This window comes from Cronobacter sp. EKM101R, from assembly GCF_963888145.1.
Classification (GTDB): domain Bacteria; phylum Pseudomonadota; class Gammaproteobacteria; order Enterobacterales; family Enterobacteriaceae; genus Cronobacter; species Cronobacter turicensis.
Window position 1 is genome coordinate 114,059 of the sequence record NZ_CAWPHW010000071.1, and the last position, 55,647, is coordinate 169,705.

The 55,647-nt window shown below is 60.0% G+C and carries 54 protein-coding genes and 1 pseudogene (2 of these 55 only partly in view); 31 read left to right on the forward strand and 24 right to left on the reverse strand.

What is annotated here, in order from left to right; translation table 11 throughout:
• A protein-coding gene (gene uraA, locus AACV31_RS21980; RefSeq protein WP_165156066.1) for a uracil permease crosses the window boundary here: on the forward strand, positions 1 to 201 show its final stretch. It extends 1,089 nt beyond the left edge of the window; only the last 201 of its 1,290 coding nucleotides appear in the window; its start codon lies off the left edge, out of view; its stop codon occupies positions 199 to 201.
• A 96-nt stretch (positions 202 to 297) separates the two neighbouring features.
• Complete coding sequence (locus AACV31_RS21985) at positions 298 to 999, forward strand: DnaA inactivator Hda (RefSeq protein WP_015742072.1); 702 nt, start codon at positions 298 to 300, stop codon at positions 997 to 999.
• A gap of 51 nt (positions 1,000 to 1,050) precedes the next feature.
• Here the strand turns inward: AACV31_RS21985 and arsC are convergent, their stop codons facing one another.
• Positions 1,051 to 1,407 (reverse strand): arsenate reductase (glutaredoxin), encoded by a 357-nt coding sequence (gene arsC, locus AACV31_RS21990; protein WP_007763147.1) that lies wholly within the window; start codon positions 1,405 to 1,407, stop codon positions 1,051 to 1,053.
• Positions 1,408 to 1,418: 11 nt separating this feature from the next.
• Positions 1,419 to 2,885 (reverse strand): beta-barrel assembly-enhancing protease, encoded by a 1,467-nt coding sequence (gene bepA, locus AACV31_RS21995; RefSeq protein WP_075198247.1) that lies wholly within the window; start codon positions 2,883 to 2,885, stop codon positions 1,419 to 1,421.
• Positions 2,886 to 3,108: 223 nt separating this feature from the next.
• Between bepA and AACV31_RS22000 the strand changes: the two genes are divergently transcribed.
• Positions 3,109 to 4,173 (forward strand): AI-2E family transporter, encoded by a 1,065-nt coding sequence (locus AACV31_RS22000; protein ID WP_075198248.1) that lies wholly within the window; start codon positions 3,109 to 3,111, stop codon positions 4,171 to 4,173.
• A gap of 45 nt (positions 4,174 to 4,218) precedes the next feature.
• Here the strand turns inward: AACV31_RS22000 and bcp are convergent, their stop codons facing one another.
• Both bcp and AACV31_RS22010 read right to left on the reverse strand, forming a co-directional pair.
• On the reverse strand, positions 4,219 to 4,689 hold the full coding sequence (gene bcp / locus AACV31_RS22005) for a thioredoxin-dependent thiol peroxidase (protein ID WP_032806680.1): 471 nt from the start codon (positions 4,687 to 4,689) through the stop codon (positions 4,219 to 4,221).
• A gap of 2 nt (positions 4,690 to 4,691) precedes the next feature.
• A complete protein-coding gene (locus AACV31_RS22010) occupies positions 4,692 to 5,261 on the reverse strand; it encodes a glycine cleavage system transcriptional repressor (protein ID WP_041923809.1) in 570 nt (189 codons plus the stop codon).
• 147 nt (positions 5,262 to 5,408) lie between these two features.
• Between AACV31_RS22010 and dapA the strand changes: the two genes are divergently transcribed.
• The 6 genes from dapA to ypfH all read left to right on the forward strand — a co-directional run bounded on the left by dapA (position 5,409) and on the right by ypfH (position 11,991).
• The gene (gene dapA / locus AACV31_RS22015) at positions 5,409 to 6,287 is read left to right on the forward strand and encodes a 4-hydroxy-tetrahydrodipicolinate synthase (protein ID WP_007763133.1); all 879 of its coding nucleotides are present in this window, start codon (positions 5,409 to 5,411) and stop codon (positions 6,285 to 6,287) included.
• A 16-nt stretch (positions 6,288 to 6,303) separates the two neighbouring features.
• Complete coding sequence (bamC, locus tag AACV31_RS22020; protein WP_075198249.1) at positions 6,304 to 7,338, forward strand: outer membrane protein assembly factor BamC; 1,035 nt, start codon at positions 6,304 to 6,306, stop codon at positions 7,336 to 7,338.
• Between the two features lie 129 nt (positions 7,339 to 7,467).
• Positions 7,468 to 8,181 (forward strand): phosphoribosylaminoimidazolesuccinocarboxamide synthase, encoded by a 714-nt coding sequence (purC, locus tag AACV31_RS22025; RefSeq protein ID WP_075198250.1) that lies wholly within the window; start codon positions 7,468 to 7,470, stop codon positions 8,179 to 8,181.
• 134 nt (positions 8,182 to 8,315) lie between these two features.
• Entirely contained in the window at positions 8,316 to 9,176 is an 861-nt protein-coding gene (ypfJ, locus tag AACV31_RS22030) for a KPN_02809 family neutral zinc metallopeptidase (RefSeq protein ID WP_015742064.1), read from the forward strand.
• A gap of 15 nt (positions 9,177 to 9,191) precedes the next feature.
• Positions 9,192 to 11,219: a tRNA(Met) cytidine acetyltransferase TmcA gene (locus tag AACV31_RS22035; RefSeq protein ID WP_304505129.1), complete on the forward strand. Its 2,028-nt coding sequence runs from the start codon at positions 9,192 to 9,194 to the stop codon at positions 11,217 to 11,219.
• A 73-nt stretch (positions 11,220 to 11,292) separates the two neighbouring features.
• Positions 11,293 to 11,991: an esterase gene (gene ypfH, locus AACV31_RS22040; RefSeq protein WP_075198251.1), complete on the forward strand. Its 699-nt coding sequence runs from the start codon at positions 11,293 to 11,295 to the stop codon at positions 11,989 to 11,991.
• Positions 11,992 to 12,051: 60 nt separating this feature from the next.
• On the opposite strand, the gene AACV31_RS22045 is transcribed toward ypfH, so the two are convergent.
• From AACV31_RS22045 to AACV31_RS22060, 4 genes are all read right to left on the reverse strand, one after another.
• On the reverse strand, positions 12,052 to 12,240 hold the full coding sequence (locus tag AACV31_RS22045) for a YpfN family protein (RefSeq protein ID WP_007700459.1): 189 nt from the start codon (positions 12,238 to 12,240) through the stop codon (positions 12,052 to 12,054).
• A 28-nt stretch (positions 12,241 to 12,268) separates the two neighbouring features.
• Positions 12,269 to 13,396, reverse strand: coding sequence for a succinyl-diaminopimelate desuccinylase (dapE, locus tag AACV31_RS22050; RefSeq protein ID WP_075198252.1), 1,128 nt, complete (start codon positions 13,394 to 13,396; stop codon positions 12,269 to 12,271).
• A gap of 4 nt (positions 13,397 to 13,400) precedes the next feature.
• On the reverse strand, positions 13,401 to 13,757 hold the full coding sequence (locus AACV31_RS22055) for an ArsC family reductase (RefSeq protein WP_165156070.1): 357 nt from the start codon (positions 13,755 to 13,757) through the stop codon (positions 13,401 to 13,403).
• Positions 13,758 to 13,861: 104 nt separating this feature from the next.
• Positions 13,862 to 14,293 (reverse strand): GNAT family N-acetyltransferase, encoded by a 432-nt coding sequence (locus tag AACV31_RS22060; protein WP_165156072.1) that lies wholly within the window; start codon positions 14,291 to 14,293, stop codon positions 13,862 to 13,864.
• Between the two features lie 195 nt (positions 14,294 to 14,488).
• On the opposite strand from AACV31_RS22060, the gene ypfM reads away from it, so the two are divergent.
• Positions 14,489 to 14,548, forward strand: coding sequence for a protein YpfM (gene ypfM / locus AACV31_RS22065; RefSeq protein ID WP_100207200.1), 60 nt, complete (start codon positions 14,489 to 14,491; stop codon positions 14,546 to 14,548).
• 104 nt (positions 14,549 to 14,652) lie between these two features.
• Here ypfM and acrD read toward each other — a convergent pair whose 3' ends face one another.
• Together acrD and narP are read right to left on the reverse strand one after the other, a co-directional pair.
• Positions 14,653 to 17,769: a multidrug efflux RND transporter permease AcrD gene (acrD, locus tag AACV31_RS22070; protein ID WP_165156074.1), complete on the reverse strand. Its 3,117-nt coding sequence runs from the start codon at positions 17,767 to 17,769 to the stop codon at positions 14,653 to 14,655.
• Positions 17,770 to 17,904: 135 nt separating this feature from the next.
• Entirely contained in the window at positions 17,905 to 18,549 is a 645-nt protein-coding gene (gene narP, locus AACV31_RS22075; protein ID WP_161588401.1) for a nitrate/nitrite response regulator protein NarP, read from the reverse strand.
• A 199-nt stretch (positions 18,550 to 18,748) separates the two neighbouring features.
• Between narP and nudK the strand changes: the two genes are divergently transcribed.
• The 6 genes from nudK to AACV31_RS22105 all read left to right on the forward strand — a co-directional run bounded on the left by nudK (position 18,749) and on the right by AACV31_RS22105 (position 22,769).
• Positions 18,749 to 19,324 carry a GDP-mannose pyrophosphatase NudK gene (nudK, locus tag AACV31_RS22080; protein ID WP_007763097.1) on the forward strand — a complete coding sequence of 192 codons (576 nt, stop codon included), beginning with the start codon at positions 18,749 to 18,751 and terminating at the stop codon, positions 19,322 to 19,324.
• Between the two features lie 130 nt (positions 19,325 to 19,454).
• On the forward strand, positions 19,455 to 20,498 hold the full coding sequence (locus tag AACV31_RS22085; RefSeq protein ID WP_105580671.1) for a DUF1176 domain-containing protein: 1,044 nt from the start codon (positions 19,455 to 19,457) through the stop codon (positions 20,496 to 20,498).
• 76 nt (positions 20,499 to 20,574) lie between these two features.
• Positions 20,575 to 21,519, forward strand: a complete 945-nt coding sequence (locus AACV31_RS22090) for a hypothetical protein (protein ID WP_165156076.1) — start codon at positions 20,575 to 20,577, stop codon at positions 21,517 to 21,519.
• 186 nt (positions 21,520 to 21,705) lie between these two features.
• On the forward strand, positions 21,706 to 21,864 hold the full coding sequence (locus AACV31_RS22095; RefSeq protein ID WP_161588403.1) for a hypothetical protein: 159 nt from the start codon (positions 21,706 to 21,708) through the stop codon (positions 21,862 to 21,864).
• 39 nt (positions 21,865 to 21,903) lie between these two features.
• Entirely contained in the window at positions 21,904 to 22,272 is a 369-nt protein-coding gene (locus AACV31_RS22100; protein WP_161588404.1) for a hypothetical protein, read from the forward strand.
• Positions 22,272 to 22,769, forward strand: coding sequence for a YbjP/YqhG family protein (locus AACV31_RS22105; protein WP_165156078.1), 498 nt, complete (start codon positions 22,272 to 22,274; stop codon positions 22,767 to 22,769). Before AACV31_RS22100 ends, AACV31_RS22105 begins: the two co-directional genes overlap by 1 nt.
• 193 nt (positions 22,770 to 22,962) lie before the next feature.
• On the opposite strand, the gene tkt is transcribed toward AACV31_RS22105, so the two are convergent.
• Together tkt and tal are read right to left on the reverse strand one after the other, a co-directional pair.
• Positions 22,963 to 24,957, reverse strand: coding sequence for a transketolase (tkt, locus tag AACV31_RS22110; RefSeq protein ID WP_075198259.1), 1,995 nt, complete (start codon positions 24,955 to 24,957; stop codon positions 22,963 to 22,965).
• Between the two features lie 20 nt (positions 24,958 to 24,977).
• On the reverse strand, positions 24,978 to 25,928 hold the full coding sequence (gene tal, locus AACV31_RS22115) for a transaldolase (RefSeq protein ID WP_015742049.1): 951 nt from the start codon (positions 25,926 to 25,928) through the stop codon (positions 24,978 to 24,980).
• 281 nt (positions 25,929 to 26,209) lie between these two features.
• On the opposite strand from tal, the gene maeB reads away from it, so the two are divergent.
• Positions 26,210 to 28,489, forward strand: coding sequence for an NADP-dependent oxaloacetate-decarboxylating malate dehydrogenase (gene maeB / locus AACV31_RS22120; protein WP_165156080.1), 2,280 nt, complete (start codon positions 26,210 to 26,212; stop codon positions 28,487 to 28,489).
• Positions 28,490 to 28,857: 368 nt separating this feature from the next.
• Here the strand turns inward: maeB and fepC are convergent, their stop codons facing one another.
• From fepC to fepD, 3 genes are read right to left on the reverse strand one after another with little or no spacing between them, the layout of a single operon-like run.
• Positions 28,858 to 29,643, reverse strand: coding sequence for an iron-enterobactin ABC transporter ATP-binding protein (gene fepC, locus AACV31_RS22125; protein ID WP_081588549.1), 786 nt, complete (start codon positions 29,641 to 29,643; stop codon positions 28,858 to 28,860).
• A gap of 2 nt (positions 29,644 to 29,645) precedes the next feature.
• Entirely contained in the window at positions 29,646 to 30,638 is a 993-nt protein-coding gene (gene fepG, locus AACV31_RS22130; RefSeq protein ID WP_105596754.1) for an iron-enterobactin ABC transporter permease, read from the reverse strand.
• Positions 30,635 to 31,642 (reverse strand): Fe(3+)-siderophore ABC transporter permease, encoded by a 1,008-nt coding sequence (gene fepD, locus AACV31_RS22135; protein ID WP_165156082.1) that lies wholly within the window; start codon positions 31,640 to 31,642, stop codon positions 30,635 to 30,637. Before fepD ends, fepG begins: the two co-directional genes overlap by 4 nt.
• A 107-nt stretch (positions 31,643 to 31,749) precedes the next feature.
• On the opposite strand from fepD, the gene entS reads away from it, so the two are divergent.
• Positions 31,750 to 32,994 (forward strand): enterobactin transporter EntS, encoded by a 1,245-nt coding sequence (entS, locus tag AACV31_RS22140; RefSeq protein WP_165156084.1) that lies wholly within the window; start codon positions 31,750 to 31,752, stop codon positions 32,992 to 32,994.
• Positions 32,995 to 33,018: 24 nt separating this feature from the next.
• Here the strand turns inward: entS and fepB are convergent, their stop codons facing one another.
• Complete coding sequence (fepB, locus tag AACV31_RS22145) at positions 33,019 to 33,978, reverse strand: Fe2+-enterobactin ABC transporter substrate-binding protein (protein WP_165156086.1); 960 nt, start codon at positions 33,976 to 33,978, stop codon at positions 33,019 to 33,021.
• Positions 33,979 to 34,164: 186 nt separating this feature from the next.
• Here fepB and entC point away from each other — a divergent pair, with 186 nt between their 5' ends.
• The 7 genes from entC to AACV31_RS22180 all read left to right on the forward strand — a co-directional run bounded on the left by entC (position 34,165) and on the right by AACV31_RS22180 (position 42,012).
• Positions 34,165 to 35,331 (forward strand): isochorismate synthase EntC, encoded by a 1,167-nt coding sequence (entC, locus tag AACV31_RS22150; RefSeq protein WP_165156088.1) that lies wholly within the window; start codon positions 34,165 to 34,167, stop codon positions 35,329 to 35,331.
• A gap of 10 nt (positions 35,332 to 35,341) precedes the next feature.
• Positions 35,342 to 36,946: a (2,3-dihydroxybenzoyl)adenylate synthase gene (locus tag AACV31_RS22155; protein ID WP_165156090.1), complete on the forward strand. Its 1,605-nt coding sequence runs from the start codon at positions 35,342 to 35,344 to the stop codon at positions 36,944 to 36,946.
• Positions 36,947 to 36,955: 9 nt separating this feature from the next.
• Positions 36,956 to 37,825 carry an isochorismatase gene (locus tag AACV31_RS22160; RefSeq protein ID WP_165156092.1) on the forward strand — a complete coding sequence of 290 codons (870 nt, stop codon included), beginning with the start codon at positions 36,956 to 36,958 and terminating at the stop codon, positions 37,823 to 37,825.
• On the forward strand, positions 37,822 to 38,574 hold the full coding sequence (gene entA, locus AACV31_RS22165; RefSeq protein WP_165156094.1) for a 2,3-dihydro-2,3-dihydroxybenzoate dehydrogenase EntA: 753 nt from the start codon (positions 37,822 to 37,824) through the stop codon (positions 38,572 to 38,574). Before AACV31_RS22160 ends, entA begins: the two co-directional genes overlap by 4 nt.
• Positions 38,575 to 38,988: a proofreading thioesterase EntH gene (entH, locus tag AACV31_RS22170; RefSeq protein ID WP_032806675.1), complete on the forward strand. Its 414-nt coding sequence runs from the start codon at positions 38,575 to 38,577 to the stop codon at positions 38,986 to 38,988.
• 516 nt (positions 38,989 to 39,504) lie between these two features.
• Positions 39,505 to 41,610, forward strand: coding sequence for a pyruvate/proton symporter CstA (cstA, locus tag AACV31_RS22175; protein WP_105539256.1), 2,106 nt, complete (start codon positions 39,505 to 39,507; stop codon positions 41,608 to 41,610).
• A 204-nt stretch (positions 41,611 to 41,814) separates the two neighbouring features.
• A complete protein-coding gene (locus AACV31_RS22180) occupies positions 41,815 to 42,012 on the forward strand; it encodes a YbdD/YjiX family protein (protein ID WP_007700351.1) in 198 nt (65 codons plus the stop codon).
• Positions 42,013 to 42,022: 10 nt separating this feature from the next.
• On the opposite strand, the gene AACV31_RS22185 is transcribed toward AACV31_RS22180, so the two are convergent.
• The 4 genes and pseudogenes from AACV31_RS22185 to AACV31_RS22200 form a co-directional block, all read right to left on the reverse strand.
• Positions 42,023 to 42,403 (reverse strand): helix-turn-helix domain-containing protein, encoded by a 381-nt coding sequence (locus AACV31_RS22185; RefSeq protein WP_007763040.1) that lies wholly within the window; start codon positions 42,401 to 42,403, stop codon positions 42,023 to 42,025.
• Positions 42,404 to 42,415: 12 nt separating this feature from the next.
• A complete protein-coding gene (locus tag AACV31_RS22190; protein WP_015742035.1) occupies positions 42,416 to 42,676 on the reverse strand; it encodes a type II toxin-antitoxin system RelE family toxin in 261 nt (86 codons plus the stop codon).
• A 184-nt stretch (positions 42,677 to 42,860) separates the two neighbouring features.
• Positions 42,861 to 44,096 (reverse strand): annotated as a pseudogene (locus tag AACV31_RS22195) (MFS transporter).
• Positions 44,097 to 44,208: 112 nt separating this feature from the next.
• Positions 44,209 to 45,297 (reverse strand): oxidoreductase, encoded by a 1,089-nt coding sequence (locus tag AACV31_RS22200; RefSeq protein ID WP_165156096.1) that lies wholly within the window; start codon positions 45,295 to 45,297, stop codon positions 44,209 to 44,211.
• A 260-nt stretch (positions 45,298 to 45,557) separates the two neighbouring features.
• Between AACV31_RS22200 and AACV31_RS22205 the strand changes: the two genes are divergently transcribed.
• From AACV31_RS22205 to AACV31_RS22220, 4 genes are read left to right on the forward strand one after another with little or no spacing between them, the layout of a single operon-like run.
• Positions 45,558 to 47,063 carry a sugar ABC transporter ATP-binding protein gene (locus AACV31_RS22205; RefSeq protein WP_165156098.1) on the forward strand — a complete coding sequence of 502 codons (1,506 nt, stop codon included), beginning with the start codon at positions 45,558 to 45,560 and terminating at the stop codon, positions 47,061 to 47,063.
• Complete coding sequence (locus AACV31_RS22210) at positions 47,060 to 48,055, forward strand: ABC transporter permease (RefSeq protein ID WP_165156100.1); 996 nt, start codon at positions 47,060 to 47,062, stop codon at positions 48,053 to 48,055. The genes AACV31_RS22205 and AACV31_RS22210 overlap by 4 nt, the downstream gene beginning before the upstream one ends.
• Positions 48,056 to 48,078: 23 nt before the next feature.
• The gene (locus AACV31_RS22215) at positions 48,079 to 49,143 is read left to right on the forward strand and encodes a sugar ABC transporter substrate-binding protein (RefSeq protein WP_105538993.1); all 1,065 of its coding nucleotides are present in this window, start codon (positions 48,079 to 48,081) and stop codon (positions 49,141 to 49,143) included.
• The gene (locus AACV31_RS22220; RefSeq protein ID WP_165156102.1) at positions 49,143 to 50,387 is read left to right on the forward strand and encodes an LVIVD repeat-containing protein; all 1,245 of its coding nucleotides are present in this window, start codon (positions 49,143 to 49,145) and stop codon (positions 50,385 to 50,387) included. Before AACV31_RS22215 ends, AACV31_RS22220 begins: the two co-directional genes overlap by 1 nt.
• Before the next feature lie 111 nt (positions 50,388 to 50,498).
• Here AACV31_RS22220 and mtnK read toward each other — a convergent pair whose 3' ends face one another.
• The gene (mtnK, locus tag AACV31_RS22225; protein ID WP_165156104.1) at positions 50,499 to 51,698 is read right to left on the reverse strand and encodes an S-methyl-5-thioribose kinase; all 1,200 of its coding nucleotides are present in this window, start codon (positions 51,696 to 51,698) and stop codon (positions 50,499 to 50,501) included.
• A gap of 105 nt (positions 51,699 to 51,803) precedes the next feature.
• Here mtnK and mtnA point away from each other — a divergent pair, with 105 nt between their 5' ends.
• On the forward strand, positions 51,804 to 52,823 hold the full coding sequence (gene mtnA / locus AACV31_RS22230) for an S-methyl-5-thioribose-1-phosphate isomerase (RefSeq protein ID WP_165156106.1): 1,020 nt from the start codon (positions 51,804 to 51,806) through the stop codon (positions 52,821 to 52,823).
• Between the two features lie 30 nt (positions 52,824 to 52,853).
• Here the strand turns inward: mtnA and hemF are convergent, their stop codons facing one another.
• A complete protein-coding gene (gene hemF, locus AACV31_RS22235; protein ID WP_105538989.1) occupies positions 52,854 to 53,759 on the reverse strand; it encodes an oxygen-dependent coproporphyrinogen oxidase in 906 nt (301 codons plus the stop codon).
• A gap of 2 nt (positions 53,760 to 53,761) precedes the next feature.
• Complete coding sequence (amiA, locus tag AACV31_RS22240) at positions 53,762 to 54,637, reverse strand: N-acetylmuramoyl-L-alanine amidase AmiA (protein WP_105580644.1); 876 nt, start codon at positions 54,635 to 54,637, stop codon at positions 53,762 to 53,764.
• 214 nt (positions 54,638 to 54,851) lie between these two features.
• Here amiA and AACV31_RS22245 point away from each other — a divergent pair, with 214 nt between their 5' ends.
• Positions 54,852 to 55,277 carry a GNAT family acetyltransferase gene (locus tag AACV31_RS22245; RefSeq protein ID WP_004388568.1) on the forward strand — a complete coding sequence of 142 codons (426 nt, stop codon included), beginning with the start codon at positions 54,852 to 54,854 and terminating at the stop codon, positions 55,275 to 55,277.
• A gap of 38 nt (positions 55,278 to 55,315) precedes the next feature.
• Here AACV31_RS22245 and AACV31_RS22250 read toward each other — a convergent pair whose 3' ends face one another.
• Positions 55,316 to 55,647 carry the 3' portion of a YgiW/YdeI family stress tolerance OB fold protein gene (locus AACV31_RS22250; RefSeq protein WP_007763011.1) on the reverse strand. 70 nt of this gene lie beyond the right edge of the window, so the window shows 332 of its 402 coding nt (coding positions 71-402); its start codon lies beyond the right edge, outside the window; it ends in the stop codon at positions 55,316 to 55,318.

A 55,647-nucleotide genomic window follows, 5' to 3' on the forward strand; every position in this document is an offset into this window, starting at 1 on the left:
CAGAACCTGATCCTGACCTCCGTAATCCTGATCATCGGCGTCAGCGGCGCGAAAGTCCATGTCGGCGCGGCCGAGCTGAAAGGCATGGCGCTGGCGACGATCGTTGGCGTGGCGCTGAGCCTGATTTTCAAACTTATCAACGTATTGCGCCCTGAAGAGACGGTGCTTGACGCTGACGAGCAGGAAAAATCGCCGCAGTGATCCGCCTGCCGGGCGGCGCTGTCCGCCCGGTTCAACAGCGAAGCGATTGTGTGATAGACTCAATGCGTTTTTTCGCATGTCCTTGAAGAGGTCCTTCTGAACACACCGGCACAGCTCTCCTTGCCGCTCTGGCTGCCCGATGACGAAACGTTTGCCAGCTTCTGGCCGGGCGACAACCCCTCTTTATTAGCCGCACTCCAGACGATGCTGCGTCACGACCGCAGCGGCTACATCTATTTCTGGTCCCGGGAGGGGGGCGGACGCAGCCATCTGCTGCATGCCGCCTGCGCCGAGCTTTCGCAACGCGGAGACGCGGTCGGCTATGTGCCGCTGGATAAACGCACGTGGTTTGTCCCGGAAGTGCTGGAAGGCATGGAGCAACTCTCGCTGGTGTGCATCGATAATATCGAGTGCATCGCAGGCGACGAGCTCTGGGAAATGGCTATCTTCAATCTCTATAACCGCATTCTGGAATCAGGCAATACCCGGCTGCTTATCACCGGCGACCGGCCGCCGCGCCAGCTGAACCTGAAGCTGCCCGATCTCGCCTCGCGCCTCGACTGGGGGCAAATCTACCGGCTCCAGCCGCTTTCCGATGACGATAAGCTCCAGGCGCTGCAACTGCGCGCGCGGATGCGCGGTTTCGAGCTGCCAGAGGATGTGGGGCGTTTTCTGTTAAAACGCCTCGATCGCGAAATGCGCACGCTGTTTCTGACGCTCGATCAGCTCGATCGCGCCTCGATCAGCGCCCAGCGCAAGCTGACGATCCCGTTTGTAAAAGACACGCTCGGGCTGTAAAAGCCGTCGTAGAAAGAAGAACGCCGCGAGAAGCGATCGCGGCGTTTTTTATCAAAGAATTTCCAGCACCTGTTCCGGCGGTCGCCCCAGCCGGGCTTTGCCATCGCTCACCACAATCGGGCGCTCAATCAGTTTCGGGTTATCTACCATCGCCTGAATCAGCGCTTCTTCGCTGAGCGACGCATCGGCCAGATTCAGCGTTTTGTAGAGTTCTTCTTTCGTGCGCATCAGTTCGCGCGCCTGGCTGAACCCGAGCTGTTTCAGCAGCGTTTTGATCGTCGCCGCATCCGGCGGCGTCTCCAGATACAGCACGACATCAGGCTCAATGCCGCGTTCGGTCAGCAGGCTCAGGGTTTCGCGGCTCTTCGAGCAGCGCGGGTTATGGTAAATCGTCACGTCCCGGGACATGGTCTCTCCTGTTACATTTTTTCGTAAGGGCGGAAGCGCTGTTGCAACTGGCGGATCTGATCGATACGAGCGTCATAGCGCGCCTGTTGCAGGCTGCCGAGTTTCACCTGCGAACTGGCGCTGCTGAGCAGCGTAATCGCCTGATCGAGTTTACCCAGCAGCGCCATTACTTCGGCGCGCGCGGCCAGCTCCTGATCGCGATTGCCCAGCGCCGCCTGCGCCTGGGCCAGCAGATCCCAGCCGTTGGTGTCATCAGGCCAGGTGAAGGTGTAGCGGTTAAGAATAGTCACCGCCTGCGCCGGCTGGCTGCCCTCCAGATACGCGTTGGCGAGGTTAAGCTGCAACACCGGATTGGTTTTCAGATCCGGCGCGCTTTTCAGACGATCGATCGCCTCCTGCGCTTTGTGCTCGCCAAGCGAAATATCGGTGGCGAGGTCAAGATACCAGGCGTTGCCCGGCTGCGCGCGCAATAGCGGCTCCAGCTGCTGGCGCGCCTCGGCGAAGCGTTTATCCTGCATCGCCTGCAGGGCGCGGCCATACTGCGCGGCGTGCTGTTCGCGCTGATTGCCTTTGGCGAGCGAATCCAGAATATCGCTGGTGAGCTGGTTGCGCCCGGAGTTATACATGCCCAGTGTGCGCACTTTGGCCATGTAAAACGCCTCGGAGGATTGCGATACCACCGGGCGCATCTGGTTCGCGCGGTTGCGGGCGTCCGCCAGACGGCTTTCCGGCAGCGGGTGCGTGAGCAGAATTTCCGGCGGGCGTGTGGAGTAGCGCGCCTGGTCGAGCAATTTTTCAAGGAAGGTCGGCATCGCCTGCGGATCAAAGCCGGAGCGTTGCAGCACCTGGATGCCGATGCGGTCGGCCTCCTGTTCGTTCTGCTGGGTAAAGCTGATAACGCCCTGCTGAGTACCGGCGAGCGTGCCGGTGAGCGCCGCCATGCCCGCCTGCGGGCTCGCCATCGCCAGCAGTATAGAGCCGAGCGCGCCGACCCAGGTGAGCGGGGCGCTGCGCTTTTGATCTTCCATCGCGCGCGCCAGATGGCGCTGGGTAACGTGGGAGATTTCGTGCGCCATCACCGAGGCGAGCTGGCTTTCGTTATCGGCATAGCGGAACAGCGCCGAGTGCAGCACCACGTTGCCGCCGAAAAAGGCGAAGGCGTTAATTTCGTCGTTGTTGATGAGATAGAAGTGGAAAGGGGTTTTTACCGAATCGGCGTGCGAGACCAGACGCATACCCAGCCCGTTGATATATTGCACCAGCAGCGGGTCGTTAATCAGAGGCGCGCTGCCGCGCAGCTGACGGACATAATAATCGCCCATCTGAAGCTCCTGACCGATAGAGAGCGTGCTGCCCGCTGACGTGCCCATATCCGGCAAACCGTCGGCCGGGTCCGCTGCAAAGGCGGGCGCAAGCGGGCCTGCCAGCATACTGCCGATAAGCGTTGCAACCAGTGTCGTTTTCAACTGCCTGAACATAGCCTCTTTCCCGTCTGTATAGAGTCTCTTTTGACCCGCCCGGCATCGCTTTGTTCAGTCCGCGCGCCTGGCTGGGAAGTCCGTTTTACAAATGCGTCGGGAAATCATATTCATCCGACGGCGGGTTGTCTGCCAGGGGGCACAAAAATCACGGTCTTTTTTGTGACATTTCGATACAATTCGCCCTCGCACCTGTGCCGTCACCCGTCAGGGAAGGTCTTTTATGCTTGAAATGTTAACCCAGTGGTATCGTCGTCGCTTCAGCGATCCGGAGGCGATAGCGCTGCTGGCGATTCTGGTCGCTGGTTTTTGTATCCTCTTCTTTCTCCACGGTTTGCTGGCCCCGCTGCTGGTGGCTATCGTCCTCGCTTATCTGCTGGAGTGGCCGACTTCACGGTTGCAACGCATCGGCTGTTCGCGCGGGCTTGCCGCGACGCTGGTGCTGGTGCTCTTTATCGGCATTGTGCTGGTAATGGCGTTCGTCGTAGTGCCGGTGGCCTGGCAGCAGGGGATTAACCTGATCCGCGATATTCCCGGCATGCTCAATAAGCTCTCCGATTTTGCGGCGACGCTGCCGAAGCGCTTCCCGGCGCTGATGGACGCGGGCATTATCGATGCGATCGCTGAAAATATGCGCACCCGCATCATTACGCTTGGCGATTCCGTCGTGAAATATTCGCTCGCCTCACTGGTGGGCCTGCTGACGCTCGCCATCTATCTGATCCTGGTGCCGCTGATGGTGTTCTTTTTAGTTAAAGACAAGGAACAGCTGCTCAATGCGGTGCGGCGCGTGCTGCCGCGCAACCGCGGCCTGGCGGGCCAGGTCTGGGTGGAGATGAACCAGCAGGTCACCAATTATATTCGCGGCAAAGTGCTGGAGATGATTGTGGTGGGTGTCGCCACCTGGATAGGCTTTCTGATTTTCGGGCTTAACTATTCGCTATTACTGGCGGTGCTGGTGGGCATTTCCGTGCTCATCCCGTATATCGGCGCGTTTATGGTGACCATCCCGGTGGTGTGCGTGGCGCTGTTTCAGTTCGGCATGGGCACGGAGTTCTGGAGCTGCTTTGCGGTATATCTGATTATTCAGGGGCTGGACGGCAACGTGCTGGTGCCGGTGCTGTTCTCAGAGGCGGTGAATCTGCATCCGCTGGTGATTATTCTCTCGGTAGTGATTTTCGGCGGGCTGTGGGGGTTCTGGGGGATTTTCTTCGCCATTCCGCTGGCGACGCTGATTAAAGCGGTGGCTCACGCCTGGCCGGAAACGACGCCGACGGCGCAAGAGTAACGTTATACAAGCCGGGCAGGCATTGCGCCTCCCGGCAGAGCGTATTCAGGCGTTCTCTTTCAGCCAGGCCATGACCACATCGTGGTGATTGCTGGTTTTGAAATCATTGAACACATGCTCGATTTTGCCTTCGGCATCGATCAGAAAGCTGATGCGATGAATGCCGTCATAGGTTTTCCCCATAAAGGATTTTTCACCCCAGACGCCAAACTGATCGCTCACCTGATGATCTTCATCCGAGAGCAGCGTGAAATTAAGCAGCTCTTTTTCAGCGAAACGCGAGAGCTTTTCAGGTTTATCAGTGCTGATGCCCAGCACTTCCACACCCGCTTTTTTCAGGTCATCCATATTATCGCGCAGCCCGCATGCCTGGACGGTGCAGCCCGGCGTCATGGCTTTGGGATAGAAATAAACCAGAACACGCTGTCCCTGGAAGTCGGTCAAATTTACTTGTTCACCGTCCTGATCGGGCAAGCTAAATTTCGGTGCGATATCACCGGCTTTCAGTGGATTCATCACTACACTCCATCCTGTTCATCTTGCTGTGGATAATTAACCACGCTAATAGTGCCTTGCGCGTCCAGCTCTGTACAGAGCTGGCGGAAAGGCCGTTCGATAATCGTCGCATCCTGTGAAGCCGGACTGTGCGCCGTTATCTGAATATAGAGCTGTGCGGACTTATTTTCCTGCGCAGGCTGCGTGCGCGAGATAAGTTCAGCGATATTCATGTCATGAGAATGGAACAGTTCGGTGAAGCGCTCAATCAGATGCGGCGAGTCTTCTACCTCTACCTGTACCCAGACGGACGCCGGCATCGCCTGGCGCGGACGGGCGGTGGTGCGTTTCATCACAATCAGCAAATCCAGCTCCGCGCCTTTAAGCGGCAGCGTGGATTCAATCAGCGTAATCGCGTTCCAGCTGCCGGACAGCAGCATGATGAACGTGAACTCCTCTCCCAGCATCGCCAGACGGCTATCTTCGATATTGCAGCCGCAACTGCTGACATGGCGGGTGATAGTGTTAACGATACCTGAGCGGTCGGCTCCCAGCGCGGTAATCACCAGATAATGGGGGGATGAGGATGTCAAACCTGTGCTTCCTGTTGAAACGATGAATTAATCCTTAGGAAACCATAAAAAAATCCGCCATACAACCGCATAGCGCCCCCTGGCCGCTTGCTTTTATTACGGCACCAAACGTACCATTGAGGCTCCAGTTTGCACAGAGGATGGCCAATGTTCACGGGAAGTATTGTCGCGCTTATCACGCCGATGGATGAAAAAGGTAATGTCTGCCGGGCGAGCCTGAAAAAACTGATTGATTACCATGTCGCTAACGGAACGTCGGCGATTGTATCGGTCGGGACGACCGGGGAATCCGCTACGCTCAGCCATGACGAACATGTTGAGGTGGTGATGATGACGCTGGAGCTTGCCGACGGCCGCATCCCGGTTATCGCAGGCACGGGCGCGAACGCCACTTCCGAGGCCATCGGCCTGACCCAGCGTTTCAATGACAGCGGCATCGCAGGCTGCCTGACCGTTACGCCGTATTACAACCGTCCGACTCAGGAAGGCCTGTTCCAGCATTTTAAAGCTATCGCGGAGCATACCGACCTGCCGCAGATCCTCTATAATGTGCCGTCCCGTACCGGTTGCGATATGCTGCCGGAGACCGTGGGACGTCTGGCGAAAATTAAAAATATTGTCGGTATCAAAGAAGCGACCGGGAACTTAAGCCGCGTTCACCTGATCAAAGAGCTGGTCGCTGATGATTTCGCGCTGTTAAGCGGCGACGATGCCACGGCGATGGACTTCATGCAGCTTGGCGGCCACGGGGTGATTTCCGTTACCACCAACGTCGCGGCGCGCGATATGGCCGATATGTGCCGGCTCGCGGCGGAAGGGAAGTTTGACGATGCGCGCATCATCAATCGTCGCCTGATGCCTTTGCACCATAAATTATTTGTCGAACCCAATCCGATCCCGGTGAAATGGGCCTGTAAGGAGTTGGGACTTGTGGCGACCGATACGCTGCGCCTGCCGATGACGCCGATTACCGATGCCGGTCGCGACATTATTGGCTCCGCGCTTAAGCATGCCGGTCTGCTGTAAAGTTTAGGGAGATTTGATGGCTTACTCAGTACAGAAGTCGCGTGTGGCGAAAGTAGCAACCGTATCGCTGGTGATGCTGCTCGCCGCCTGTAGTTCCGATTCGCGCTATAAGCGTCAGGTGAGCGGCGACGAGTCCTATCTGGACGCGGCTCCGCTGGCAGAACTGCACGCCCCGGCCGGGATGATCCTGCCGGTGCAAAACGGCGACTATAACATCCCGGCCTCCCGTAGCAACGGCCCGGTTGGCAAACAGCTTGATATTCGCCCGCCAACACAGCCGCTGGCGCTGGTCAGCGGCGCGCGTACCCAGTTCACTGGCGACACCGCCACGCTGCTGCTGGAAAGCGGTCGCAACGGTTCGCTCTGGCCGCAGGTGGTCAGCGTAGTGCAGTCGCTCAATTACACGATCGAGAAACGCGACGACGCCTCCCAGACGCTTAACACCGACTGGGTGCAGTGGAACCGCGCCGATGAAGATCAGCAATATCGCGGTCGTTATCAGGTCAGCGTGAAGCCGCAGGGCTACCAGCAGGCGCTGGTGGTGAAGCTCATCAATCTTGAGCAGGATGGCAAACCGGTGGCGGATACCGCCTCGTTGCAACGTTACAGCGCTGAAATGCTGAACGCAATCGCATCCGGGCTTGATAAAAACGACACCGCGCGCCAGAACGCCGCCGATAACCGCACCGCGTCGCAAATTGACGTCACCAGCGGTTCCGACGATGTCGGCCTGCCGGTACTGGTCGTTCGCGCGCCGTTTAACGCCGTGTGGAACCGCCTGCCGGATACGCTCGCGAAAGTGGGCATGAAAGTGACCGACTCCACCCGTTCCACGGGCAGCGTCGCCGTGACCTACAAAGCGCTGTCTGACAGCGACTGGCAGGCACTGGGCGCGCGCGATCCGGGCCTCTCTAACGGCGATTACAAACTTCAGGTCGGCGATCTCGATAACCGCACCAGCCTGCAGTTCATCGACCCGAAAGGCCATACGCTGACCCAGTCGCAGAACGACGCGCTGGTCGCCGCCTTCCAGGCTGCATTCAGCAAGTAATACGCAGGGCCGGATCACTCCGGCCCTTTTTTCTGCGGCATACGCAAACGTGTGCGTCGCCAGAAACCGGCAAATTTTGTGATAAATCATCAGGCCGCGCGAGCGGTCACCATACCTGGAGTAATAAAGATGCAAAAGCAAGCTGAGTTGTATCGTGGCAAAGCGAAAACCGTATACAGCACGGAAAACCCGGATCTGTTGGTGCTCGAGTTCCGCAATGATACGTCAGCAGGCGACGGCGCCCGCATTGAGCAGTTTGACCGTAAGGGAATGGTGAACAACAAGTTTAACTATTTCATCATGAGCAAACTGGCCGAAGCGGGCATTCCGACGCAAATGGAACAGCTGCTTTCTGATACCGAAGCGCTGGTGAAAAAGCTCGATATGGTCCCGGTGGAGTGCGTTATTCGCAACCGCGCGGCGGGCTCGCTGGTGAAGCGTCTCGGCATTGAAGAGGGCATCGAACTTAACCCGCCGCTGTTCGACCTGTTCCTGAAAAACGACGCGATGCACGATCCGATGGTTAACGAATCCTACTGCGAAACCTTCGGCTGGGTGAGCCAGGAAAACCTTGCGCGCATGAAAGAGCTGACCTACAAAGCCAACGACGTGCTGAAAAAGCTCTTTGACGACGCGGGCCTGATCCTCGTTGATTTCAAACTGGAGTTTGGTCTGTTCAACGGCGAAGTGACGCTGGGCGATGAATTCTCGCCAGATGGCGCGCGTCTGTGGGATAAAGAAACCATGGATAAAATGGATAAAGACCGCTTCCGTCAGAGCCTGGGCGGCCTTATTGAAGCCTATGAAGAAGTCGCTCGCCGTCTTGGCGTCAATCTCGACTAACCGCTTTTCCCTTCGATTTTTCGCAGGGTATGGCCCTCATACCCTGCGCCTTCCCCCGTTTTCTTATGGTAAAGCGCGCCTGAACCACCTACGATCATTATCATAATAATTGAAAGTAGTGATGAGGTCAGAGTATGCGTTGGCAAGGACGTCGCGAAAGCGACAACGTGGAAGACAGACGAAACAGCAGTTCGCCGATGATGGGCGGACGCGGGTTCCGCCTGCCTGCCGGAAAGGGCGGGCTGGTGCTTTTGGTGGTGGTGGTGGTCGCCAGTTATTACGGCGTCGATCTCACCGGGCTTCTTACCGGCGGCGCGCCGGTCAGCCAGCAGGCGTCACGCTCCATCAGCCCGAACGAAGACGAAGCGGCGAAATTCACCTCGGTTATTCTCGGCACGACTGAAGAGAGCTGGGGCCAGCAATTTCAGAAAATGGGCCGTACCTATCAGGACCCGAAACTGGTGATGTACCGCGGCGCGACCCGTACCGGTTGCGGCACCGGCCAGTCAGTAATGGGCCCGTTCTACTGCCCGGCGGACAGCACGGTGTATATCGATCTCTCCTTCTATGACGAAATGAAAGAGAAGCTCGGCGCAGGCGGTGATTTCGCGCAGGGTTATGTTATCGCTCACGAAGTCGGCCACCATGTGCAGAAGCTGCTTGGCATCGAGCCGAAAGTGCGCCAGCTCCAGCAAAATGCCTCGCAGACGGAAGTGAACCGTCTCTCGGTGCGCCTTGAGTTACAGGCGGACTGTTTTGCGGGCGTCTGGGGCAACGCCATGCACAAAGAGGGCGTGCTCGAAACCGGCGATTTGCAGGAGGCGCTGAACGCCGCGCAGGCGATTGGCGACGACCGCCTTCAGCAGCAAAGCCAGGGGCGCGTTGTGCCTGACAGCTTTACCCACGGCACGTCCGATCAGCGCTACAGCTGGTTTAAGCGCGGTTTTGACAGCGGCGATCCGGCGCAGTGCAACACCTTTGGCAATGCGCTGTAGTGCAGGAAAGTGGTCGTGAGTGACAGCCTCGCCACGCTGACGACGCAGATGGAAGCCGCAGGCATTCGCCGCCTGCTGGTATTAAGCGGCGATGAAACGTGGAGCTCGCAGCAGGCGCAACAGCTGGCGAACACGCTGCCCGGCGACTGGCTGTGGGTGGGCAGCGCGCCGGAGATGGCGCTGAATGGCGCGCCGGGCGCTATCAATACGCTGCTCGGGCGCGAATACCTGCATGCCGTCTTTGACGCCCGCAGCGGCTTTGACGCCGCGGCGTTTGCCGCGCTCGCAGGCACGCTCAAAGCAGGCAGCTGGCTGGTCCTGTTAACGCCGCCCTGGCAGGCCTGGCCCACTCGCGTCGATAACGACGCCTGCCGCTGGAGCGACAGCCGCGAGCCTATCCCCACGCCGCATTTTATTCATCATCTCCAGCACCTTTTCGCACAGGATCCGGACGTTATCTGCTGGCGTCAGGAGCAGCCATTGCAGGCAGTCCCGTCTGCGCCGCGCCCGCGCTGGTGCCCGGCGCACGGCGAGCCGCAGCGGGAGCAGGCGCTGCTGTTGGATGAGCTCTTAACCACCCCCGATGGCGTGACGGTGATCACCGCCGCGCGCGGGCGCGGGAAATCGGCGCTCGCCGGTATGTTTATTCGCGCGCTGCCGGGCAGGGCGCTGGTGACTGCGCCTGCGCGCGCCTCGGCGGAGGTTATCGCCGCGCACGCGGGCGATAAATTTCAGTTTATGGCGCCGGACGCCCTGCTGGCCGCGCTTGACGAAGGCACGCTCGCGCCTTGCGACTGGCTCATTATAGATGAAGCCGCTGCGCTGCCTGGCCCGGTGCTGCAAAAGCTGGTGCGGGCGTTTCCCGCCGCGCTTCTGACCAGTACCGTGCAGGGCTACGAAGGCACCGGGCGCGGTTTCTTACTTAAATTCTGCGCGGGCATCGACGGCCTGCGCTATCGCACGCTGAGTACGCCGGTGCGCTGGGCGCAGGACGATCCGCTGGAGCGGCTGGTAAGCCAGGCGCTGCTCTTTGACGATGACGATTTCGCGTGCACGCCCGCAGGCGACGTTCGTTTTTATCCGGTTTATCAGCGCGACTGGCAAACGATGCCCGACCGCGCCGCCGCGCTTTACCGGTTGCTGGCGGGCGCGCACTATCGCACCTCGCCGCTCGATTTGCGCCGCATGATGGATGCCCCGAATCAGTCGTTTATCGCCGCCGAAGCGGGCGGCGAGACCGTCGGCGCGCTGTGGTTAGTGGCGGAAGGCGGCCTGGAGGCGGCGCTGAGCCAGGCGGTGTGGGCCGGTTATCGCCGTCCGCGCGGCAACCTGGTGGCGCAGTCGCTGGCGGCCCACGGTGGCGATCCACTCGCCGCCACGCTCAGGGGACTGCGCATAAGCCGTGTCGCGGTACATCCGGGCCGTCAGCGCGAAGGCATTGGCCGTCAGTTGATTGAGCAGGCGCGCGCGCAGGCGCCTGACGGCTGTGACTATCTTTCGGTGAGCTTCGGCTATACGCCCGCGCTGTGGCGTTTCTGGCAGCGCTGCGGTTTTACGCTGGTGCGTTTTGGCAGCCATCGCGAGGCCAGCAGCGGCTGTTATAACGCGATGGCGCTGCTGCCGCTGAGCATGGCAGGCGCGAGGCTCGTGCGTGACGAACACCAGCGGCTGGCGCGCGACGCGGCGATGCTCCAGCGCTGGGTGGATGAAACGCTGCCGCTGACGCCCGCCCCCCAGGCTACCCTTAATGAAGATGACTGGTTAGCGCTCGCCGGATTCGCGTTCGCGCACCGCCCGCTGGAAACCTCTCTCGGCCCGCTGTACCGGCTGCTTGAGGCGAGCCCGCAGGCATTGCAGGCGCTGCGCGGGCGGCTGGAGCTGCAAACCCCGGTGGACGCGCTGTGCCGCCAGCTGGGGCTTTCCGGGCGTAAAGCGCTACTCGCCGCGCTGCGTCAGGAAACCGCGCTGGCGCTGGAAGCGCTTGATGCGCCGCGCGCTGCGGCATTAAATGCGCAACTTATGCAATGGCAATTTTTCCACTAAGTCCATCAATGAATTGCGATGGTCATCTGTTCAGGCCGGCGTAAACTGGCTGTAACCCATGAAGGAGAGTGCCATGAGACATGATCATTTTGTGGTTCAGAGCCCTGAACTGCCCGCCAGACAACTGCTGCTGCTGTTCCACGGCGTCGGGGATAACCCGGTGGCCATGGGCGAGATAGGCAGCTATTTCGCGCCGCTATTCCCGGACGCGCTGGTCGTCAGCGTCGGCGGGCCCGCGCCGAGCGGCCCGGCACCGGGAAGAGAGTGGTTTTCCGTCCAGGGCGTTACCGAATCCAACCGCCAGCAGAGGGTGGATGAAATTATGCCGACGTTTATCGACACCGTGCGTCACTGGCAGCGCGAAAGCGGCGTCAGCCCGGCCGCCACGGCGCTTATCGGTTTTTCGCAGGGCGCGATCATGGTGCTGGAAGGCGTAAAAGCCGCGCCAGGCCTGGCTTCTCGCGTCATTGCGTTTAACGGCCGCTTCGCAGAACTGCCGACCGCAGCCACCACGGCCACGACGGTGCATTTGATCCACGGTGAGGATGATGAAGTGATCGATTCCCGTTACGCCCAGGCGGCGGCGGATGCGCTGCTGCGCGCCGGCGGCGACGTCACGCTCGATATCGTTGAGGATCTGGGGCATGCGATCGATAACCGCAGCATGCAGCTGGCGCTCGATCATCTGCGCTATACCGTGCCGAAGCACTATTTTGATGAGGCGTTAAGCGGCGGTAAGCCTGGCGATGACGATGTGATTCAGATGATGTAACGCGGGGCGCTCCGTCAGGCGGGTTGCCTGACGGAGAAGCCGGAGAGGAGAAGCTGGCGCTTACTTCTTCTTCGGCCAGTCGTCTTCGTCGTCCCACTTATCGTTAAAATCGCGGTGGGGAGGAAGTTCCGGACGGTTATCCATAAACTTCTTATGATCCACCCGTTTTAAATCTTTAATCACGTTCAGCAGGACGCCGAGCAGAAACACCAGCACCAGCACCCACCAATATTTTCCAAGCCATTCCATGACGTTATCCTCGTCTTGAGAGCGCTCGTCAGGCGACGAGTTGCTCCATAATGCGTTGATACATACGAGCCAGCAGCTGCAGGTCAGACGCTTTGACGCATTCATTGATCTTGTGAATCGTCGCGTTGACCGGCCCAAGCTCCACCACCTGCGCGCCCATGCGGGCGATAAAGCGCCCGTCGGACGTGCCGCCGGTGGTCAGCAGCTGCGGTTTAATTTCATTATAGTGGTGAACGGCGTTGACGACCGCATCGACCAGTTTACCGCGCGCGGTTAAGAATGGCTGGCCGGAGAGCCACCAGTCCAGCGTATAGCGCAACTGGTGCTGCTCCAGCAGCGCCACGACGCGCTGTTTGATCATCTCGTCGGTCAGCTGCGTGCTGAAGCGGAAATTAAACTGCACGTGGAGATCGCCCGGAATGACGTTGTTGCTGCCGGTGCCCGCCTGAATATTGGCAATCTGCATGCTGGTGGGTGGGAAAAATTCATTGCCGCGATCCCACTCGATACCGACCAGCTCGTTGAGCATCGGCGCGGCGCGGTGCACCGGGTTATCCGCCAGATGCGGATACGCCACGTGGCCCTGCACGCCGTGAATGGTCAGGTTGCAGGTGAGCGAGCCGCGACGGCCATTTTTCACCACATCGCCGACCACTTCACTGCTGGACGGTTCGCCCACCAGGCAGTAATCGAGACGTTCGCCGCGCGCCATCAGCGCTTCCACCACTTTAACGGTGCCGTTGGTGGCGCTCGCTTCCTCATCGGAGGTGATAAGAAACGCCAGGCGCCCGCGATGGTGCGGATGCTGCGCGACAAAGCGCTCCGCCGCCACGACCATCGCCGCCAGCGAACCTTTCATGTCCGCCGCGCCGCGGCCAAACAGCATCCCGTCGCGGATAGTGGGCTCAAACGGCGGATTGATCCAGCGCTCGACATCGCCTGCGGGCACCACATCGGTATGCCCTGCGAAGGCCAGCGTTTCGCCGGTGCCGCGCCATGCCCAGAAGTTCTGCGTGTCGCCAATATGCATTGGCTCGACCGTAAACCCTACGGCACGCAGCCGCTCGATCAGCAGCGCCTGGCAGCCCGCATCATCGGGGCTAAGAGAAGGGCGACGAATAAGCTGCTGCGTCAGCTCAATAACCGGGCAAGACATAACACTAGACCTCGTTAAAATAGTGCTGGTAAGTGGATTCGCTAAAACCAAGCAGCATAGGCTTACCGGGCGCGCAGAGCAATGGTCGTTTAATGATTGCCGGCATTTCCAGCATCAGCGCGGCTGCGCGGTCGGCGTCGGTAATCGTCGCGCGTTGCGCCTCATCAAGCTTACGCCAGGTGGTGCCGCGGGTGTTCAGCAGCGCCTCCCAGCCCAGCTCAGCGATGAATTTATGCATCATTTGTGCATCAAGGCCGTCAGTGCGGTAGTCGTGGAATTGATAATCTATGTGATTATTTTCAAGCCAGCGGCGTGCTTTTTTGATGGTGTCGCAGTTCTTTATGCCGTACATCACGACCATAATTGAATCCTTTTGTCCAAAACTCGTTTACTTAAACAAATTATCCGAATAGATAATAGGGTAAACAATAGCCTGCTAATATAACGCATCACTCACAATTATGGTTAGCGTATAAATCCCTTCTCATACATTTTGAATAAGTTTTCATCGCTGGCGCACACCATTCCGCTGGTCAATTCGCGGAATTGATATTTTTTATAAAAAGCGACTTTATCCAAAACTGCATAGATAAAAACTTTACCAAAAGGCAAAAGCGTTTCGAGGATCTCGTCCATTAATTGATGCCCGAATCCTCGGCCCTGAAAATCGGGATCGACAACAATATCCGCGACATAACTCGACCATGTGAGATCGCTAATGGCATGCGCCGTCGCCACCAGTTTTCCTTCATGAAAGCCATACCAGCCGAAGGTGCTGTTGCGGTAGCAGCGTTCGACTTCCTGCGGATCGCGCGCGCCGAGCCCTGCGCGCTCTATCAGCGTCGCCAGCGCTTGCCAGTCGGGGTTTTCAAGGTGCTGATGTGTGATGATGCGCATGCCAGTTTACCTCTTAGTTGGTAAAAAATTCGCGAATATTGCCAGCCGTCACATTATAGACAACTTATCCTCGTCATATTGAATTCAGCGCCGATAAGAAATACATGAAGGAGGCTTATCAATTCGATTGGTTAAATTGTCTTCACGCCAGGCCGTTATTTTTGTATCATGCAAACAATAATAAGAGAGGTCATTATGATTGAACATGAACTGGGGAACTGGAAAGACTTTATTGAAGCGATGCTTCGTAAATAAATCCAGCAATAAGCAAGAGCACATCGCTTTAATAGACACACAGCAGCGATAGCGTAAAACGCTAAAAAAGGCGACCTGAACAGGCCGCCTTTTTCTTTTCCGAGTTATTCTTCCGGCGCAGGCCTCAGCGGAAAACGTCTGCGGATCAGCACGAAGAACAGCGGCACAAAGAAAATCGCCAACAGGGTCGCGGAAATCATTCCGCCCATCACGCCCGTGCCCACCGCGTGCTGGCTGGCGGAACCCGCGCCGCTGCTTGTCGCCATCGGCAAGACGCCGAAGATAAACGCGAGCGACGTCATTAAAATCGGCCGCAGACGCTGCCGGCAGGCGTCGAGCGTCGCGGCGATAAGCTCATGGCCTTTGCTGTTCATCTCATTGGCGAACTCCACAATCAGTATCGCGTTTTTGGCGGACAGCCCGATAACCGTCAGCAGCCCCACCTGGAAATAGACATCGTTCTCCAGCCCGCGCAGCCACGTGGCGAGCAGCGCGCCAATGACGCCGAGCGGCACCACCAGCATCACCGAGAACGGCACTGTCCAGCTCTCATACAGCGCCGCCAGGCACAGGAACACCACCAGCAGCGACAGCGCATACAGGGCAGGCGCCTGCGAACCTGAGAGCCGCTCCTGATACGACATCGCCGTCCACTCCAGGCCAAATCCGGTTGGCAACTGACGCACCAGTTTTTCCATCACGTCCATCGCGGTGCCGGTACTGACGCCCGGCGCCGCCTCGCCGACAATTTCCAGCGCCGAATAACCGTTGTAACGCTCAAGGCGCGGCGAGCCGGTCTGCCAGCGCGACGTCGCAAAGGCCGAGAACGGCACCATCGCGCCCGCCTGATTGCGCACATACCAGCGCGTAATATCTTCCGGCAGCATCCGGTATTTCGCGGCAGACTGCACATAGACCTTTTTCACGCGCCCGCGATCCATAAAGTCGTTCACATAGCTTGAGCCCCACGCGGTTTGCAGCGTGTCGTTAATATCGTCAATGGAAACGCCAAGCGCCTGGGCTTTGCGCTGGTCGATGTCGACTTGCAACTGCGGGCTGTCATCCAGACCATTGTGACGCACGCGGGTCAGCGTCGGCTCCTGGCTTGCCATATCGAGCAGGCGATCGCGCGCCTGCATCAGCGCGTCATGACCAAGCCCGGCGTGATCCTGAAGCTCCATATCAAACCCGGCGGAGCTGCCAAGGCCGCTGATGGCAGGCGGGCTGCTGGCGAACACGCGCGCTTCTTTAATGTGGCGGAAGGCGGCGGTGGCGCGCTCAATGATCGCGTCCGCGCTGCCGGTATCCGGGTCGCGATCTTCCCACGGATTCAGGCGTACAAACATACGCGCCACGTTCTGGCCGTTGCCGCCGGGGCCGGAGCCGACGGTGGCGAACACCGAGGCCACATTAGCCTTTTCTTTCTCAAAGAAGTAGCGCTCTACTTGCTGCACCACTTTCAGCGTCTGTTGCTGGGTGGAGCCGGAGGGCAACTGAACCGACGTCACAAACATGCCGCGATCCTCCTGCGGCAGAAACGACGTGGGCAGGCGCAAAAAGAGAAACACCATGCCGCCGAGCAGCAGGGCGTAGAGCAAAATCCAGCGCACGCTGCGCTGCAAAATCTTCCCGACGGCAGATTCATAGCGCAGCGCGCTGCGTTCAAAGGTGCGGTTAAACCAGCCGAAAAAGCCGCGCGAGCCGTGATGTTCGCCTTTTTTCAGCGGTTTAAGCAGCGTGGCGCACAGGGCAGGAGTGAGGATCATGGCGACCAGCACCGACAGCACCATCGACGAGACAATCGTGATGGAGAACTGGCGGTAAATCGCGCCGGTGGTGCCGCCGAAAAACGCCATCGGGATAAACACCGCCGAGAGCACCATCGCGATGCCCACCAGCGCGCCCTGGATCTGTCCCATCGATTTGCGCGTGGCGGCGCGCGGCGACAGCCCCTCTTCACTCATGATGCGTTCGACGTTTTCCACCACCACGATGGCGTCATCCACCAGCAGGCCTATCGCCAGCACCATTGCGAACATCGTCAGGGTGTTAATGCTGTAGCCGAAGCTGTAGAGCACCGCAAAAGTGCCAAGCAGCACCACGGGCACGGCGATAGTCGGAATCAGCGTGGCGCGGAAATTCTGCAGAAACAGATACATCACCAGAAACACCAGCGCGATGGCTTCAAGCAGCGTCTTCACCACGTCGGTAATTGAAGCTTTCACGAATGAAGTGGTTTCATAGGCAACTTTATATTCCAGCCCGTGCGGGAAATAGTGCGATAGCTCGTCGAGCCGGTTCAGCACCAGCTGCGCGGTTTCCATTTCGTTAGCGCCGGAGGCGAGCTTCACGCCAAGCCCCGACGCCGCTTTGCCGTTATAGCGGCTCAGATAATCATATTTCTCGGCGCCCATCTCGACCGTCGCCACGTCGCCGAGCGTGACGGTTGAACCGTCCTGATTTACCCGAAGCGTGATGGCGCGAAACTGTTCTGGCGTCTGTAACAGCGACTGCGCGTTAATGGTGGCGTTCAGCGCCTGATTATCGACAGACGGCGTGCCGCCGAGCTGGCCGACCGCTATCTGGCTGTTCTGGGATTTAATCGCCGCCACCACATCGGCCGTGGTGAGCTGAAAGCTGGTGAGTTTGTCCGGGTCAAGCCAGATGCGCATCGCATATTGCGATCCGTAAGCGTCGATATCCCCGACGCCGTTAATGCGGCTCAGCGGCTCCTGGATATTACTCGCCACGTAGTCGGCGATATCCTGTTTATCCATGCTGCCGTCGGTGGAGACAAACGCGATGGTCAGGATATTGGTATCGCCGGTTTTACGCACCGTCACGCCCTGCGTCTGTACAGCCTGAGGGAGCTTGCGCAGCGCGGATTGCAGCTGGTTTTGCACCTGCTGGACCGCTTCATCCGGGTCGGTGCCCGCTTTGAAATTCAGCGTCACGGTCGCCTGGCCGGTGGCGCTGCTTTGCGACGACATATACATCAGGTTATCGAGGCCGGTCATATTCTGTTCGATGACCTGGGTAACGGTGTTTTCCAGCGTCTGGGCAGAGGCGCCAGGGTAGTTGGCCGTAATGCGCACGTTAGGCGGCGCCAGTTCGGGATATTGCTCAACGGGAAGTGAAAATATCGCCAGCGTGCCGGTCAGGCAGATGAGAATTGCCAGCACCCACGCAAAAATCGGGCGATCGATAAAAAAATTCGCCATGCGAGTCAGGACCTCTTAAATGCTTAGCATCGTTATTATTGGTAGCCGCAATCACTGTAGCCTCAGGGGGCAGAGCAAACGTGGAGAAAATAAGGAGATAATGTAAATAATCTCGTGCGACGCGCCCACAGAGCCTTACACGCTACGGGATTCCAGGAACAGCACGGTCGCCGCGACGCGCGAGCGCACGTTAAGTTTGCGCAGTAAATTGCGAATATGCACTTTTACCGTTTCTTCGGAGATATGTAATGTCGCGGCAATCTGTTTATTCGACAGCCCGCGCGCCACGTGTTGCAACACATCAAGCTCCCGTCCGGTCAGCAATGCAAACGGCGCGTCGCGCTGCTCTTCCGGTTTGCGCGTCAGCAGATAGGCCTGCACCTGCTCGCTGAACACGCCAGCGCCCGCCGCGCCGTCGCGGATGGCCTCCAGCAGCGCTTCCGGTTCGCTGTCTTTGAGCAGATAACCGTCGGCACCCGCATCTATCATGGCGTAAACGTCGCTGCGCGCGTCAGAGACCGTCAGCACGATAATCCGCGCGCTCACGCCGTCGCGGCGCAGCAGGGTCAGCGTATCCAGCCCGCTTAAGCCCCGCATATTGAGATCCAGCAAAATGACGTCCGGGGCCAGCGCGCGCGCCTGCGTTATCGCCTCTGCGCCGCTGCTGGCCTCGCCCGTTACCCGAAACCGCGCGTCGGTCTCCAGCAACTGACGCAGGCCACGGCGCATCAGCGGGTGGTCGTCAACAATCAGGACGTGCCAGGGGATAATCTGCGACATGCTTACTCCGGTCTGTGGTTGTTTTTTTATTTTCTGCGCCTGGATAAACCATAGCCTGTGCGCAAGCTTAACCGCGAGCCGCCGCGCCCAATGGGCGGAATACCGGCGTCAGCGCGTCTATTCCGACAGCGCGCCGGGGGCGACAAATGGCGTTTCGGGTCGTACTATTCACCCAACACCAGGCGTTTATGGAGTCGCTATGTCGTTAAATGTCGAACTGATAAAAGATAAAATTCTGTCGGAAAACTATTTCGTCCTGCGCAATATTACCTACGATCTGACGCGAAAAGATGGCGAAATCGTTCGCCACAAGCGCGAAGTCTACGATCGCGGCAACGGCGCCGCCGTGCTGTTGTATAACCGCGAGAAAAAAAGCGTCGTGCTGATCCGCCAGTTCCGCGTCGCCACCTGGGTGAACGGTAACCCGGACGGCATGCTGATTGAGGCCTGCGCGGGTCTGCTGGATGATGACGAGCCGGAAGTCTGCATTCGCAAAGAGGCCATCGAAGAGACGGGCTATCGCGTAAATGCGGCGGAAAAGGTCTTTGAGCTTTATACCTCGCCCGGCGGCGTCACTGAGCTTATCCATCTGTTTATCGCCGAATATGATGACGCCTCGCGCGCGAACGCCGGCGGCGGCGTGGAAGATGAAGAGATCGAGGTGCTGGAAATGCCGTTTGACGAGGCGCTGGAGAAGGTAAAACTGGGCGTGATCCGCGATGCGAAAACCGTGCTGTTGCTGCAGCATCTTCAGCTGCGCGGAATAATGAACTGATTTCCCTCACAATGAGAGGCGGTATTACGGATAATGCTATCCGATAAATCCGATTGAGCCGCCCGTGCAGGGCAACGAAGATAGGCGCGTTTCTTACTACCGCTGTTAACGCCCGGGATACGCGCCGTCCATGCTTTTTCGTCTGCTGTCACTGCTTAGCTGTTCTCTGCTGCTCGCCGCGCCGCTCTATGCCGCGCCCGCGCAGAAGGTTTTCAGTGACTGGCAGGTGACCTGCAATAACCAGAATTTCTGCACTGCCCGAAACGTGGGTAGCCATCAGGATCTCGTGATGACGCTGTCGCGCAGCGCCGGCGCCAAAACCGACGCGTCGCTGCGCATCGAGACGGGCAAACCAGAGGCGGCCGTCAGCAAAGCGCCGCCGCTCGCGCCGCGCCTGCTGGTGGATGGCAAAACGCTGGTGCCTGCGGGCAGCAAATGGCGCGATGCGCCGCGCCGCCTGCTGACGGACGATCCCGCCACCATCATCGATTTTCTCGATCAAATTAAAGAGTCGTCATTCATCACGCTGAAAGACGGGCCGGGGCGTTTGTCGCTCGACGGGCTGAAAGCCGCGCTGCTGTTTATCGACGCCCAGCAAAAACGCGTCGGCAGCGAAACCGCCTGGATTAAAAAGGGCAACAACCCGCCGCTCAGCGTGCCGCCTGCGCCTGCCCTGAAGGGCGTCAAAATCACCAACCCGACGCCAACGCCGCTCTCTCACGACGAGCTGAATGAACTGCTTGATTACGGCACCTGGCGGATGACCAACAGCCAGTGCTCGCTTGATCCGATGCGCCGCGAAGTGCGTATTTCCGCGCTCACTGACGACACGGCGCTGATGATAATCAGCTGTGAAGCCGGTGCTTACAACACGGTGGATCTCGCCTGGCTGGTGTCGCGCCAGAAGCCTTTTGCCTCGCGGATGGTGCGCCTGCGTCTGCCTTTTGTGCCTGCCGATAAAGAGCAGGAACTGGAGCTGATGAACGCGAGCTTCGATGAAAAAACCAAAGAGCTGACCACGCTTTCCAAAGGCCGGGGCCTTGGCGACTGCGGCGTCGCGACGCGCTGGCGTTTCGACGGCCAGCGGTTTCGTCTGGTGCGCTACGCCGAAGAGCCGAGCTGTGACGGCTGGCACGGCCCCGACGCCTGGCCGACGCTCTGGGTCACCAAATAATCCCGCTTCTGGCAGCGCCTGTTTTTGCGTATATTCCTGTGGCTTATCATAACCACATAAAAATGGCAGGGAATTTATGGCATTCACACAGGGGCTGCGCGCCGCACTCGGACTGGCGCTCGCAGGGTTAACGCTTAGCGCCAGCGCCGCGATGACGGCGCAGGACGAACGCGAGGCAAACGCACTGGTCGCGCGCTGGAACGAGTTTAAAAATCACCCCACGGCCCAGGCGGGCGAAGCGCTCTACGGCGATCGGGTAAGCTGGTACGGCAAAGCGCTCGCGCGCGACGCCGTTATCCAGGAGAACGCCGCCTTCGTGCAAAAACATCCGCATTACGCCCAGACTATCGTCAGCAATATCACGCTGACCGAACAGGACGGGCAGCCGCTTTCGGTGCTGGCGACGTTTGTGAAACAGGCGGGGCTTGAGCCGCAAACGCCGCGCAACTATCCGGCGCAGCTCACGTTAACGAAACAGGCCGCAGGCTGGCGCGTCAGCGAAGAAACCGACTGGATAACCGAGGCGAACCGGCAGAAAACCCGCGATACCCGGCTGGCGGGCGGGCGCTTTAACGGCACCACCAAAAGCTACGCCTGGCTGACGGCGCACAATCCGAAAACCAACGGCGTTTGCGATGAGAGCGGCGACTGCGAGTGCCAGCTCTGGAACAGCGATCCGGCCATTAAACCGGCGTCCATCGCCTCCTGTATCGGCGGCGGCGTGGAGGCGCTTTCCAGTCTTGACGATAGCGGACGCGACCGCGCGCTGATTTATCCTGACTGGTGGAGCAGCGCCTGGCGGGCGACGTATCTGTATGACGTGCAGCAACAGCAGTGGGTGGAGGCCGTTCCTTCGTTTTCCATGAATCTCAACGTGCAGGAAGATGTGGACGGCAAGTCGCTGGTGGCGCGCGACCCGCAGCATCCGGGGCAGGTGATTGTCGCGCAGGCGCAGTGGGATGAGAAAGCGGAAGATATTGTAATAAACAAAAACGCCGAAACGCTGAAAGTACTGAAATAACACGGCGCCGGAAATAAAAAAGCCAGCCTGTTAAGGCTAATGCCGTTCACTTACGACTTACGTGACGTAAAGCTGAATGGGTACTCAGGCGGAACATAAAGCACCGTACGCTCGTATCGAGACTGTAATTAAAATTCTGTAATTGTCTGTTTATGTGTGCAATCCAGCAACGTAGACAGACAAATTATGGACGCACAGAAACTTAAATCCCTTGCGCCGATGGACGAGTGGCACCCGTTCGATCCCATTGGTTTGCTGGGGATTTTTGCCGGGCCGAATCTGGAAATAATAATTTTACGTGGTGGTAATTTCAGCATTTTTAACCCACAAAATAGTTATGGTTAACGCAATAATTCCATTTTTACATGCTTAAAGGAACTAAGAATGAACTGGAATAAAGACGTTGCTATTTCGCATCTCCGGTCCCGCGCGCTTGGTCGTTCACATAACAAATGTGCGACCTTTACAAGGGAGGCTGTAGCTGCTGGCGGCATACGGCTGGATAGAACGCTAAATGCAAAAGATTACGGGCCTGCATTACTGCGCGCTGGATTTCGTGAAGTCCCGCCGGGTTCAACATTATTGGGCGGTGATATTGCTGTGATTCAGCCGTATCCCGGAGGGAACCCGAGCGGGCATATGACGATGTATGATGGCACGCAATGGATCTCCGATTTCAGACAGAGCAGTATGTACCCGGGCCCAGGGTATCGCGCCGCTCAACCGGCTTTCAAAATATACAGGATGAATTGATGCGAGCAGCAATAGTGTTATGCGCTTTCTTGCTCTCCGCTTGCTCAGTTAAACCGGATCAGAGCGCGCCGACGCGAGTACATTCTTTTTATTCCACTTATCTGATGTCTCTTACGAATAGCGATAATAAATACTCGCCGTCTGATTTGCGCGAATATGTATCAGCCGACACGCTCAAGAGACTGGATGATATCGAGTCGATATCAGAACAAGACCTGATTGGATCGGATTACTTCGCTTATGCACAGGACTATGATCCGTCATGGGTATCGGCGCTCACTGTCGGTGTCGCCAAACCGTTCATGGGGGGCGAGGTAATGCCGGTATGGATTGGCAGGGAGGGCGGGAAAAAATTAGAGCTGGAAGTTTTTGTTCGTCGGGAGTCAGAGATCTGGAAGATATACCGAGTCCGTGATGTCACCGATAACTATGAGCATCCCATATTTAACGCCGGAGCCATTACTCGCGCGAAGTCTGCTGCTGAAAGCGGCCTGTAAAGAATAACCCCTGGCATCTGCCGTAATGCCGTTCACTTACGCCTTACGTGATCCAGAGCTGAACGGTTAACGAAATCCCTATCGTGTTCAGACATAAAAAAGCCAGAATCAGGAAACTGACTCTGGCTTATTTCATACTGGCATGATCGTTCCGGTACGCTTAAGCGATCGGCTTCAGCCCGTTAAGACAGGCTTATTTGCCGAGCACTTTGCGGGCTTTTTCCACCACGTTCTCGACGGTAAAGCCGAAGTACGGGAAAAGTTTCTCCGCAGGCGCGGATTCGCCATAACCGGTCATGCCGACGATAGCGCCTTTCAGGCCGACATATTTGTACCAGTAGTCGGCGATGCCCGCTTCCACCGCGACGCGCGCGCTGACGTCGGACGGCAGCACCGATTCGCGGTAGGCTTCATCCTGCGCGTCAAACACATCGGTCGACGGCAGCGACACCACGCGGACCGCCACGCCGTCGCCGCGCAATTGTTCGGCCGCCTGAACGGCGATTTCCACTTCCGAACCGGTGGCAATCAGGATCAGATCCGGCTTGCCGCCCGCGTCTTTCAGGATATACCCGCCGCGCGCCACATCTTTCAATTGCTGCGGCGAGCGCTCGATCTGCGCCAGGTTCTGGCGGGAGAGGATCAGCGCCGTCGGGCCGTTATGGCGCTCGATAGCGGCTTTCCACGCCACCGCGGTTTCCACCTGGTCACACGGGCGCCAGGTACTGAAATTCGGCGTCAGGCGCAGGCTGGCGAGCTGCTCCACCGCCTGGTGCGTCGGGCCGTCTTCCCCTAAGCCGATAGAGTCATGGGTATAGACCATAATCTGCCGCGCTTTCATCAGCGCCGCCATACGCGCCGCGTTGCGGGCATATTCGACGAACATCAGGAAGGTCGCGGTGTAAGGCACGAAGCCGCCGTGGTGAGCGATGCCGTTGGCGATAGCCGTCATGCCGAATTCACGCACGCCGTAGTGAATATAGTTGCCCGCGGGATCTTCTTTCAGCGATGTCGAGCCTGACCAGATAGTCAGGTTGCTGGGCGCCAGATCCGCCGAGCCGCCAAGCAATTCCGGCAGCGCCGGGCCATAGACGTTTAGCGCGTTCTGGGAAGCCTTACGGGAGGCGATTTTCGCCGGTTCCGCCTGGAGTTTTTCAATGTACTCCTGCGTCAGCTGCTGCCAGTTTTCCGGCATTTCGCCGCCCATGCGGCGATTAAACTCCGCCGCCAGCTCCGGGTAAGCCTGCTGATAGGCCGCGAATTTCTCGTTCCAGCTCGCTTCAACCTGACGGCCTTTTTCTTTCGCATCCCAGCCTTTGTAGACTTCATCCGGAATTTCAAACGGCGGGTAGTTCCAGCCGAGCTGTTTGCGGGTCAGCGCCACTTCTTCTTCGCCGAGCGCCGCGCCGTGGGACTCCTCTTTGCCCGCTTTGTTCGGCGAGCCGAAGCCAATCACGGTGCGGCAAATAATCAGCGACGGTTTGTCGGTGACCTGTTTCGCTTCTTCGATGGCGCGCTTGATGGCCTCGGGATCGTGGCCGTCAATCTCATGCACCACGTGCCAGTGGTAGGCTTCAAAACGTTTGGCGGTGTCGTCGGTAAACCAGCCCTCGGTCTCGCCATCAATGGAAATACCGTTGTGATCGTAGAAGCCAATCAGCTTGCCAAGGCCCAGCGTGCCCGCGAGCGAACAGACCTCATGGGAGATGCCTTCCATCAGGCAGCCGTCGCCCATAAACACATAGGTATTGTGATCGACGATCTCATGGCCAGGACGGTTGAACTGCGCCGCGAGCGTTTTCTCCGCAATAGCCAGACCAACCGCGTTCGCCAGCCCTTGACCGAGCGGCCCGGTGGTGGTTTCCACGCCCGGCGTATAGCCGATTTCCGGGTGGCCCGGCGTTTTGGAGTGCAGCTGGCGGAAGTTTTTCAGCTCTTCCATCGGCAGGTCGTAGCCCGAGAGATGCAGCAGGCTGTAAAGCAGCATCGACGCGTGACCGTTGGAAAGAATAAAGCGGTCGCGGTCATACCACGTCGGGTTAGTCGGGTTGTGCTTGAGGAAGCCGTTCCACAGCACTTCGGCGATATCCGCCATCCCCATCGGGGCGCCGGGGTGACCGGATTTGGCTTTCTGAACTGCGTCCATGCTGAGCGCGCGGATGGCGTTGGCTAAAAGCTGATGAGACATGTTTCTCTCCATGGCAAAAGTTAAAGTTTGGCGGCAAGCAGATCTTCCAGCGAGCGCTGATCGACTGCGAACTGGCGAATGCCTTCGGCCAGTTTTTCGACCGCCATCGCGTCCTGGTTATGCTCCCAGCGGAATTCCGCTTCGGTCATCGGTTGCGGACGGCTAAAGCCCTGGGATGCCGGGATCAGCTTACGCGCGACCGGCGCATCGCTATCCTGCAGCTCTTTGAGCAGGTTAGGGGAGATGGTCAGACGGTCGCAGCCCGCCAGCGCCAGGATCTGCTCGGTACGGCGGAAGCTCGCGCCCATCACGATGGTCTGGTAGTTATGCTGCTTGTAGTAGTCATAGATGTTACGCACCGACTTCACGCCGGGATCTTCATCGACCACATACGGGTCCATCGGCTTGCGGGTGTTGTACCAGTCATAGATACGTCCGACGAACGGGGAGATCAGATACACCCCTGCTTCGGCACAGGCCCGCGCCTGGGCAAAGGAGAAAAGCAGCGTCAGGTTGCAGTGAATGCCCTCTTTTTCGAGCTCCTCCGCCGCGCGGATACCTTCCCAGGTGGACGCGAGCTTGATCAGAATGCGTGACTTATCGATGCCCTGATCCTGATAAAGCTCCACCAGGCGACGCGCTTTGGCGATGCTTTTTTCTTTGTCGAACGACAGACGGGCGTCGACTTCCGTTGAGACGCGTCCCGGAATGCTTTTCAGAATTTCCGCACCCACATTGACCGCCAGTTTGTCGCTGGCTTCCGCCACCTGCTCTTTTTGCGTACTGCCGCGTTTTTTGCCGTATTCCAGCGCATCGGTGAACAGATGCTGGTAATGCTCAAGGCTGGCGGCCTTCAGCAGCAGGGAAGGGTTGGTGGTGGCGTCCTGGGGTTGATAGTTACGAATCGATTCAATATCGCCGCTGTCGGCGACTACGGTGGTGAATTGTTTAATGCCATCGAGTTGGTTCATTTTGCTACTCCTTGAAAAGCAAAGATTTTATTGGGCGCTGTCAGTGTCGCCCGCCGGGATCTCATCAGGGACATAACAAAAAAGCATAGCAGACGCACATAGCAATGCTTTCCCGAACCAGCAACATCGCTGCTATAAATTGATAACACCAAAGGGTTGCATGACTCAGAGTTTGGCGGTCTTCAAAGTTTAGCCGCCGCTAACGGGCGATACTGACGGCCTGGTTAAACGAGCGTGCGACACGCCGCTTCATACCCTGCAAGAGAAAAAGGATCAGTAAAATGGATGAACAACTAAAACAAAGCGCCCTCGATTTTCACGAATTCCCGGTTCCAGGCAAAATTCAGGTTTCCCCGACCAAACCGCTGGCGACCCAGCGCGATCTGGCGCTGGCGTATTCGCCAGGCGTGGCGGCGCCGTGTCTGGAGATCGCCGCCGACCCGCTGGCCGCGTATAAATACACCGCGCGCGGCAACCTGGTGGCGGTTATCTCCAACGGCACCGCCGTGCTGGGGCTTGGCAATATCGGCGCGCTGGCCGGTAAACCGGTGATGGAAGGCAAGGGCGTCCTGTTTAAGAAATTCGCCGGTATTGATGTGTTTGATATCGAAATCGATGAGCACGATCCCGATAAAGTGGTGGATGTGGTGGCGGCGCTGGAGCCGACTTTCGGCGGTATCAACCTGGAAGATATCAAAGCGCCGGAATGTTTTTATATCGAAAAGAAACTGCGCGAGCGCATGAACATTCCGGTGTTCCATGACGATCAGCACGGCACCGCCATTATCTGTACCGCCGCGGTGTTAAACGGCCTGCGCGTGGTGCAAAAAAATATCTCCGACGTGCGGCTGGTGGTCTCCGGCGCGGGCGCGTCCGCCATCGCCTGTATGAACCTGCTGGTGGCGCTTGGCATGCAGAAGCGCAACATCGTGGTGTGCGACTCCAAAGGCGTCATCTACAAAGGCCGCGAAGAGAACATGGCGGAAACCAAAGCCGCCTACGCGATTGACGATAACGGCAAGCGCACGCTCGGCGACGTGATCGAAGGCGCGGATATTTTCCTCGGTTGCTCCGGCCCGAAAGTGATGACCCAGGAGATGGTCAAAAAGATGGCCGCTTCGCCGCTCATCCTGGCGCTCGCCAACCCTGAGCCGGAAATCATGCCGCCGCTCGCCAAAGAAGTGCGCCCGGATGCGATCATCTGCACCGGCCGTTCAGATTTCCCGAACCAGGTGAATAACGTCCTCTGCTTCCCGTTCATCTTCCGCGGCGCGCTGGATGTGGGCGCGACCGCCATTAACGAAGAGATGAAGCTCGCGGCGGTGCACGCGATTGCCGAGCTGGCGCATGCCGAGCAGAGCGACGTGGTGGCTTCGGCCTATGAAGATCAGGAGCTGTCGTTCGGCCCGGATTACATCATTCCGAAACCGTTCGACCCGCGCCTTATCGTGACCATCGCGCCTGCGGTAGCGAAAGCGGCGATGGACTCCGGCGTGGCGACCCGCCCGATCGAGGATTTCGACGCGTATAAAGACAAACTCACCGAATTTGTCTACAAAACCAACCTGTTTATGAAGCCGGTGTTTAATCAGGCGCGTAAAGATCCGAAGCGCGTGGTGCTGACTGAAGGCGAAGAGCCGCGCGTGCTGCATGCGACCCAGGAGCTGATTACGCTTGGGCTGGCGAAGCCGGTGCTGGTGGGCCGCCCGGGCGTTATTGAGATGCGCCTGAAGAAACTCGGTCTGCAAATCGAGGCGGGCAAAGATTTCGAGATCGTGAATAACGAATCGGACCCGCGCTTTAAAGAGTACTGGAACGAGTACTACAGCATCATGAAACGCCGTGGCATTACGCAGGAGCAGGCCCAGCGCGCCGTTATCGGCAACAGCACGGTGATTGGGGCTATTATGGTGCATCGCGGCGAAGTGGATGCGATGATTTGCGGCACGATCGGCGATTATCATGAGCATTTCAGCGTGGTTCAACAGATTTTCGGCTATCGCGATGGCGTAAAAGCCGCAGGTGCGATGAACGCGCTGCTGCTGCCGAGCGGCAACACCTTTATCGCCGACACGTATGTGAACGACGATCCGACGCCGGAACAGCTCGCGGAGATCACCGTCATGGCGGCGGAAACGGTGCGTCGTTTCGGGATCGAGCCGAAAGTGGCGCTGCTGTCGCATTCAAACTTCGGATCTTCCGATTCGCCTGCCGCCAGCAAAATGCGCGAGACGTTGCAGCTGGTGCGTGAGCACGCCCCGGATCTGATGATCGACGGCGAGATGCACGGCGACGCGGCGCTGGTGGAGAGCATCCGCAGCGATCGTATGCCGGACAGCCCGCTGAAAGGCTCGGCCAACATCCTGATTATGCCGAACGTGGAAGCGGCGCGTATCAGCTATAACCTGTTGCGCGTGTCGAGCTCCGAAGGCGTGACCGTAGGGCCGGTGTTGATGGGCGTCGCGAAACCGGTGCACGTATTGACGCCGATCGCCTCGGTTCGCCGTATCGTGAATATGGTGGCGCTGGCCGTGGTCGAAGCGCAAACCAACCCGCTGTAAGGCGTTAAAGGCGGGTGCGCAAGCTTACCCGCCCTACAGGAAAGGTGGATTTTGTAGGGTGGGTAAGCGCAGCGCACCCACCATTTACCCGGTGTTCGTAGAATAAGTGGTTGTAGGGTGGGTAAGCGCAGCGCACCCACCGTTTACCCGGTGTTCGTAGAGTAAGTGGTTGTAGGGTGGGTAAGCGAAGCCGCACCCCACCGTTTACCCGGTGTTCGTAGAGTAAGTGGTTGTAGGGTGGGTAAGCGAAGCCGCACCCACCATTTACCCGGTGTTCGTAGAATAAGTGGTTGTAGGGTGGGTAAGCGTAGCGCACCCACCGTTTACCCGAGCGCATCCACCGTTTACCTGAACGCACTCATCGCCCACTACCGTCGACCGAGCGGCACCACCAGCGGCGTACCCGCCACCGGATCCTCAATAATCATGCACCGCAGCCCGTAAATCGCCTCGATAAGCGCCGCGTCCACAATCTCTGACGGCGCGCCCTCGGCGATAATCTTCCCGTCCCGCAACGCAATCAGATGGTTCGCGTAGCGGCACGCCTGGTTCAAATCATGCAGCACTGCGGCAAGCGTATACCCCTGCTCGCGGTTAAGCGCGCTCAGCAGTTCCAGCAAATCAATCTGATGGCTGATATCAAGCCAGGTGGTCGGCTCGTCGAGCAGCAGAATCGAGGTCTCCTGCGCTAACACCATCGCAATCCAGGCGCGCTGACGCTGGCCGCCGGACAGCGTATCGACGCTCTGGTCGGCAAGCGCGGTCACGCCGGTCGCGTCCATCGCGTTTTGCACCGCGCGCTCGTCCTCGTCGCGCCAGCGGGTAAACAGCGGCTGATGCGGATAACGCCCACGCGCCACCAGCTCCTGGACGGTGATATCCCCCGGCGCGCTGGCGTTCTGCGCGAGCAATCCAATGCGCCGCGCCACCTCTTTGGTGGCGAAGTGCTGAATTGCCTCGCCGTCGAGGCGCACCTGCCCGCCGAGCGGTTTCATCAGGCGGCTCAACGTGCGCAGCAGCGTCGATTTGCCACAGCCGTTCGGGCCGATAATGGCGGTGAATTTCCCGTCGGGAATCGCCACGTTCAGCCCGTCTGCGACGCGAAAATCGCCGTAGCCCAGCGTCAGCGCTTCACCGGTTAAGCGTGAGGTCATAGTCATCTCTTGCGTGACTCCTGTATCAACAAGGCGATGAGATAAATGCCGCCGAGGCAGACGGTGACGGTGCCCACCGGCAACTGATAAGGCGTAAACAGATACTGGGCGCACAGATCGGCGGCCAGCAGCAACAGCGCGCCGCACAGCGCCGCCTGGGTCAGCCCGAAGCGCGCGGTGCCGCTTAACCGACGGGCGATATGCGGCGCCACCAGCGCGACAAACGAAATCGGTCCGGCCATCGCCGTCGCGCCAGCGGTCAGCACCACGCCGGTCAGCATCAACAGCAGGCGAGAGCGTTCCACCGCCACGCCCAGCGCGCAGGCGCTGTCGTCGCCCATCTCCAGAAGCCGCATCCGGCGCACCAGCAGCGCGCTCGCCAGCAGCGCCAGCAGGAGCAGCGGGGCGGCGGGCAGCGTTTTCCCCCACGTAATGCCGTTCAGCGAACCGGCGTTCCACAGGCCCGCCGACAGCGCCGTCTCAAGCGACGCCTGCAACAGCAGCCAGGTATTGAACGCCACCAGCATTGCGCGCACGCCGATGCCGATAATAATCAGCCGGAAGGTATCGATGCCGTTGCGCCAGGCGAGTATCCATACGATAAACGCCGTCAGCGTGCCGCCAGCTATAGCGGCGAACGCGATAGCAGACTGATGCTGGCCCGCCAGCACCATCGCCACCAGCACGCCGCTCCAGGCGCCGGTGTTAAAGCCCATCACATCCGGGCTGCCTAAGGGGTTACGCATCAGCGACTGGAAAATCGCGCCGCTCACGCCGAGCGCCGCGCCCAGCAGCAGCGCCATCGCCACGCGCGGCAGGCGCCATTCGGTAACGATAAGCGCAACATTACGCGGCGCGTGACCGGTCAGCGCCTCCAGCACCTTACGGGCTTCAAGCGTTACCGCGCCCTGCGTCAGCGCCCAGAGGCCGAGCCCGATGCACAGGCTCAACGTCAGCAGGCAAAAAAGCCCTAAACGGGGGGAAACGGATCTCATAGCGACGCTCCGCCGCGCCGCTGGCGCACCAGATAAATCAGCGCGGGCGCGCCGATAAACGCGCTCATCACCGACACCCGCAGTTCGCCCGGCACCAGCAGCCGGCCAATGATATCCGCGAGCAGCAGCAGCGACGGCGTTGCGAGCAGCGTCACCGGCAGCGACCAGCGGTGATCCGCCCCCACCAGCCAGCGCGCCAGGTGCGGCATCATCAGGCCGATAAAGGCGATGGGGCCCACCACGGCGGTGGCGCTGGCGCACAGAAGCGTAATGGCGATAAGCCCGAGGACTTGCGTGCGCGCCACGCGGCTGCCGAGCGCCGTCGCCGTGTCGCTTCCCATGCTCAGGCTGTTCAGGGCGCGCCCCAGCAGCAGCGCGATAACGGCACCTGTGAACACGACCGGCGCGATGGCTTTAAGCGTCGTCAGGGTACGGATATCAAGCGAGCCCGCCTGCCAGAAGCGCAGCTGGTCATACACCACCGGGTTTAATAGCGCGATACCGCCGGAAAGCCCTTCCAGCACCGCCGCCAGCGCCACACCGGCGAGCGTCAGGCGCACAGGGCTAAGCTGTCCGCCGCCCGCGCTGCCGGTAAACGCCACGACCAGCGTCGCCGCCAGCGCGCCGCACAGCGCCAGCGCGAGGATATGCAGCGGATCGCTCACGCCCCACAGCGCCGCGCCCAGCACAATGGCGAAACTGGCGCCGGAGTTGACGCCTAACAGGCCGGGGTCGGCGAGCGGGTTGCGGGTCAGCGTTTGCATTAACGCCCCGGCAAGCCCGAGCGACAGCCCGGCGACAATACCGGCAAGGGTGCGGGGCAGGCGCGCATCCAGCACGATGGTGCAGTCCGCCTCGCGGCAAGCGCCGGTGAGCGCGTCCATCACAAGAGAGAAGGGCAGGGATTTGGCGCCCACCAGCAGGCTGAGGGCGACTATCAACAGCAGCAACAACAAGAGACACCCCAGGACAACCATCCTGGAGGAAAGGCGCGAGGCCGACATAACGCACATCCTGGAATCGATAATGATAGTTATTATCACTCTTATCTGGCTATGTTAGCATGGCCGTCCCGTTATCCGGCAAGGAAAATTCGCGTTAAGGCCCTGTAATGAACCGACATTCGCTGTTACTGAACCTCTCGTTGCTGAAAACCCATCCCGCTTATCGCGCCGTCTTTCTGGCGCGTTTTATCTCCATTCTTGGTCTTGGACTGCTTGGCGTGGCGGTGCCGGTGCAGATCCAGACGCTCACCGGCTCGCCTTTTCAGGTGGGGCTGGCGGTCACGCTGACCGGGGCGGCGATGTTCATCGGCCTGATGACCGGCGGCGTGCTGGCAGACCGTTACGAGCGCAAAACGCTCATTCTGCTGGCCCGCTCTACCTGTGGTCTTGGGTTTATCGGGCTTTGGATCAACGCTATGTTGCCCGCGCCGTCGGTCACCGCGATTTATCTGCTCGGGGTGTGGGATGGGTTTTTCGGGGCGATCGGCGTAACGGCGCTGCTGGCGGCGACGCCTGCTATCGTCGGGCGTGAAAACCTGATGCAAGCGGGTGCGATCACCATGCTGACGGTGCGCCTGGGCTCGGTGATTTCGCCGCTGCTCGGCGGCGTGCTGCTGGCCTGGGGCGGCGTGGTCTGGAACTACGCGCTGGCGGCGCTTGGCACGTTTCTCACGCTCCTGCCGCTGCTCACCCTCCCGGCGCTGCCCGCGCCGCAGATGCAGCGTCAGCATCCGCTGCGCGCGCTGGCCGACGGGCTGCGCTTTCTTGCGGCAAGCCCGGTCGTGGGCGGCGTGGCGCTGGTCGGCGCGCTGCTGACGATGGCGAGCGCGGTGCGCGTGCTGTATCCGTCGCTTGCGAACCACTGGCAGATGGCGAGCGGTGAAATCGGCGTGCTGTACGCCGCGGTGCCGCTCGGCGCGGCGCTGGGCGCGCTCACCAGCGGCGGGCTCGCGCATGCCCCGCGCCCTGGCCGCACGCTGCTGATTTCCTCCGTGCTGGCGCTGGCGGCCGTCGGCGTGTTCAGCCTGATGCCATTCTGGCCGCTGGCGTTCGTCTGCCTGACGTTGTTCGGCTACCTGAGCGGCGTGAGCTCGCTTATCCAGTACCAGCTTATCCAGACCCGCACGCCGGATCACATGCTCGGGCGTATCAACGGACTGTGGACCGCGCAAAATGTCACGGGCGACGCCATCGGCGCGGCGGCGCTCGGCGGTATGGGCGCCTGGTTTTCGCCAGTGAGCGCCGCCAGCGTCGGTGGGCTTGGGCTGGCCGTTATCACCCTTGCGCTGGCGCTGCTTTTTGTTGAACTGCGCCGGTTGCGCCAGCCGCCGCCGGAACCCGCGCCGCATTAAAAAAGGGGCCAACCGGCCCCCCATTTATGCGTTGAATAATGTCTCAAGCCGTTTGAGCAGCAGGCTGGCGCTGTAGTAATCGAGCCGGAAGGTTTCGGTGCCGAGGGCGTAAACCCGTTTATTTTTCACCGCCGGCAGGTGGGCCAGCAGCGGATCGCGCATCAGCGCCGCGGCGTCTTTATCATCAGCCGCGAACAAAAACAGCGTCTCGCCGTTCAGCCCCGCCGCCAGATTTTCCCCGCCGAGCTGAATAATATCGTGGCGTTTGCCCATGCTGGTGAGGCTGTGCGCGGCGGGCGGCGGCGCGAGCGTAAAGCCGAGCTGGCCGAGCAGTTTCCCTTGCGCCGATTCGGTGGTCCAGAGATTCGCGCCGTGCGCCGCAGGGTTATAAACCAGCGCGCTCACGGGCTGCGGCGGCAGCCTCATCTGCGCTTTCGCCTGCGCGAGCTGCTGGTCAAACTGCGCGATGCGCTCGGCGGCCTGCTTCTCACGACCGGTGATCTCGCCAAGCTGCGTTAACAATGCCTGCCAGCTTTTATCGTCGTAATTGATGATTAACGTCGGCGCGATAGCGGAAAATTGCTCGTACAGCGCCTGCGCCGAATCGCCGCCGGTGGCGCTCACCAGAATCAGATCCGGCATCTGCGCGGCCACGGCCTCGGCGTTTGGCTCGCCGATATAGAGCCGCTCAACATGACGCGCTTTCGCCACGTCGCCCCACTGACGTAAAAATCCCTGGTCGTCGGCAACACGGTTGCCGGGCGACGTAGCACCGCTCGCCACCACCGGCGCGTCAATCGCCAGCAGCGAACCGGTCAGCGTGACGCTGGTGGAGACAATGCGTTGCGGCGCCTTATCAAGCGTATGCACGCCGCGGTTGTCGGTTATCTGGCGCGGCCAGGAAGCCGCCTGCGAAACTGAGGAAATTCCTAAAACCAGCAGGCTGGCGGCGAGTATGGCGCGTAGAGCGGAAGTGAACGTCACGGCAACGATTCCTGTAAGATGAGTCAATAATGCTTCTCATTTTCATCATTTGCCGACAGGTTGCAAGCGGCTCTGCGGACTTCACGGCATGCTCACGGTTGACAACCCTGCCATTTCACCTTAGGTTACGCCTCCAAATACAAATGATAACAATTATCAGTTCACTTTTTGGTACAGGAGGAGCGCATGGACACGTCACTGGCCGGAGAACGCGGCGACGCTGCCGCATCCCTTTCATCCGACAGTTTTTTCTTCATGTCGCCTTATCGCAGTTTTACCACCCGCGGCTGTTTCATGCGCCTGGCGACGCCAGCCGCCGACGGCGCAGAGCGCCACGGCGTGTTTCAGACCGCGCTGCGTGACGCGTTCGACCGCGCCCGCAGGCAGGGCATCGCGCGCCCTGTCGTCGTCGGCGCTATTCCATTCGACACCCGCAAACCGTCCGCGCTGTTTATTCCTGAAAGCCACAGTGATACCGCCCGCGGCGGGTATTCGCTTATCGAAAATAGCGCCGCGCCGCGAGTTATCCGCCGTGAAGCGCTCCCGGACGAGGCGACGTTCAGGGCGATGGTGGCGCGCGCCGCCGCGCTGACCGACACGCCTGCGGTCAGCAAAATCGTGCTCTCCCGTCTTATCGACATCACCACAGAAGACGCACCGGACAGCCTGGCGCTGCTGGCGCGTCTGGTGGCGCAAAACCCCGCGAGTTTTAACTTCCACGTGCCGCTGGCGGAGGGCGGCGCGTTGCTTGGCGCGAGCCCGGAACTACTGCTGCGTAAAGACGGCAATACCTTCAGCTCGCTGCCGCTGGCGGGCTCCGCGCGCCGCCATGCCGACGCGGCGCAGGATAAAAGCGCAGGTCAGGCGCTGCTCTGCTCGGCCAAAGATCGCCATGAGCATGAACTGGTGACGCAGGCGATGCGCGACGTACTCGCGCCGCGCAGCCAGCGCCTCGCGATGCCGGGCGCGCCGGAGCTGATTACCACGCCGACGCTCTGGCATCTCGCGACGCCCGTCGAGGGCGAAACGCGCTTTGCGGATGACAACGCGCTGTCGCTCGCCTGCCTGCTGCACCCGACGCCCGCGCTGAGCGGTTACCCGCATGAAGCGGCGAAAGCGTATATCGCCGAGCTGGAGCCGTTCGATCGCGAGCTGTTCGGCGGGATTGTCGGCTGGTGCGATGCCGACGGCAACGGCGAGTGGGCGGTGACCATTCGCTGCGCGCGTTTGCAGCAAAACCAGGTACGGCTGTTTGCAGGCGCGGGCATTGTTCCGGCGTCCGATCCGGCTTCGGAGTGGCGCGAAACCGGCGTCAAGCTCTCCACCATGCTCCACGTTTTAGGTCTTCACTGAGGTTTTACGCATGACGATCCCTTACACCCGCTGGCCGGACGATCTCGCCGCGCGCTACCGCGACCGCGGCTACTGGCTAGACCTGCCGCTTACCGATATTGTCAGCCGCCACGCGCAGAGCGCCGCGACGGCGCTTATCGACGGCGAGCGCCGCTACAGCTACCGCGAGCTGGATGCGGCAGCCACACGTCTTGCGGGCGCGCTGGCGCGCCGTGGGCTGTCTCGCGGCGACACCGCGCTGGTTCAGCTTGGCAACGTGGCGGAGTTTTACATCGTGTTCTTCGCGCTGCTGAAAATCGGCGTGGCACCGGTCAACGCGCTGTTTAGTCATCAGCGCACCGAGCTTGACGCGTACGCGCGCCAGATTGCTCCGGCGCTGCTGATCGCCGACCGCGAGCACGCGCTCTTTAGCGACGATGCGTATATCACCGCGCTGAAAGCGCAGCACTCGTCGTTGCGCATGACGCTTCTGCGCGGCGACGGGCTGGACGCGCTGATTTCAGAGCCTGAAGCAGATGTTATTTTCACGCCGTCCGCCGCCGATGAAGTGGCGTTTTTCCAGCTCTCCGGCGGCAGTACCGGCACGCCGAAGCTCATCCCGCGCACGCATAACGACTACTACTACAGCATCCGCCGCAGCGTGGAGATTTGTGAATTCACCCGCGAAACGCGCTACCTCTGCGCGTTACCCGCGGCGCACAACTACCCGTTAAGCTCCCCCGGCGCGCTCGGCGTGTTCTTCGCCGAAGGTTGCGTGGTGCTGGCGCGCGACCCGAGCGCGACGCTGTGCTTCCCGCTGATTGAGGCGCACCAGGTTAACGTCACCGCGCTGGTGCCGCCCGCCGTCAGCCTCTGGCTGCAGGCCATTCAGGAGTGGGGCGATAACCGCCAGCTGGCGTCGCTGAAACTGTTGCAGGTCGGCGGCGCGCGGCTTTCCGACACGCTCGCCGCGCGTATTCCGGCGGAGATCGGCTGTCAGCTCCAGCAGGTGTTCGGTATGGCTGAAGGGCTGGTCAACTACACCCGCCTGGACGATCCGGACGAGCGCATTTTCACCACGCAGGGCCGCCCGATGAGCCCGGACGATGAGGTCTGGGTGGCCGATGAAAACGGCAATCCGCTGCCGCGCGGTGAGACAGGACGGCTGATGACGCGCGGCCCGTACACCTTCCGCGGCTACTACAACAGCCCTGAACACAACGCCAGCGCCTTTGATGAAAACGGTTTTTACTGCTCCGGCGATCTGGTAGCCATCGATGAGCAGGGCTACATCACCGTTCAGGGGCGCGAGAAAGATCAGATCAACCGCGGGGGCGAGAAGATCGCCGCGGAAGAGATCGAGAACCTGTTGCTCGGCCACGAGGCTATCGTCCACGCGGGTCTGGTCTCGATGGAAGACAGTCTGCTTGGCGAAAAAAGCTGCGCGTATATCGTCACCACCCGCCCGGTCAAGGCGGTGGAGATCCGCCGCTTTTTACGCGAGCTGGGCGTCGCCGATTTTAAACTGCCGGATCGCGTGGAGCGCGTTGATGAACTGCCGCTCACGCCGGTCGGCAAAGTGGATAAAAAACAACTGCGTCTGTGGCTGGCCGCGCGTCAGCCCGTCTCTGAGTAAGGAAAGACTATGGCTATCCCAAAACTGAACGCCTATACGCTGCCCACGGCAGCCGATCTCCCGCAAAATAAAGTGAGCTGGGCGTTTGAGCCGCCGCGCGCGGCGCTGCTCATCCATGATATGCAGGAGTATTTCCTTAACTTCTGGGGCGAAAACTGCCCGGTGATCGAACAGGTGGTGGCGAATATCGCCGCGCTGAGAAAGTACTGTAAGGCGCAGGGCATCCCGGTTTACTACACCGCGCAGCCCAATAATCAGAGCGACGCCGACCGCGCGCTGCTGAACGACATGTGGGGGCCGGGGCTGAACAACCATCCTGAGAAACAAAAGGTGGTCGCGGCGCTGGCGCCGGATGCCGACGACACCGTGCTGGTGAAATGGCGCTACAGCGCGTTTCATCGCTCGCCGCTTGAACATACGCTGAAAGAGACGGGCCGCGATCAGCTCATCATCTGCGGCGTTTACGCCCACATCGGCTGCATGATCACCGCCACCGACGCGTTTATGCGCGATATCCAACCGTTTATGGTGGCCGACGCGCTGGCGGATTTCAGCCGTGATGAGCATCTGATGGCATTGAATTACGTTGCGGGCCGCGCCGGGCGCGTGGTGATGACCGCCGATCTGCTGCCTGCTAATGATTCGGACGCGCCGGGCAGCAAAGCGGCGCTGCGCGCGCTGGTGCTGCCGCTGCTGGATGAATCCGACGAGCCGGAAGATGACGAAAACCTGATCGACTACGGTCTGGATTCCGTGCGCATGATGGCGCTCGCGGCGCGCTGGCGCAAAGTACATGGCGATATCGATTTCGTGATGCTCGCGAAAAACCCGACCATCGATGCCTGGTGGGCGCTGCTAAGCCGGGAGCCGCGGGCATGACGCTCGATTTCCAGGGGAAAAACGTCTGGGTGACGGGCGCGGGCAAGGGCATTGGCTATACCACCGCGCTGGCGTTTGCCGCGGCGGGCGCGAAGGTGACCGGTTTCGATCTGGCATTTCCACTGGCCGATTATCCGTTTGCGTGTGAAACGCTCGATGTGGCAGACGCCGCGGCGGTGGCGGATGTTTGCCAGCGGTTGCTCACTAATAGCGCCCGTCTTGATGTGCTGGTGAACGCGGCGGGCATTCTGCGCATGGGCGCGACGGATGAACTCTCTCCCGACGACTGGCAGCAGACGTTCGCGGTGAATGTGGGCGGCGCGTTTAACTTCTTTCAGCAGACGATGGCGCAGTTTCGCGCGCAAAAGGGCGGGGCTATCGTGACCGTCGCGTCCGACGCCGCCCATACGCCGCGCATCGGGATGTCGGCGTATGGCGCATCGAAAGCGGCGCTCAAAAGCCTGGCGCTGACCGTGGGGCTGGAGCTGGCGTCCTCTGGCGTGCGCGCCAATCTGGTGTCACCGGGCTCGACCGACACCGATATGCAGCGCACGCTGTGGAAAAGCGACGATGCTGAACAGCAGCGCATTCGCGGTTTCGCGGAACAGTTTAAGCTCGGTATTCCGCTCGGCAAGATCGCGCAGCCGCAGGATGTGGCGAACACCATCCTGTTTCTCGCCTCGGATCTCGCAAGCCACATTACGCTACAGGATGTTGTTATCGACGGCGGCTCAACGCTTGGAGCATAGATGATCTGGAAACGACACATGACGCTTGAGGCGCTGAACGCGACCAGCGTCGGCACGCTGGTGGAGCATCTGGGGATCGTATATACCCGTCTCGGCGATGATTTGCTGGAGGCTACCATGCCGGTCGATACGCGCACGCATCAGCCGTTCGGCCTGCTGCACGGCGGCGCTTCCGCGGCGCTTGCCGAAACGCTCGGCTCGATGGCCGGTTACCTGACCACCCGTGATGGGCAGTGCGTGGTGGGCACCGAAATCAGCGCGTCTCATCACCGCGCGGTGTCGCAGGGCCAGGTGCGCGGCGTTTGTCAGCCGTTGCATCTGGGGCGGCAGAGCCAGTGCTGGGAGATCGTGATTTATGACGAACAGGGGCGGCGCTGCTGCACCAGCCGGTTAAGTACGGCGATTATGGGGTAGGGGATTGTTAGCACGGCGGGTGCGCTTACGCTTACCCGCCCTACGTCCTTTGTTAAACGGGCTTTTATAGGGTGGGTAAGCGAAGCGGACCAGCCATTGCAGAAGGCGATCGTCTGTATCGCATGAGCGGCGAATATATACGCTCGGTGAACGGTTCCGTTCGCCGACACGCTGTCTTTCTCTGCCGCCTTTCCTCACGCGAACGTGTTAAGGGGGCTCGCCGCCGCCCCCTTAACAATCCCGGCTCGCGGCCAAAGGGCAGCCGCTGGGAAAACCCCTCGTATCAGCGTGCTATTTCGGAAATCTTGTTTTCGTAGGGCGGGTAAGCGCAGCGCACCCGCCGCGTTAAACCACCGGGAACCCGCCAGCCCCGTGATCCCGTTAACAGACTGACGTAAATCCCTGCCGCCAGGACGCGTTTCTCTGGTGGCTAAGTTGTTAAATCCATTTTGGTGATATAGAAACAAAATGTAACACCTATGTTTCACTCACTGTTTCACTGAATGGATAACTATTATGACGAACTCAGGGAAATACCTTATCTGGGCGGCGCTCTCCGTCGTGGGCGCGTTTGCGCTGGGCTATATCGCCCTTAACCGCGGTGAGCAGATCAACGCACTATGGATCGTGGTCGCCGCCGTCTGTATCTATCTCATCGCTTACCGTTTTTATGGTCTCTTCATCGCCAAACGCGTGCTGGCCGTCGACCCGACGCGCATGACGCCTGCGGTGCGCCATAACGACGGGCTCGACTATGTCCCCACCGATAAAAAAGTGCTGTTCGGTCACCATTTTGCGGCGATAGCCGGGGCCGGGCCGCTGGTCGGGCCGGTGCTGGCGGCGCAGATGGGGTATCTGCCGGGCATGATCTGGATCCTCGCAGGCGTTGTACTGGCAGGCGCGGTACAGGATTTCATGGTGCTGTTTGTCTCCACCCGTCGCGACGGACGTTCACTCGGCGAACTGGTGAAAGAAGAGATGGGCAACACCGCGGGCGTCATCGCGCTCGTCGCCTGCTTCATGATTATGATTATCATCCTGGCGGTGCTGGCGATGATCGTCGTGAAAGCGCTGACCCACAGCCCGTGGGGCACCTACACCGTCGCCTTTACCATTCCGCTTGCGCTCTTTATGGGCATTTATATTCGTTACCTGCGGCCAGGACGCATCGGTGAAGTGTCAGTTATCGGCCTGGTGATGCTGGTATTCGCCATTGTCTCCGGCGGCTGGGTGGCGCAGAGCCCGACCTGGGCGCCGTGGTTTGATTTCACCGGCGTGCAGTTAACCTGGATGCTGGTGGGTTACGGGTTTGTCGCGGCGGTATTGCCGGTCTGGCTGCTCCTGGCGCCGCGCGATTACCTCTCGACGTTCCTCAAAATCGGCACCATTGTCGGTCTCGCCATCGGCATTCTGATCATGCGCCCGACGCTGACGATGCCCGCGATGACCAAATTCATCGACGGCACCGGCCCGGTCTGGACCGGCAATCTGTTCCCGTTCCTGTTTATCACCATTGCCTGTGGCGCGGTGTCAGGCTTCCATGCGCTCATCGCCTCCGGCACCACGCCGAAAATGCTCGCCAATGAAAACCAGGCCTGCTTTATCGGCTACGGCGGCATGCTGATGGAGTCATTTGTCGCGATCATGGCGCTGGTCTCGGCCTGCGTTATCGACCCCGGCGTTTACTTTGCGATGAACAGCCCGATGGCGGTGCTTGCTCCCGCAGGCACGGCGGATGTAGTCGCGTCGGCCGCCCAGGTGGTGAGCGGCTGGGGCTTCCAGATAACGCCGGATACGCTCAATCAGATTGCGAACGAAGTAGGCGAGCAGACGATTATCTCGCGGGCGGGCGGCGCGCCGACGCTTGCGGTCGGCATGGCGTATATTCTCCACGGGGCGCTCGGCGGCCTGATGGATGTGTCGTTCTGGTATCACTTCGCCATTCTGTTTGAGGCGCTGTTTATCCTGACGGCGGTGGATGCGGGCACCCGCGCCGCGCGCTTTATGCTGCAGGATCTGCTCGGCGTCATTTCGCCAGGCCTCAAACGCACCGATTCACTGCCCGCCAACCTGCTGGCGACGGCGCTGTGCGTGCTGGCCTGGGGCTATTTCCTGCATCAGGGCGTGGTGGATCCGCTCGGCGGTATTAACACGCTGTGGCCGCTGTTTGGTATCGCCAACCAGATGCTGGCGGGCATGGCGCTGATGCTCTGCGCCGTGGTGCTGTTTAAGATGAAGCGCCAGCGTTATGCATGGGTGGCGCTGGTGCCGACCGCGTGGCTGCTAGTTTGTACGCTCACTGCTGGCTGGCAGAAGGCGTTCAGCCCGGATAATAAAGTGGGCTTTCTCGCCATCGCCGGTAAATTCCAGGCGATTCTGGAGAGCGGGAACATTCCGCCGCAGTACACCGAGGCGCAGCTGAGCCAGCTGGTGTTTAATAACCGTCTCGACGCGGGCCTGACCATTTTCTTTATGGTGGTCGTCGTGGTGCTGGCGCTGTTCTCCATTAAAACCGCGCGGGCGGCGCTGAGGCAGGATAAGCCGACGGCCAACGAGACGCCGTATGAGCCGATGCCCGCCAGTGCGGAGCAGAGGGTCGCACAGGCGAAAAGCGCGCATTGAGTGAGGCGGTGGAGGCCGGAAAGGTGGGTGCGCTGACGCTTACCCACCCTGGGTGCGGCAATCGCGCTGTTTGTTGTAGGACTGTGCATCAAGGTGGGTGCGGCAACCGCGCTGTTCTTAGTTGTAGGGCGGGTAAGCGCAGCGCACCCGCCGTGGTGAACCAGGCTAAACGTCATCAACGAAGCCAACCGTTAAGGACAAAAAATGTTTGATACCCTCGCTAAAGCCGGGAAATACCTCGGCCAGGCCGCAAAAATGATGATCGGCGTGCCTGATTACGACAACTACGTCGAACACATGCGCGTTAACCACCCTGACCAGACGCCGATGACCTATGAGGAATTCTTCCGAGAACGCCAGGACGCCCGTTATGGCGCGAAAGGCGGCGCGAAATGCTGTTGAGCATCGAGCCTCAACGGTAAAGGATCAACTGTTCCGGCTGGCAACCGTACAGCGCCGCCAGTTTCTCGCGGGTGCGTTTTTGTGGACGTGAATCCGGCGATTCGAGCTGTGAAACCGCCGACTGACTGATGCCGAGTTTTTCCGCCACCTCTTGCTGAGAGAGGCCGCGCCAGATGCGCCAGGCGGCTTGTAAGCTGACGTCTTGTTCGACGGAAATCGCCACCACTTCATGCGGTATCGTTACGTCATCGTCGCTGTCTGGCTCCCAGGGCAATGACGCCAGCGCCTCGTCATCTTCCAGCTGCGCCAGCACAGACAGATAGAGTTCGTAAGGGATGACCGCATACTCGGGTTTGCCCTGTTTATCATGAATAATTTGTGCGTTGAGCATATCTAACCCCCGTTAATTTAGGTAAGTGGTCGTGGTTCTGCGTTTAACTTCCAGAATGAGGCAAATAACCGGAACCCCCGCCACACGCTCGTAAATAACCCGATAACTCCCCACCCGCAGCCGATAACGGGGTTTCAGCCCCGCCAGTTTTACAATGTCCAGCCTGGTCTCTTCGGTGGAGAGGGCGGAGACCTTCTTATAGAGCGTGAGTCGGTCGCTTTCAGGTACGGCGCCCAGTTGCTTGTACGCCCGCTTCGTCCATCTAATTTCCATTGCGTTCCCTCACTCTAACGGTTTTCTTGTTATAAGTAAAATATAAGAATATAAGCTTTATTCCGAAAGGCATTCTCTTATTCGGCAACGTTAAACGGGGTGAGGGAAGGAGGAAAGCGGCAGGGTAAGGTTTCTCGTGACGTCTCGCAAAAACGCCTTCCGAAGAAGGCGTTGCGTTGTGGCATCAGGCTGTTGTCTCTTCGAGGCGCTGGCGTTTGCGCAGCGACGGAAACAGGCGCATCCAGAGCCCGACCACCACCAGCGTGCCGATGCCGCCAATGGCCGCAGCGGGCACGGTGCCCAGCAGCGCCGCCAGCATGCCGGATTCAAATTCGCCCAGCTGGTTCGAGGTATTGATAAATATTGAATTAACGGCGTTAACGCGGCCCAGCATCTCGTTAGGGGTATCGAGCTGCACCAGCGCGCCGCGGATAACCATGCTCACCATATCAAACCCGCCTGTCGCAAAGAGCGCGATAAGCGACAGCCACAGGTTGCTGGAGAGCGCGAACACCAGCGTCGCCACGCCAAAGCCCGCCACGGATAAAAACATAATCATCCCGACATGTTTCTCAAGCGACCGGCGGCTCAGCCAGAAGCCCACCAGCAGCGCGCCGACGGCGGGCGCGGCGCGCAGCAGCCCCAGCCCCCACGGACCGGTGTGCAGAATATCGTGGGCGTAAATCGGCAGCAGCGCGGTGGCGCCGCCCAGCAGCACCGCAAAGAGATCGAGCGAAATCACGCCCAGCACGTCCGGGCGCTCGCGGATAAACTTCACGCCCGCAAACAGCGTGGCGAGGCTCGCGGGCTGGCGCGCAGGCGGCGCCTGTTCATAGCGCAGGCGGCTCACCATCGCGACAGAAATGAGATACAGCACAGCGGTTAGCGCATACACCACCTGCGCGCCGAAAACATACAGCAGCCCGCCCAGCGCCGGGCCCATGATCATCGCCGCCTGGCTTGATACCGCGCTCGCCGCCGTGGCGCGCGCCAGCAGGGCGGGCGGCACCAGCGCTGGCAGCATCGACTGCAACGACGGCGCTTCCATCACTTTGGCGACGGAAATAATAAAAATCAGCCCGAGGATAATCTTCACGTCGGCAAGGTGCGCCACGGTGGCCGCGGCCAGCGCGACGATGGCGAGCCACTCCACCAGCTGACCAATCAACACCACCCGGCGGCGATCGCGCTGATCGGCGATATGCCCCGCCCAGAGCGCCAGCGTCACGGACGGAAGAAACTGCACCAGGCCTATCAGACCAAGATAAAACGCGCTGTGGGTGAGGGCGTAAATCTGCCAGCCCACCACGATAGACAACATCTGGAAACCAAAACCGGAGCAGGTCCGCGCCAGTCAGAAGGCGACAAACGAACGGTGCGCCAGCAGCGACGCGCCGCCATCAGAGTGTACAGAAGCCATAAACCATCCCGAACGTATTAAAACGCGGCGTGAAGGAATTGTTATCGCCGCGTGAGAGGTTTAAGCCTACAGGGATTTCGCAAAAAGTGGCATCGCACCCTGTGCGATTTGCTTAGCGGGCGAAGTGTTCCACCTTTTCGAAGGCGGCGCGCAGTACCGCGGGCGACAGCGTCACCGGCAGAGCGTGGATCGATTCCACCGGGCGCAGCGTATGGGCGATAACGCGGTCCAGCTCGGCGGCGTTGTGAATATCCACATCCAGCTCTGCAAGCGTGGTGGGCAGCCTGAAGCGTTGCCAGGCGTCAATGAGCTGCGCGAGAACGTCGTCCTGGCCGAGCAAGGCGCTCTGCACCAGGATGCCGTAGGCCACTTTGGTGCCGTGCAGGAATTTTTCCGTCTGCGGCAGTACGGTCAGGCCGTTATGCACCGCATGGGCCGCCGCGACGCGCGTATAGCGCTCGCCAAGGCCGCCGACCATGCCGCCGCCCGCGATGATGGCATCCACCACATCGCGGAAATCCTGCGTGAGCAGGCCACGATGCTGATCGGCGAGCGCCGTTTCGCTCTGCGCCAGCAGCACGTCGCGAATGGCGAGCGCGGCATTAAGGCCGAGCCGCACGGTGAGCGGCAGGGTGCGAGGCGCAGGCGCCAGCACCACGGCTTCGTACCATTTAGCGAGCGTGTCGCCGATGCCCGCGAGCAGATATTCCGCTGGCGCGCGCAGGATAATGTCCGGCTCCACCAGCACCAGATGGTTGGCGTCGTTGAAAATCTCAAAGTGCAGCGCCTGACCGGCGTCGTTATACCAGACGGAGAGCGGCGTCCAGGCCGCGCAGGTGGCGGCGATGGTGGGAATGGCCACGACCGGCAGGTCAAGTCGTCGGGCCAGCGCTTTGGCGGTATCCAGCAGCGCGCCGCCGCCGACGCCAATCACAACCGCGCGGTCATCGCCCGCCCGGGCCGCAAGCGCATTCACATCGCTTTCGCTGCAATGCCCGCGAAACAAAATCTGCGTGGCGCCAGGCGCGTCAATGGCGTCGGTGAGAAAAGGGCGCGCGGCGGCCATCGCCCGCTCGCCATATACCCAGACGGCGCGGGAAAGTTGCGCCGGGGTGTAGAAATCATGCAGACGCGCCAGTGCCCCTCGGTGGGAGTAGTAATTTGCCGGGCCGGGAACCACGCGGATGTCGGTATCGCTCATGAAGGTTGTCCTTGTCTTTTTTACCATCCTGCCACAAAAAGCCGTCCGGACGTCCCATTATTGTCGCCCGCGCGCATGCAATTTTTTCACGTTGGCGGCGAAACGCAGCGGCAACCTGAAAAATTCTAATATTACGTCCAGACATCTGGACGGCTAATAATTTTTTGCTTTATCTTATGCCGATTCATTCATTGCCAGCGAATATATCCGCGTGAATGATTGGCTTAACTGATTAATCATTCGTGTGGAGACGTCCCGCTATGTCCCTGAACCAGCGCCTTGAGATGCGCGCGATATCCCTGGCCTTCAGCGGCTTCCCGGCGCTGACGCAGGTGGATTTCACCCTGCGCGCCGGGTCCGTGCATGCGCTTACCGGGGCAAACGGCGCCGGAAAATCGACGCTGATGGCGGTGCTCTCCGGGGCCTGGGATCACTATCAGGGCCAGATCCTGCTGGATGGCGAACCCGCGCACATCCGCTCCCCGCGCGACGCCAAAGCGCTCGGCATTCATCTGGTGCAGCAGGAAGTGGACGCCGCGCTGGTGCCGGGGCTGAGCGTCGCGGAAAACATTATGCTCGACAGCCTGCGTGAGGGCGGGCTGCGCTACCGCTGGGGTGAAACCCGCCGCCGCGCCCGTGCGGCGCTGGCACAGCTTGATGTCGATATGGACGTCAATCGCCGTATCGACAGTTGTTCGCTTGCCGAAAAACAGCATGTGCTGCTGGCGCGGGCGCTTTCGCATCACTGCCGTTATCTGATTCTCGATGAACCCACAGCGCCGCTCGATCAACACGAAAGCGAGCGCCTGTTCGCGGTGGTCAGACGCCTCCAGGCGCAGGGCATGGGCGTGGTGTTTATCTCTCACCGCATTCATGAGCTGAAGGCCATCTGCGACACCCTGACGGTGCTGCGCGACGGCAGGCTGATTGAGAGCGGGCCGATGGCGTCGCTCTCCGGCTCGCAGATTGTCGAGAAAATGCTGGGCCACGCGCTCGACACGCTCTACCCGCCGCGCCGCCCGATGCCTGACGATGCGGTGTTGCTGGCGGTGGACGGGTTGCATGACGAGACGCTGCTACAGGACATTTCGCTGCGTCTGCGCAAAGGAGAGATCCTGGGCATCGCCGGGCTGGCCGGCGCCGGAAAAACGGAGCTGTGCAAGGCGCTCTTTGGCGCGAGCAAAAGCACGCTGCGCCAGGGAGAGCTGGCGGGGCGTCCGTGGCGGCCCACCGATCCTGCCGATTCAGTGGCGCGCGGGCTGGCGCTGGTGCCGGAGGAGCGGCGTAAAGAGGGCATTTTTATCGACGAGCCGATCGCCATGAATCTCGCCGTCAGCGCCGACGGCAGCTTTACCCGCTGGGGGCTGTTTGGTCGCCGCGACGCCTGGCGCTGGGCGCAGGAGGTGATTTCGCGTCTCGGTATTCGCGCGAGTGGGCCAGAGCAGCGGCTTCGCAGGCTTTCCGGCGGCAATCAGCAGAAAGTGGCTATCGGCAAATGGCTGCGCGGCAATAACGATGTGCTGATTTTCGATGAGCCGACCAAAGGCGTCGACGTCAAAGCCAAAACCGATCTGTTCAACCTGATTGACGGGCTCGCCCGTCAGGGCAAGGGCATTATTTACGCCTCCGGCGAATTCGCCGAGCTGGTGGGCCTGTGCGACCGCATCTGCGTGCTGTGGGACGGTCGCATCGTCGCGGAGCTGGATAGCCGTGAAGCCAGCGAAGAAACCTTATTACTCTATTCCACCGGAGGAACCCCCGCGTGAGCAAGGCCGCAACCCTGAAGAGCACGCCGTCGGCGCGCCACCAGCTGTTTGAGTTTTTCTATAAGTGGGGGATGCTGCTGACGGTCGTGGCGCTGGTCGCGCTGTTCGGCATCGCCTCGGACAACTTTCTCGATCCCTTCAACATCATCAACATTCTGCGCTCGATCGCCATCGTCACGGTGATCGCCATTGGCGTCTCCGTCTCGCTGACCATCGGCGGATTCGAGCTCTCGGTAGGCTCAACGGCCTCGCTTGCCAATGCGCTGGTGATCTCGCTGTTCGTCTGGCACGGCTTCGGCACAACGGAGGCGATTGTCATCACGCTTGCGCTTTGCACGCTGGTCGGGCTGTTTAACGCGTTTCTCATCGTGGTGCTGAAAATCCCGGACATGCTCGCCACGCTTGCCAGCCTGTTTGTAATCCAGGGCGTTGCGATGACCTACAGCTACGGCGGCTCGATCACCCAGAACATGGTCTTGCCGAGCGGCGACATGGCGGAGGGCATGATTCCTGACGCGTTCAGCCTGCTTGGCCAGGTGCCGGTTATCGTGATTGTGATGCTGGTGGTAACGGTCGTGGCGCAGCTTGGGCTGTCGCTGACCACCCACGGGCGGCGCATGTACGCCATCGGCGGCAACCCGGAGGCGGCGCGCCTCTCCGGGATCCGCATTACGCGCTACAAAGTGGCGGCGTATATCATTGCTTCGCTGCTGGCGGGCCTCGGCGGCATTCTGCTCGCTTCGCGCATCGGCTCGTCGCAGGTGAACGCGGGCAGCGGCTATCTGATGGACGCCGTCGCGGCGGCGTGGATTGGCTTTTCGCTGGCGGGCTCCGGCAAGCCGAACGCGCTCGGCACATTAGTGGGCGCGGTGATTCTGGGCGTGCTTTCTAACGGCCTGGTGATGCTCTCGGTGCCGTATTACGCGATGGACATTATCAAAGGGCTGGTGCTCGCTGGGGCGCTTGCCATCACTTACATCCAGCGACGTTAATCACAGACAGGGAAATAAACAGAATGAAAAAACTGACGCTCTCTTTACTGGCGCTGGGCCTGCTCTCTTCGCTCCCCGGTTTTGCCGCCACGCCCGCGCCGGTGCCGGAGGCCATCGCCAGTCACAACGGGCCGGTACGCATCGCCGTTATCCGCAACCTGGGCTCGGACGACAACACCACGCAGTTTGTGGCGGGCGCGATTCAGGAAGGCAAGAAACTCGGCTTTAAGGTCAGCACCTTTTTAAGCAACGGCGACGACGCGAAATTCCAGGACTTCGTTAATCAGGCCATCAGCCAGAAATATGACGGCATTATTCTCTCGCAGGGGCGCGATCCGTACTCCACCGAGCTGGTGAAACGCATCGTGGACGCGGGCATTAAAGTCTCGGTGTTTGATACCGCCGTGAAGGGCGAAATCCCGGGGGTTACCGTCACCCAGCAGGATGACGCGTCGCTCACGCAGCTCTCGGCAGGCCAGCTGGTGAAAGATTTCAACGGCAAGGCGAATATCATCAAGCTGTGGGTCGCGGGCTTCCCGCCGATGGAGCGTCGCCAGGCGGCGTATCAGGAGATCCTGAAGCAAAACCCCGGCATTAAAGAGCTGGAATCGATAGGCGCGGTCTCCTCGGACGTGCAGGGCGATACCGCCAACAAAGTGGGCGCGGTGCTGGCGAAATACCCTAAAGGCCAGATTGACGCTATCTGGGGCACTTGGGACGCCTTCAGCCAGGGCGCTTACAAGGCGCTGAAAGAGAACGGACGCACCGAGATCAAGCTCTACAGCATCGATATCTCCAACCAGGATTTGCAGCTAATGCGCGAAGCGGGCAGCCCGTGGAAAGTGAGCGTGGCGGTCGATCCGAAGCTGATTGGCGCGACCAACGTGCGGCTTATCGCCAATAAAATCGCTGGCGAGCCGACGCCGGCCACCTATGATTTTAAAGCCGCGGCCATCCCGCAGGCGTTGCTGGCAAGCCAGAGCGGGCCAGTGAACGTGGCGGCGCTCGGTAAAATCATTCCGGGCTGGGGCCAGACGGAGGATTTCGTCGCGCCGTGGTTTGCGACGCTTGAAGCGAAGCACAAATAATGGCGACTGAGTTACCGCGCCCGGACTACAGCCGCAATATGCGGCTGATTGGTCACTCCGATCAGGGCGGCCGCCCGGACGGGGTGCAGGTAATGGTGCACCGGGGCTTTGCGTATATCGGCCATATGGTGTCGCAGGGTTTTTCCATCGTTGACGTGCGCGACCCGAAAAACCCGCAAGCGGCGGGCTACGTGCCTGCGCCGCCCGGCACCTGGAACGTGCATTTACAGGCGCACGATGACCTGCTGCTGGTGATTAACGCCCGCGATCTCTTTGCCGATGCGCGCTTCGCCGATGAAAAAGTCTATTACACCCGTTCGGTCGGCGAGACGGTGCGCGATGTCAACGATAAAGGCTGGAGCGCGGGGCTGCGGGTGTTTGATATCGCCACACCCGATAAACCGCGCGAAATCGGCTTTCTGCCGCTCGATGGCATCGGCATTCACCGTATCTGGTACGTGGGCGGGCGCTGGGCGTATGTCTCGGCGCTTCTCGACGGCTTTACCGATTATATCTTCCTGACTATCGACCTGGCTGATCCGCGCAAACCGGAAGTGGCGGGACGCTGGTGGCTGCCGGGGATGCATCAGGCGGCGGGGGAAACGCCCGACTGGCCCGAAGGCAAACGCTACGCGCTGCACCATGCGATTATCGCGGGCGATACGGCCTACGGGAGCTGGCGCGACGGCGGGCTGACGCTTCTGGATGTGAAAGACCGCAGCCAGCCGAAACTTATCAGCCACCGCAACTGGAGTCCGCCGTTTGGCGGCGGCACGCATACCGCGCTGCCGCTGCCGGATCGCTCCCTGCTGGTGGTGCTGGATGAAGCCGTGCTGGATAACCAGCAGGACGGCGAAAAGCATATCTGGCTGTTTGATATCCGCGAGCCGTCGAACCCGGTGAGTATTTCGACGTTCCCGCAGCCGGATGAAACGGATTATGTGGCGAAAGGCGCGCACTTCGGGCCGCATAATCTGCACGAGAACCGCCCCGGCAGTTTTGTGAGTTCGACGCTGATTTTCGCGACCTGGCAGAATGCGGGCGTGCGTGCTTACGATATCTCGAACCCGTACCGCCCGGTGGAGACCGGCGCGCTGGTGCCCGCCGCGCCAGAGCGAATGATGGATACGCGGCCCGGACGCCCGCCGGTGATTCAGTCGTGCGATGTGTTTGTGGATGCGCAGGGGATTATTTACAGCACGGATTATAACGGCGGGTTGTCGGTGATTGAGTATCTGGGATAACGCGACGGCGGGTGCGGACAGGATGATGGCGGGTGCGCTTTGCTTACCCGCCCTACGGGGGAAAAAATTGTTTTGTAGGGTGGGTAAGCGCAGCGCACCCACCGGGGCCGATTAACCGTACTGCCGCACGCGGGCGATAAACTCGTCGGCGCTCTCAATACGCGGGGCAAGGAGGATCAGCGCCTTGCCAAGCCCGATGGCGTGGCGCAGGCATGACAGCTTCATCTCTTCATCCTGAATGGTATCGATATCCGCCACGTGAGACAGCCCGACGCTTCGGCGGATAAGCTCCGTACCGGCAAAACCAACGGCATCCGTCCACACCTTTTTCAAAAACTCGCTGGCGTAACCCGGCTGGGCCAGCGCCGCATCGCGGGTTTTCTCGCGCGCCAGCGTCTGGAAACGCTCGGCGAAGGTGTGCCACAGCGTGGCGATATCGATAAGGCGCTGCTCGCGCGCGTCGGCGGCTTCGCGGATGCCGAGCTGGCCCGGCGCGCCGCAGTAGTTCAGCAGCAGGTTGCCGATAGCCGTACCAACATCAAAGCCCACCGGGCCGAAATACCCGAACTCGGCGTCGATCGCCTTCAGGCTGCCGTCGGCGACAAAAATCGAGCCGCTGTGAATATCGCCGTGCAGCAGCGCTTCGGCATGGGAGAAAAAGCGGTGTTTGAGCGCGGCCACGGCGCACTTCAGCGGGTTGTCGTCGCGCAGCGCGGCGATCTCGGCTTCAAGAGCGGCCGGGTAGTTATTGCGCTCATGAACCTGATACGGATCGTTAAAGAACAGATCTTCGGTGATCTCGCACATTTCGGGGTTAATAAAGCGCGCCACCTCGGCCTTTTTCGCATGGGGGTGCAGATAAAAATCGCTGGTATGAAACAGCGTCTGCGCCAGATATTCGCCAAGCTGTCGCGCCGCCTGCGGGTAGTGCGCGCCTTTGATCAGCTCGCCGCGCCAGATCCGGTGATCGGAGAGATCTTCCATCACCATGACGGCAAGCGCCGGATCGTAATGATGAATTTTGACCGTATGCGCCGGGCAGTGCTGATAATGCGCCACCAGCGTCTGGGCTTCGAGGCGCGCGCGATCGAGCGTCAGCGGCCAGGATTCCCCCACGCAGCGTACGTAGGGCAGCGCCTGTTTAACGATAACGCGGCTCGTGCCCTGCGTATCAAAGATTTTAAAAACCAGATTGAGATTGCCGTCGCCGATCTCCTGCGCGCTGACCAGTTCTTCCGGCGCGCTGAGTCCGCCAAATTGTTGCGCATAAGCCACCGCATCGCTGGCCGTAAAGGTTCGGTATTGCGACATTGCTGATATCCTCATTCAATCTGGTTATAAAGCCGTACAGACGTCTATACATCTGGATTTCATCCTGACACAATGGAACACATTAACGCAACAAGGATTTAACGCATGCAGACACTTCAGACGACCAGCCTGCGGGTGGTGGATAACCAGCTTTGGATCCTCGACCAGCAGGCGCTGCCGCAGCAGAAAAACTGGCTGCCCGCCGATAACACAGAAGCGCTGGTGGGACATATCCACGCGCTGCGGGTGCGCGGCGCGCCGTTGATTGGGCTTTCGGCAAGCCTGTTGCTGGCGCTGCTGGCCGAACATGGCATGACGCGCGACGCGCTAGGTCAGGCGCTCGAGGTGCTGCGCGCGGCACGCCCGACGGCGGTGAACCTGATGAACAATCTCGACCGCATGAAACAGGCGCTCGCGCAGCCGGATTTCGTGGCGGCGCTGGGGGCGGAAGCCTTGCGCCTGGTGCAGGAAGATCGCGAGCTGTGCGAGCGCATCGCGCGCGCCGGGAGTGAACTCGTGACGCCCGGCAGCCGTCTGCTCACCCACTGCAATACCGGCGGGCTCGCGACGGCGGGCGTCGGCACGGCGCTGGGCGTGATTGCGCGCGCGCATGAAGCGGGCAAGGTGGCGAACGTCTGGGTGGATGAAACCCGACCGCTCTTGCAGGGCGGGCGCTTAACCGCCTGGGAGCTTGGCGAGCTTGGCGTGCCGTATCAGCTGATCACCGATTCGATGGCGGCGAGCCTGATGGCGCAGGGGCAGGTAGACGCCGTCTGGGTGGGCGCGGATCGCATCGCGGCCAATGGCGACGTGGCGAATAAAATCGGCACCTATTCGCTTGCCGTACTGGCGAAGTTCCATGGCGTGCCGTTTTACGTGGCGGCCCCGCAGACCACGCTCGATCCGGCGTGCCCGAACGGCGCGGCGATCCCGATTGAGCAGCGCTCAGCGGCGGAAGTCACCGGCGTGGCGGGCAGCTTCGGCGCGGTACAGTGGGCGCCGGAAGACGCGCGCGTCTATAACCCGGCGTTTGACGTGACCCCGGCCGCGCTGATTAGCGGCTGGGTGCTGGACAGCGGCGTGGTGACGCCAGTGGATGTGGCGAACGGGCGTTTCGCCGGGTAAAAACGGCGTCCGCGCGAGGCGGACGCCGCGTTATTTCACCCAGTCGCGCACCGGCAGGAAATCGCGGTACAGCGCCGCTTCCGGGCTGTTTTCTTCCGGCTGATAGCCATATTCCCAGCGCACCAGCGGCGGCATCGACATCAGTATCGACTCGGTGCGCCCGCCGGTTTGCAGGCCAAACAGCGTGCCGCGGTCCCACACCAGATTAAACTCCACATAGCGGCCGCGACGGTAGAGCTGGAATTCGCGCTCGCGCTCGCCCCAGGGCAATGCTTTACGGCGCTCCACAATGGGCAAATAAGCCTTGAGATAGCCGTCGCCCACCGCCTGCATAAACGCAAAGCAGGTATCGAAATCGGGCGTGTTGAGATCGTCGAAGAACAGCCCGCCGATGCCGCGCGCTTCCTGGCGATGCTTAAGATAGAAATAATCATCGCACCATTTTTTATAACGCGGGTAGACGTCATCGCCAAAAGGCGCGCAGAGATCCCGCGCGGTGCGGTGCCAGTGCACCGCGTCCTCTTCAAAGCCATAAAACGGCGTTAAATCAAAGCCGCCGCCAAACCACCAGACCGGATCGGCGCCCGGTTTCTCAGCAATGAAAAAGCGCACGTTGGCGTGGCTTGTCGGCACATACGGGTTGCGCGGATGCACGACCAGCGACACGCCCATCGCCTCAAAGCTGCGGCCTGCCAGTTCCGGGCGGTGCGCGGTGGCGGACGCGGGCATGGCGTCGCCATGCACATGGGAGAAATTCACGCCCGCCTGCTCGAACACCACGCCGTCGCGCAACACACGGCTACGTCCGCCGCCGCCGCCTTCACGCTGCCAGGCGTCTTCGACGAAATGGTCGCCATCCACCGCCGCCAGTTGCTGGCAGATACGGTCCTGTAAATCGAGCAGAAAAGCTTTTACGCGCTGAATATCGGGTGCCATCGTTAGCCTCGTTTCGAGTGGGCTTTGTGGTTATCAAACCAGTTGAAATAGCTGATGACCCCATTGGCGATGGCGGTCGCTATCTTCTGGCGAAAAGCGGCCGTGCCCAGCAGCTTTTCTTCCTGCGGGTTGGTGATAAACGAGGTTTCCACCAGCACAGACGGGATCGACGGCGACTTCAGCACCACGAACGCCGCCTGTTCCGTGTTACGGCTGTGCAGACGGTGAACCGGTTTTATCTGGCGCAGAATATGCGAGCCGAGCGTCAGGCTATTTTTAATGGTGTCGGTCTGCACCAGATCGAACAGCACCTGTTGCAGATAGTGATCTTTATTTTTGACCTTGCTGCCAGCCACGTCGTCGGCGGCGTTTTCACGCTCGGAGAGGTATTTTGCCATGGCGCTACTGGCGCCGCGGTTGGAGAGCGCGAAGACCGACGCGCCCGCGGCGCTGGGGCTGGTAAAGCCGTCGGCGTGAATCGACATGAACAGGTCCGCGCCGTGTTTGTGTGCGATTTCAACGCGATCGTAGAGCGGGATGAAAGTGTCGTTGCTGCGCGTCAGTTTGGCGTCGATGCCGTGGGCGCGCAAAATGGCGCGCACGTTTTTCGCGATGGCGAGCACCACATGCTTTTCTTTCGAGCCGTTATGGCCGATAGCGCCGGTATCGATGCCGCCGTGACCTGGATCGAGCATCACGAGACGGCGCGCGCCCGCTTTTTTCGCCTTCGGTTTGCTGTGACTGTTACGCGTGCTGAGCGCCGGGCTCTCTTCTTTCGCCAGCGCCTGGTTAATACCGGTCAGTGCGAGCGCGGCAAGGCCTGCGCGCAATAGCTGACGTCGCGAGGTGAGTTTTTTTAAGGGTTTGAAAGTGCTCATGCGTCCTGACTTCTGATTTTACTGTCCTGGAGTGTTATAACCTGGCGTAACGGGGTGAAACGACACCCTGTTGCAACAAAAGTTTTACTATTCATTTCAGGGCGTGATGAGTCGCCAGTATGCCATTTTCAACGAACTTTTGCCGAAGATATTGGCTATTGGCGCCGGTAGCGCCATAATCTCGGTTTTTATGCCATAAAAGACGGGGAATACCATGGAGATACGCGTTTTTCGCCAGGCCGACTTTGAAGAAGTCATCACCCTGTGGGAGCGTTGCGATCTGCTGCGTTCGTGGAACGATCCTGAAATGGATATCGAACGTAAACTTAACCATGACCCGGATCTTTTTCTGGTGGCGGAAGTGAGCGGCGAAATCGTCGGCTCCATCATGGGCGGCTATGACGGCCATCGCGGATCGGCGTATTACCTGGGCGTACACCCGGAATTTCGCGGGCGCGGCATTGCGAACGCGCTCTTAAACCGCCTTGAGAAGAAGCTCATCGCGCGCGGCTGCCCGAAAATCAATATCCAGATCCGCGAAGAAAATGACGTCGTGCTTGGTATGTACGAGCGGCTTGGCTATGAACATCAGGATGTGATTAGCCTTGGCAAACGGCTCATTGAGGATCAGGAGTACTGATAACGGTTCACCCGGCCAGGGCCGGGTGAGTCAGGCGTTTAGCCTTTGGTGATTTTCTTCACGTCGATTTCGACGGAATTCCAGTCTTTATCAACTTCACCTTCGAGACGCACTTTGTCTTTCGGCGTGATGGTCGCGCCGTTCCAGACGTGGTCGTCAATGTCTACGTTGATGCTGCCGCTGGCGTCGCGGAACTCATAGAGCTCTTTGCCCATCTTGCGCACGATGTTGCCTTCGAGCACCACCCACGCGTCATCGCGCAGGTTCTTCGCTTCGCTGACGGTGGTGCTCGCGGCGTCCGGCCCCTGGAAACCGCCTTTGTTGGTGGCGTTAGCGCTGGCGCTGTTATCCGGGCCTGAGAAGCCGCCTT

What these genes read in the sequence shown, in the direction of transcription:
- AACV31_RS22200 (WP_165156096.1), bottom strand. Translation starts at nt 45,297, where the DNA reads ATGAGCGATACCGACATCCGCGTGGTTCCCGGCCCGGCAAATTACTAC.
- maeB (WP_165156080.1), top strand. Translation starts at nt 26,210, where the DNA reads ATGGATGAACAACTAAAACAAAGCGCCCTCGATTTTCACGAATTCCCG.
- AACV31_RS22205 (WP_165156098.1), top strand. Translation starts at nt 45,558, where the DNA reads ATGTCCCTGAACCAGCGCCTTGAGATGCGCGCGATATCCCTGGCCTTC.
- mtnK (WP_165156104.1), bottom strand. Translation starts at nt 51,698, where the DNA reads ATGTCGCAATACCGAACCTTTACGGCCAGCGATGCGGTGGCTTATGCG.
- AACV31_RS22190 (WP_015742035.1), bottom strand. Translation starts at nt 42,676, where the DNA reads ATGGAAATTAGATGGACGAAGCGGGCGTACAAGCAACTGGGCGCCGTA.
- entS (WP_165156084.1), top strand. Translation starts at nt 31,750, where the DNA reads ATGAACCGACATTCGCTGTTACTGAACCTCTCGTTGCTGAAAACCCAT.
- ypfJ (WP_015742064.1), top strand. Translation starts at nt 8,316, where the DNA reads ATGCGTTGGCAAGGACGTCGCGAAAGCGACAACGTGGAAGACAGACGA.
- entH (WP_032806675.1), top strand. Translation starts at nt 38,575, where the DNA reads ATGATCTGGAAACGACACATGACGCTTGAGGCGCTGAACGCGACCAGC.
- AACV31_RS22000 (WP_075198248.1), top strand. Translation starts at nt 3,109, where the DNA reads ATGCTTGAAATGTTAACCCAGTGGTATCGTCGTCGCTTCAGCGATCCG.
- AACV31_RS22155 (WP_165156090.1), top strand. Translation starts at nt 35,342, where the DNA reads ATGACGATCCCTTACACCCGCTGGCCGGACGATCTCGCCGCGCGCTAC.
- nudK (WP_007763097.1), top strand. Translation starts at nt 18,749, where the DNA reads ATGTCGTTAAATGTCGAACTGATAAAAGATAAAATTCTGTCGGAAAAC.
- hemF (WP_105538989.1), bottom strand. Translation starts at nt 53,759, where the DNA reads ATGGCACCCGATATTCAGCGCGTAAAAGCTTTTCTGCTCGATTTACAG.
- AACV31_RS22215 (WP_105538993.1), top strand. Translation starts at nt 48,079, where the DNA reads ATGAAAAAACTGACGCTCTCTTTACTGGCGCTGGGCCTGCTCTCTTCG.
- entA (WP_165156094.1), top strand. Translation starts at nt 37,822, where the DNA reads ATGACGCTCGATTTCCAGGGGAAAAACGTCTGGGTGACGGGCGCGGGC.
- amiA (WP_105580644.1), bottom strand. Translation starts at nt 54,637, where the DNA reads ATGAGCACTTTCAAACCCTTAAAAAAACTCACCTCGCGACGTCAGCTA.
- AACV31_RS22085 (WP_105580671.1), top strand. Translation starts at nt 19,455, where the DNA reads ATGCTTTTTCGTCTGCTGTCACTGCTTAGCTGTTCTCTGCTGCTCGCC.
- fepG (WP_105596754.1), bottom strand. Translation starts at nt 30,638, where the DNA reads ATGAGATCCGTTTCCCCCCGTTTAGGGCTTTTTTGCCTGCTGACGTTG.
- acrD (WP_165156074.1), bottom strand. Translation starts at nt 17,769, where the DNA reads ATGGCGAATTTTTTTATCGATCGCCCGATTTTTGCGTGGGTGCTGGCA.
- AACV31_RS22100 (WP_161588404.1), top strand. Translation starts at nt 21,904, where the DNA reads ATGAACTGGAATAAAGACGTTGCTATTTCGCATCTCCGGTCCCGCGCG.
- AACV31_RS22185 (WP_007763040.1), bottom strand. Translation starts at nt 42,403, where the DNA reads ATGCTCAACGCACAAATTATTCATGATAAACAGGGCAAACCCGAGTAT.
- AACV31_RS22220 (WP_165156102.1), top strand. Translation starts at nt 49,143, where the DNA reads ATGGCGACTGAGTTACCGCGCCCGGACTACAGCCGCAATATGCGGCTG.
- mtnA (WP_165156106.1), top strand. Translation starts at nt 51,804, where the DNA reads ATGCAGACACTTCAGACGACCAGCCTGCGGGTGGTGGATAACCAGCTT.
- tal (WP_015742049.1), bottom strand. Translation starts at nt 25,928, where the DNA reads ATGAACCAACTCGATGGCATTAAACAATTCACCACCGTAGTCGCCGAC.
- AACV31_RS22095 (WP_161588403.1), top strand. Translation starts at nt 21,706, where the DNA reads ATGGACGCACAGAAACTTAAATCCCTTGCGCCGATGGACGAGTGGCAC.
- arsC (WP_007763147.1), bottom strand. Translation starts at nt 1,407, where the DNA reads ATGTCCCGGGACGTGACGATTTACCATAACCCGCGCTGCTCGAAGAGC.
- AACV31_RS22045 (WP_007700459.1), bottom strand. Translation starts at nt 12,240, where the DNA reads ATGGAATGGCTTGGAAAATATTGGTGGGTGCTGGTGCTGGTGTTTCTG.
- dapE (WP_075198252.1), bottom strand. Translation starts at nt 13,396, where the DNA reads ATGTCTTGCCCGGTTATTGAGCTGACGCAGCAGCTTATTCGTCGCCCT.
- narP (WP_161588401.1), bottom strand. Translation starts at nt 18,549, where the DNA reads ATGTCGCAGATTATCCCCTGGCACGTCCTGATTGTTGACGACCACCCG.
- AACV31_RS22060 (WP_165156072.1), bottom strand. Translation starts at nt 14,293, where the DNA reads ATGCGCATCATCACACATCAGCACCTTGAAAACCCCGACTGGCAAGCG.
- bamC (WP_075198249.1), top strand. Translation starts at nt 6,304, where the DNA reads ATGGCTTACTCAGTACAGAAGTCGCGTGTGGCGAAAGTAGCAACCGTA.
- entC (WP_165156088.1), top strand. Translation starts at nt 34,165, where the DNA reads ATGGACACGTCACTGGCCGGAGAACGCGGCGACGCTGCCGCATCCCTT.
- AACV31_RS22245 (WP_004388568.1), top strand. Translation starts at nt 54,852, where the DNA reads ATGGAGATACGCGTTTTTCGCCAGGCCGACTTTGAAGAAGTCATCACC.
- AACV31_RS22090 (WP_165156076.1), top strand. Translation starts at nt 20,575, where the DNA reads ATGGCATTCACACAGGGGCTGCGCGCCGCACTCGGACTGGCGCTCGCA.
- bcp (WP_032806680.1), bottom strand. Translation starts at nt 4,689, where the DNA reads ATGAATCCACTGAAAGCCGGTGATATCGCACCGAAATTTAGCTTGCCC.
- bepA (WP_075198247.1), bottom strand. Translation starts at nt 2,885, where the DNA reads ATGTTCAGGCAGTTGAAAACGACACTGGTTGCAACGCTTATCGGCAGT.
- purC (WP_075198250.1), top strand. Translation starts at nt 7,468, where the DNA reads ATGCAAAAGCAAGCTGAGTTGTATCGTGGCAAAGCGAAAACCGTATAC.
- fepC (WP_081588549.1), bottom strand. Translation starts at nt 29,643, where the DNA reads ATGACCTCACGCTTAACCGGTGAAGCGCTGACGCTGGGCTACGGCGAT.
- AACV31_RS22055 (WP_165156070.1), bottom strand. Translation starts at nt 13,757, where the DNA reads ATGGTCGTGATGTACGGCATAAAGAACTGCGACACCATCAAAAAAGCA.
- AACV31_RS22180 (WP_007700351.1), top strand. Translation starts at nt 41,815, where the DNA reads ATGTTTGATACCCTCGCTAAAGCCGGGAAATACCTCGGCCAGGCCGCA.
- AACV31_RS22160 (WP_165156092.1), top strand. Translation starts at nt 36,956, where the DNA reads ATGGCTATCCCAAAACTGAACGCCTATACGCTGCCCACGGCAGCCGAT.
- fepD (WP_165156082.1), bottom strand. Translation starts at nt 31,642, where the DNA reads ATGTCGGCCTCGCGCCTTTCCTCCAGGATGGTTGTCCTGGGGTGTCTC.
- tkt (WP_075198259.1), bottom strand. Translation starts at nt 24,957, where the DNA reads ATGTCTCATCAGCTTTTAGCCAACGCCATCCGCGCGCTCAGCATGGAC.
- ypfH (WP_075198251.1), top strand. Translation starts at nt 11,293, where the DNA reads ATGAGACATGATCATTTTGTGGTTCAGAGCCCTGAACTGCCCGCCAGA.
- AACV31_RS22105 (WP_165156078.1), top strand. Translation starts at nt 22,272, where the DNA reads ATGCGAGCAGCAATAGTGTTATGCGCTTTCTTGCTCTCCGCTTGCTCA.
- cstA (WP_105539256.1), top strand. Translation starts at nt 39,505, where the DNA reads ATGACGAACTCAGGGAAATACCTTATCTGGGCGGCGCTCTCCGTCGTG.
- dapA (WP_007763133.1), top strand. Translation starts at nt 5,409, where the DNA reads ATGTTCACGGGAAGTATTGTCGCGCTTATCACGCCGATGGATGAAAAA.